The organism is Massilia timonae CCUG 45783, assembly GCF_000315425.1.
GTDB classification, from domain to species: domain Bacteria; phylum Pseudomonadota; class Gammaproteobacteria; order Burkholderiales; family Burkholderiaceae_D; genus Telluria; species Telluria timonae.
This window is the reverse complement of record NZ_JH992925.1, coordinates 455,128-510,090: the sequence shown is the minus strand read 5'-3', so window position 1 is coordinate 510,090 and position 54,963 is coordinate 455,128. Positions and strand designations below refer to the sequence as shown.

General features: G+C 66.1%; 54 protein-coding genes (1 of these 54 only partly in view). 29 read left to right on the top strand and 25 right to left on the bottom strand.

Features of this window, described 5'->3' with window-relative positions; translation table 11 throughout:
* Together HMPREF9710_RS22540 and HMPREF9710_RS22535 are read left to right on the top strand one after the other, a co-directional pair.
* Window positions 1–51, top strand: partial view of an RES domain-containing protein gene (locus HMPREF9710_RS22540; protein ID WP_005670239.1) — the 3' portion only. It extends 636 nt beyond the left edge of the window; the window shows 51 of its 687 coding nt (coding positions 637–687); the start codon falls outside the window, past its left edge; it ends in the stop codon at window positions 49–51.
* A gap of 11 nt (window positions 52–62) precedes the next feature.
* On the top strand, window positions 63–383 hold the full coding sequence (locus HMPREF9710_RS22535; protein ID WP_005670238.1) for a DUF2288 domain-containing protein: 321 nt from the start codon (window positions 63–65) through the stop codon (window positions 381–383).
* A 48-nt stretch (window positions 384–431) separates the two neighbouring features.
* Here HMPREF9710_RS22535 and HMPREF9710_RS22530 read toward each other — a convergent pair whose 3' ends face one another.
* Window positions 432–2,444: a bifunctional 2',3'-cyclic-nucleotide 2'-phosphodiesterase/3'-nucleotidase gene (locus HMPREF9710_RS22530; protein WP_005670237.1), complete on the bottom strand. Its 2,013-nt coding sequence runs from the start codon at window positions 2,442–2,444 to the stop codon at window positions 432–434.
* 123 nt (window positions 2,445–2,567) lie between these two features.
* On the opposite strand from HMPREF9710_RS22530, the gene prfB reads away from it, so the two are divergent.
* The 3 genes from prfB to lysS all read left to right on the top strand — a co-directional run bounded on the left by prfB (window position 2,568) and on the right by lysS (window position 5,918).
* A protein-coding gene (gene prfB / locus HMPREF9710_RS22525; protein ID WP_143054595.1) for a peptide chain release factor 2 occupies window positions 2,568–3,672 on the top strand; the annotation gives its coding sequence in 2 pieces (ribosomal slippage) (window positions 2,568–2,648 and window positions 2,650–3,672; 1,104 coding nt in all).
* Between the two features lie 15 nt (window positions 3,673–3,687).
* On the top strand, window positions 3,688–4,353 hold the full coding sequence (locus HMPREF9710_RS22520) for an HAD family hydrolase (RefSeq protein ID WP_005670235.1): 666 nt from the start codon (window positions 3,688–3,690) through the stop codon (window positions 4,351–4,353).
* A gap of 26 nt (window positions 4,354–4,379) precedes the next feature.
* Window positions 4,380–5,918, top strand: coding sequence for a lysine--tRNA ligase (gene lysS, locus HMPREF9710_RS22515; protein ID WP_005670234.1), 1,539 nt, complete (start codon window positions 4,380–4,382; stop codon window positions 5,916–5,918).
* Between the two features lie 162 nt (window positions 5,919–6,080).
* Here the strand turns inward: lysS and ppnN are convergent, their stop codons facing one another.
* The gene (gene ppnN / locus HMPREF9710_RS22510; protein ID WP_005670233.1) at window positions 6,081–7,487 is read right to left on the bottom strand and encodes a nucleotide 5'-monophosphate nucleosidase PpnN; all 1,407 of its coding nucleotides are present in this window, start codon (window positions 7,485–7,487) and stop codon (window positions 6,081–6,083) included.
* A 323-nt stretch (window positions 7,488–7,810) separates the two neighbouring features.
* On the opposite strand from ppnN, the gene HMPREF9710_RS22505 reads away from it, so the two are divergent.
* On the top strand, window positions 7,811–9,259 hold the full coding sequence (locus HMPREF9710_RS22505) for a peptide MFS transporter (RefSeq protein ID WP_229409910.1): 1,449 nt from the start codon (window positions 7,811–7,813) through the stop codon (window positions 9,257–9,259).
* A gap of 60 nt (window positions 9,260–9,319) precedes the next feature.
* On the opposite strand, the gene HMPREF9710_RS22500 is transcribed toward HMPREF9710_RS22505, so the two are convergent.
* Window positions 9,320–10,219: a LysR substrate-binding domain-containing protein gene (locus tag HMPREF9710_RS22500; RefSeq protein WP_005670231.1), complete on the bottom strand. Its 900-nt coding sequence runs from the start codon at window positions 10,217–10,219 to the stop codon at window positions 9,320–9,322.
* A 105-nt stretch (window positions 10,220–10,324) separates the two neighbouring features.
* Here HMPREF9710_RS22500 and HMPREF9710_RS22495 point away from each other — a divergent pair, with 105 nt between their 5' ends.
* Window positions 10,325–11,236 carry an NAD-dependent epimerase/dehydratase family protein gene (locus tag HMPREF9710_RS22495; protein ID WP_005670230.1) on the top strand — a complete coding sequence of 304 codons (912 nt, stop codon included), beginning with the start codon at window positions 10,325–10,327 and terminating at the stop codon, window positions 11,234–11,236.
* 54 nt (window positions 11,237–11,290) lie between these two features.
* Here the strand turns inward: HMPREF9710_RS22495 and HMPREF9710_RS22490 are convergent, their stop codons facing one another.
* Complete coding sequence (locus tag HMPREF9710_RS22490; RefSeq protein WP_005670229.1) at window positions 11,291–13,561, bottom strand: OPT family oligopeptide transporter; 2,271 nt, start codon at window positions 13,559–13,561, stop codon at window positions 11,291–11,293.
* 192 nt (window positions 13,562–13,753) lie between these two features.
* Between HMPREF9710_RS22490 and HMPREF9710_RS22485 the strand changes: the two genes are divergently transcribed.
* The 11 genes from HMPREF9710_RS22485 (at window position 13,754) to HMPREF9710_RS22435 (ending at window position 24,713) form a co-directional block, all read left to right on the top strand.
* Window positions 13,754–16,189, top strand: a complete 2,436-nt coding sequence (locus tag HMPREF9710_RS22485) for a penicillin-binding protein 1A (RefSeq protein ID WP_051205163.1) — start codon at window positions 13,754–13,756, stop codon at window positions 16,187–16,189.
* Window positions 16,190–16,415: 226 nt separating this feature from the next.
* Window positions 16,416–17,057 (top strand): IS607 family transposase, encoded by a 642-nt coding sequence (locus tag HMPREF9710_RS27380; RefSeq protein WP_005670227.1) that lies wholly within the window; start codon window positions 16,416–16,418, stop codon window positions 17,055–17,057.
* Window positions 17,029–18,363, top strand: coding sequence for an RNA-guided endonuclease InsQ/TnpB family protein (locus tag HMPREF9710_RS22475; protein WP_005670226.1), 1,335 nt, complete (start codon window positions 17,029–17,031; stop codon window positions 18,361–18,363). The genes HMPREF9710_RS27380 and HMPREF9710_RS22475 overlap by 29 nt, the downstream gene beginning before the upstream one ends.
* Before the next feature lie 24 nt (window positions 18,364–18,387).
* Window positions 18,388–18,747 carry a DUF1428 domain-containing protein gene (locus tag HMPREF9710_RS22470; RefSeq protein WP_005670225.1) on the top strand — a complete coding sequence of 120 codons (360 nt, stop codon included), beginning with the start codon at window positions 18,388–18,390 and terminating at the stop codon, window positions 18,745–18,747.
* A gap of 133 nt (window positions 18,748–18,880) precedes the next feature.
* A complete protein-coding gene (locus HMPREF9710_RS22465) occupies window positions 18,881–19,273 on the top strand; it encodes a PAS domain-containing protein (RefSeq protein ID WP_005670224.1) in 393 nt (130 codons plus the stop codon).
* Window positions 19,274–19,279: 6 nt separating this feature from the next.
* Entirely contained in the window at window positions 19,280–20,110 is an 831-nt protein-coding gene (locus HMPREF9710_RS22460; protein ID WP_005670223.1) for a PAS domain S-box protein, read from the top strand.
* Entirely contained in the window at window positions 20,100–21,872 is a 1,773-nt protein-coding gene (locus HMPREF9710_RS22455; RefSeq protein WP_005670222.1) for a putative bifunctional diguanylate cyclase/phosphodiesterase, read from the top strand. The genes HMPREF9710_RS22460 and HMPREF9710_RS22455 overlap by 11 nt, the downstream gene beginning before the upstream one ends.
* Window positions 21,873–21,969: 97 nt before the next feature.
* The gene (locus tag HMPREF9710_RS22450; protein WP_005670221.1) at window positions 21,970–22,233 is read left to right on the top strand and encodes a hypothetical protein; all 264 of its coding nucleotides are present in this window, start codon (window positions 21,970–21,972) and stop codon (window positions 22,231–22,233) included.
* Between the two features lie 126 nt (window positions 22,234–22,359).
* Complete coding sequence (locus HMPREF9710_RS22445) at window positions 22,360–22,626, top strand: hypothetical protein (RefSeq protein WP_005670219.1); 267 nt, start codon at window positions 22,360–22,362, stop codon at window positions 22,624–22,626.
* A gap of 104 nt (window positions 22,627–22,730) precedes the next feature.
* Window positions 22,731–23,714 (top strand): HDOD domain-containing protein, encoded by a 984-nt coding sequence (locus HMPREF9710_RS22440; protein ID WP_005670217.1) that lies wholly within the window; start codon window positions 22,731–22,733, stop codon window positions 23,712–23,714.
* Window positions 23,715–24,713, top strand: a complete 999-nt coding sequence (locus HMPREF9710_RS22435; protein WP_005670215.1) for a 5'-nucleotidase — start codon at window positions 23,715–23,717, stop codon at window positions 24,711–24,713. It abuts the gene before it with no gap.
* On the opposite strand, the gene HMPREF9710_RS22430 is transcribed toward HMPREF9710_RS22435, so the two are convergent.
* Entirely contained in the window at window positions 24,667–25,986 is a 1,320-nt protein-coding gene (locus HMPREF9710_RS22430) for a GDSL-type esterase/lipase family protein (RefSeq protein ID WP_005670211.1), read from the bottom strand. The genes HMPREF9710_RS22435 and HMPREF9710_RS22430 overlap by 47 nt on opposite strands.
* A gap of 75 nt (window positions 25,987–26,061) precedes the next feature.
* Window positions 26,062–26,397, bottom strand: a complete 336-nt coding sequence (locus tag HMPREF9710_RS22425) for a class I SAM-dependent methyltransferase (RefSeq protein ID WP_005670209.1) — start codon at window positions 26,395–26,397, stop codon at window positions 26,062–26,064.
* A gap of 144 nt (window positions 26,398–26,541) precedes the next feature.
* On the opposite strand from HMPREF9710_RS22425, the gene mfd reads away from it, so the two are divergent.
* The 4 genes from mfd to HMPREF9710_RS22405 all read left to right on the top strand — a co-directional run bounded on the left by mfd (window position 26,542) and on the right by HMPREF9710_RS22405 (window position 32,914).
* Complete coding sequence (gene mfd, locus HMPREF9710_RS22420; RefSeq protein WP_005670207.1) at window positions 26,542–29,988, top strand: transcription-repair coupling factor; 3,447 nt, start codon at window positions 26,542–26,544, stop codon at window positions 29,986–29,988.
* A 14-nt stretch (window positions 29,989–30,002) separates the two neighbouring features.
* Window positions 30,003–30,851 carry a phosphoserine phosphatase SerB gene (gene serB, locus HMPREF9710_RS22415; protein ID WP_005670205.1) on the top strand — a complete coding sequence of 283 codons (849 nt, stop codon included), beginning with the start codon at window positions 30,003–30,005 and terminating at the stop codon, window positions 30,849–30,851.
* 184 nt (window positions 30,852–31,035) lie between these two features.
* Window positions 31,036–32,355, top strand: a complete 1,320-nt coding sequence (locus tag HMPREF9710_RS22410) for an SGNH/GDSL hydrolase family protein (protein WP_005670203.1) — start codon at window positions 31,036–31,038, stop codon at window positions 32,353–32,355.
* A gap of 94 nt (window positions 32,356–32,449) precedes the next feature.
* The gene (locus tag HMPREF9710_RS22405; RefSeq protein WP_005670200.1) at window positions 32,450–32,914 is read left to right on the top strand and encodes a hypothetical protein; all 465 of its coding nucleotides are present in this window, start codon (window positions 32,450–32,452) and stop codon (window positions 32,912–32,914) included.
* Window positions 32,915–32,995: 81 nt separating this feature from the next.
* On the opposite strand, the gene HMPREF9710_RS22400 is transcribed toward HMPREF9710_RS22405, so the two are convergent.
* On the bottom strand, window positions 32,996–34,396 hold the full coding sequence (locus tag HMPREF9710_RS22400; RefSeq protein ID WP_005670198.1) for an aminotransferase-like domain-containing protein: 1,401 nt from the start codon (window positions 34,394–34,396) through the stop codon (window positions 32,996–32,998).
* Between the two features lie 134 nt (window positions 34,397–34,530).
* On the opposite strand from HMPREF9710_RS22400, the gene HMPREF9710_RS22395 reads away from it, so the two are divergent.
* Window positions 34,531–34,767 carry a hypothetical protein gene (locus HMPREF9710_RS22395; RefSeq protein ID WP_005670196.1) on the top strand — a complete coding sequence of 79 codons (237 nt, stop codon included), beginning with the start codon at window positions 34,531–34,533 and terminating at the stop codon, window positions 34,765–34,767.
* A gap of 62 nt (window positions 34,768–34,829) precedes the next feature.
* On the opposite strand, the gene HMPREF9710_RS22390 is transcribed toward HMPREF9710_RS22395, so the two are convergent.
* From HMPREF9710_RS22390 to HMPREF9710_RS22375, 4 genes are all read right to left on the bottom strand, one after another.
* A complete protein-coding gene (locus HMPREF9710_RS22390) occupies window positions 34,830–35,216 on the bottom strand; it encodes a cupin domain-containing protein (RefSeq protein ID WP_005670194.1) in 387 nt (128 codons plus the stop codon).
* A gap of 137 nt (window positions 35,217–35,353) precedes the next feature.
* Window positions 35,354–35,743 carry a hypothetical protein gene (locus HMPREF9710_RS22385; protein WP_005670193.1) on the bottom strand — a complete coding sequence of 130 codons (390 nt, stop codon included), beginning with the start codon at window positions 35,741–35,743 and terminating at the stop codon, window positions 35,354–35,356.
* Between the two features lie 53 nt (window positions 35,744–35,796).
* On the bottom strand, window positions 35,797–36,615 hold the full coding sequence (locus tag HMPREF9710_RS22380; protein ID WP_005670191.1) for a Mut7-C RNAse domain-containing protein: 819 nt from the start codon (window positions 36,613–36,615) through the stop codon (window positions 35,797–35,799).
* Window positions 36,616–36,656: 41 nt separating this feature from the next.
* The gene (locus HMPREF9710_RS22375) at window positions 36,657–37,394 is read right to left on the bottom strand and encodes a DUF72 domain-containing protein (protein ID WP_005670189.1); all 738 of its coding nucleotides are present in this window, start codon (window positions 37,392–37,394) and stop codon (window positions 36,657–36,659) included.
* Between the two features lie 130 nt (window positions 37,395–37,524).
* On the opposite strand from HMPREF9710_RS22375, the gene trxC reads away from it, so the two are divergent.
* The gene (gene trxC / locus HMPREF9710_RS22370; protein WP_005670187.1) at window positions 37,525–37,962 is read left to right on the top strand and encodes a thioredoxin TrxC; all 438 of its coding nucleotides are present in this window, start codon (window positions 37,525–37,527) and stop codon (window positions 37,960–37,962) included.
* Window positions 37,963–38,060: 98 nt separating this feature from the next.
* Entirely contained in the window at window positions 38,061–38,423 is a 363-nt protein-coding gene (locus HMPREF9710_RS22365; protein ID WP_005670185.1) for a DUF4870 family protein, read from the top strand.
* Between the two features lie 34 nt (window positions 38,424–38,457).
* Here the strand turns inward: HMPREF9710_RS22365 and HMPREF9710_RS22360 are convergent, their stop codons facing one another.
* The 4 genes from HMPREF9710_RS22360 to phaC all read right to left on the bottom strand — a co-directional run bounded on the left by HMPREF9710_RS22360 (window position 38,458) and on the right by phaC (window position 43,740).
* The gene (locus tag HMPREF9710_RS22360; protein WP_005670184.1) at window positions 38,458–39,621 is read right to left on the bottom strand and encodes a cystathionine beta-lyase; all 1,164 of its coding nucleotides are present in this window, start codon (window positions 39,619–39,621) and stop codon (window positions 38,458–38,460) included.
* Window positions 39,622–39,653: 32 nt separating this feature from the next.
* Window positions 39,654–41,102 carry a 30S ribosomal protein S12 methylthiotransferase RimO gene (gene rimO, locus HMPREF9710_RS22355; RefSeq protein ID WP_005670182.1) on the bottom strand — a complete coding sequence of 483 codons (1,449 nt, stop codon included), beginning with the start codon at window positions 41,100–41,102 and terminating at the stop codon, window positions 39,654–39,656.
* A 97-nt stretch (window positions 41,103–41,199) separates the two neighbouring features.
* Window positions 41,200–41,766: a polyhydroxyalkanoate synthesis repressor PhaR gene (gene phaR / locus HMPREF9710_RS22350; RefSeq protein ID WP_005670179.1), complete on the bottom strand. Its 567-nt coding sequence runs from the start codon at window positions 41,764–41,766 to the stop codon at window positions 41,200–41,202.
* 207 nt (window positions 41,767–41,973) lie between these two features.
* Window positions 41,974–43,740, bottom strand: coding sequence for a class I poly(R)-hydroxyalkanoic acid synthase (phaC, locus tag HMPREF9710_RS22345; protein WP_005670177.1), 1,767 nt, complete (start codon window positions 43,738–43,740; stop codon window positions 41,974–41,976).
* Here phaC and HMPREF9710_RS22340 point away from each other — a divergent pair.
* Entirely contained in the window at window positions 43,739–44,044 is a 306-nt protein-coding gene (locus HMPREF9710_RS22340) for a hypothetical protein (RefSeq protein WP_085986727.1), read from the top strand. The two genes, phaC and HMPREF9710_RS22340, sit on opposite strands and share 2 nt — an antisense overlap.
* Window positions 44,045–44,070: 26 nt before the next feature.
* Here HMPREF9710_RS22340 and pgeF read toward each other — a convergent pair whose 3' ends face one another.
* Together pgeF and HMPREF9710_RS22330 are read right to left on the bottom strand one after the other, a co-directional pair.
* Entirely contained in the window at window positions 44,071–44,862 is a 792-nt protein-coding gene (gene pgeF / locus HMPREF9710_RS22335; protein ID WP_005670175.1) for a peptidoglycan editing factor PgeF, read from the bottom strand.
* On the bottom strand, window positions 44,859–45,953 hold the full coding sequence (locus HMPREF9710_RS22330; RefSeq protein WP_005670173.1) for an RluA family pseudouridine synthase: 1,095 nt from the start codon (window positions 45,951–45,953) through the stop codon (window positions 44,859–44,861). The genes pgeF and HMPREF9710_RS22330 overlap by 4 nt, the downstream gene beginning before the upstream one ends.
* Window positions 45,954–46,017: 64 nt before the next feature.
* Between HMPREF9710_RS22330 and HMPREF9710_RS22325 the strand changes: the two genes are divergently transcribed.
* Window positions 46,018–46,857 (top strand): outer membrane protein assembly factor BamD, encoded by an 840-nt coding sequence (locus HMPREF9710_RS22325; RefSeq protein WP_005670171.1) that lies wholly within the window; start codon window positions 46,018–46,020, stop codon window positions 46,855–46,857.
* A 54-nt stretch (window positions 46,858–46,911) separates the two neighbouring features.
* Here the strand turns inward: HMPREF9710_RS22325 and yaaA are convergent, their stop codons facing one another.
* Entirely contained in the window at window positions 46,912–47,682 is a 771-nt protein-coding gene (yaaA, locus tag HMPREF9710_RS22320) for a peroxide stress protein YaaA (protein ID WP_005670169.1), read from the bottom strand.
* 36 nt (window positions 47,683–47,718) lie between these two features.
* Here yaaA and HMPREF9710_RS22315 point away from each other — a divergent pair, with 36 nt between their 5' ends.
* Both HMPREF9710_RS22315 and HMPREF9710_RS22310 read left to right on the top strand, forming a co-directional pair.
* Window positions 47,719–48,174, top strand: a complete 456-nt coding sequence (locus tag HMPREF9710_RS22315; protein WP_005670167.1) for a putative toxin-antitoxin system toxin component, PIN family — start codon at window positions 47,719–47,721, stop codon at window positions 48,172–48,174.
* A gap of 36 nt (window positions 48,175–48,210) precedes the next feature.
* Window positions 48,211–49,368, top strand: a complete 1,158-nt coding sequence (locus HMPREF9710_RS22310) for a pyridoxal phosphate-dependent aminotransferase (RefSeq protein ID WP_005670165.1) — start codon at window positions 48,211–48,213, stop codon at window positions 49,366–49,368.
* A 3-nt stretch (window positions 49,369–49,371) separates the two neighbouring features.
* Here the strand turns inward: HMPREF9710_RS22310 and HMPREF9710_RS22305 are convergent, their stop codons facing one another.
* From HMPREF9710_RS22305 to HMPREF9710_RS22275, 7 genes are all read right to left on the bottom strand, one after another.
* The gene (locus HMPREF9710_RS22305; protein ID WP_005670163.1) at window positions 49,372–49,848 is read right to left on the bottom strand and encodes a hypothetical protein; all 477 of its coding nucleotides are present in this window, start codon (window positions 49,846–49,848) and stop codon (window positions 49,372–49,374) included.
* Window positions 49,849–49,964: 116 nt separating this feature from the next.
* On the bottom strand, window positions 49,965–51,296 hold the full coding sequence (gene paeA / locus HMPREF9710_RS22300) for a polyamine export protein PaeA (protein ID WP_005670160.1): 1,332 nt from the start codon (window positions 51,294–51,296) through the stop codon (window positions 49,965–49,967).
* 174 nt (window positions 51,297–51,470) lie between these two features.
* Complete coding sequence (locus tag HMPREF9710_RS22295) at window positions 51,471–51,827, bottom strand: translation initiation factor Sui1 (RefSeq protein WP_005670158.1); 357 nt, start codon at window positions 51,825–51,827, stop codon at window positions 51,471–51,473.
* Window positions 51,817–52,008, bottom strand: coding sequence for a type II toxin-antitoxin system antitoxin (locus tag HMPREF9710_RS22290; RefSeq protein ID WP_005670157.1), 192 nt, complete (start codon window positions 52,006–52,008; stop codon window positions 51,817–51,819). Before HMPREF9710_RS22290 ends, HMPREF9710_RS22295 begins: the two co-directional genes overlap by 11 nt.
* A 12-nt stretch (window positions 52,009–52,020) precedes the next feature.
* The gene (locus HMPREF9710_RS22285) at window positions 52,021–52,917 is read right to left on the bottom strand and encodes an SPFH domain-containing protein (RefSeq protein ID WP_005670155.1); all 897 of its coding nucleotides are present in this window, start codon (window positions 52,915–52,917) and stop codon (window positions 52,021–52,023) included.
* A gap of 81 nt (window positions 52,918–52,998) precedes the next feature.
* Entirely contained in the window at window positions 52,999–54,213 is a 1,215-nt protein-coding gene (locus HMPREF9710_RS26745; RefSeq protein WP_169331343.1) for a TonB C-terminal domain-containing protein, read from the bottom strand.
* Between the two features lie 124 nt (window positions 54,214–54,337).
* On the bottom strand, window positions 54,338–54,963 hold a 626-nt coding region (locus tag HMPREF9710_RS22275), incomplete at its 5' end, for a tetratricopeptide repeat protein (RefSeq protein WP_005670151.1).

Genomic DNA, 54,963 nt, shown 5'->3' with positions numbered 1-54,963 from the left:
TATCGGTTAACATGGGCGGGTTCGCCGCATCCTGCGGTCGAGATTCTTTGAACAGATTCACGATGAAAACCAAACCCGAGAAAGACACCGAACTGCACGACAAGATCAACCGCGAGACCGGCCGCATCAAGTGGAGCGAGCTGGAACGCCACTTCGCCAGCGGCTCGGTGATCTGGGTCAGCGAAGCGCTGGACCTGATCGACGTCGCCCTGCGCATCGCCCACGACGACCGCGACAGCGTGACGCGCTGGATGAACGAGGGCAGTGTGGCCAAGGTCAGCGATGCGCAGGCGCAGGCCTGGTCGGAGGCCGACGAGGTCTTGTGGGCGTCGGTGGTGAGCCCGTTCGTGCTGGTGCAGCCCGAGAAAAAGCAGCTGCATTAAAAAAACGCCGGCAGTCGCCGGCGTCTTTGCTTCACGTTGTTGCTTCGCTTACTTCGACAGGTCCACCGCGTACAAGGCCGTGCCCTTGCCGCTGCCATCGTCGGCCTTCAACTGGCTGACGTTGTCGATCCCCGCCTCCCGCGCCAGCGCGACCAGCTCAGGCGCCGAATGGAACACCACCGGCCCGGCGGTCTTCACCTGGGCAAAGCGCCAGCTGCGCGCCGCGCCCTGCGCCTTGCGGCTCAGTTCCCTGGCATTGCGGATGTAGTCGATCAGGATGTCGCGGTTATTGTCGGGCGAAGCCAGCACCACATTGCTGCCATCCAGGCCCGGGAAATCGCCGCCGCCGCTGGCGCGGTAGTTATTGGTCGCCACCAGGAATTCCTGATTGGCCTCGACCGGCTTGCCCTGGTAGGACAGTTTGCGGATGCGCTCACCCGGCGCGCGCGTCACGTCGATCTCGTAGCTCACGTCGGGCGAGGTGATGGTGTCGAAGTTAAAGCTCGGGAAGCGGCTGTTGACCAGCTCCTGCGCCTCTCGCTTCGCAGGATCGATGGTGTTGAAACGCCCCGCCGCCGTTTCCAGCCACGCCTTCAGGCCCGCGCCGTCGACCTTCACCGCATACAGCGAATTCGGGAACAGGTACAGGTCGGCCGCGTTGTTCAGGGCCAGGTCGCCGGCCGGCACGTCGGTGTAGTCGGCCACGGTCGGAAAACCGGCCTTGAATGGCGCCGTCACCGACAGCACCGGCAGCTTCGCGTACTGCGGCAGGTTGGCCTGGACGTACTTGCGGACATACTCGGCCTGGGCGCGGTTGACCACTTCCAGCGCCGATGGATCGCCGACGTCGGCGAAATAGGTCGTCATGCGAAACGCCGACCTGCCGACCGGCGTCTTGACGTAGGCGATGGTCGCCTCGTGCTCGGCGCGCACCAGCGCCGTCACTTCAGGGTCCGGCGCGACGAAGGTCTTCGGCGCGGTCTGGGTCGAACGCGCCTCGACCACGGTCTTGTCCTTCTCGACCGTCCAGTGCTTGCCGTCCGACTTCAGGTGCAGCTGGACCACGCCCAGATGCTTGCCCCACTGGCTCGGCATCACGGCGGGCACACCGTGCACCAGGCCGCGCGCCTTGTCCACGCCTGGCAGGTTGAACTGGGGCACGCTGCTGTCCTTGTTCGGGAACAGCTGGTGCGAGTGGCCCATCAGCACCACGTCGACGCCCGGCACCTTGGCCAGGTGCCAGTTGGTGTGTTCCATCTTCGGCGAATAGGCCGCGTCGTCGAGGCCCGAATGGCCCAGCACCACCACCAGTTCCGCGCCCTTGTTGCGCATCTCGGGGATGTAGCGCTCGGCGCTGGCCTTGACGTCGACCGGCTTGACGCGGCCCTCGAGCCAGCGCTTGTCCCAGGCCATGATCTCGGGCGGCGTGAAGCCGATGATGCCCACCTTGACGGTGCTCTCGACCTGCTTGCCGTCCTTGCCGGTCGCGACGATCTTCTTGTCGATGATCTTGTAGGGCGCGAACAGCGGCTGGTCGGTCTGCAGGCTGTGGATATTGGCCAGCACGATCGGGAAGTTCGGGCCGGCGCAGGGCTTGGCCTGCGGCGCGACGTCCTTGACCTGGAAGCTGCTGCCCGTGACCTGGTTCAGGAATGGCAGGCCATAGTTGAACTCATGGTTACCCACGGTACCGCCCTCGTAGCCGAGCGCGTTCATGATTTTATAGATGCCCAGCACCTGGTCGCAGGCCGGCGGCTTGACCAGCGCCTGGTAGTCGGCGAAAGCCGTGCCCTGGATCGTGTCGCCATTGTCGAGCAACAGCGTGTTGGCGAATTCCTTGCGCGCCTGCCGGATCAGCGTGGCGGTGCGATCGAAGCCGATGGAGGCGTCCGGCGCCAGCTTGTAGTAATCGTAGCCGACCACGTTCGAATGCAGGTCGGACGTCTCGAGCACGGCCAGCACGGCGGTCGCACCGCTCGGAGCCTGGGTGGCGTGGACGGGAAGGATGAGCAGCAGCGGCGCGAAGGCCATGCCAATCTGGTAACGCAAAATGCGGTTCATGGGGAATCCGGGAAACTAGACGGGGCCGATGATACGGCAGCGGCGACTCCCATGGCAATCCATACGGCCACGTCAGGTATAATCCCCGGTTCGATTCAACCAACCAATGAGACTGCCGAGACCATGGAAGCCGAACGCATCAACGCCATTTCCGCCCTGCTGAACGACCTGACCGGTCGTGAGGCCGAACTTCGGAGGTATCTTTGACTTCGATAAGAAGTCGGAGAAACTAGAACAGGTCAACCAGGAGATGGAAGACCCATCGATCTGGAACGACCCGAAGAAAGCCCAGGAAATGGGCAAAGAGAAGAAGGCGCTGGAAGGCGTCGTCCTCGTCCTCGAAAAGGCCAAGGGCGACCTGGCCGACGCTCGCGACCTGTTCGACATGGCGCGCGAAGAAGGCGACGACGACACCATCGAAGCGGTGTCGGGCGACCTCGATGAAGTGCAGAAAGTCATCGAGGCGATGGAATTCCGCCGCATGTTCAGCAATCCGATGGACCATGCGAACTGCTTCATCGACATCCAGGCCGGCGCCGGCGGCACCGAAGCCCAGGACTGGGCCTCCATGCTGCTGCGTCAATACCTGCGCTACTGCGAACGCAAGGGCTTCAAGGCCGAGATCCTCGAACAGTCCGAGGGCGAGGTCGCGGGCATCAAGACCGCCACCATCAAGGTCGACGGCGAGTATGCCTATGGCCACCTGCGCACCGAGACCGGCGTGCACCGCCTGGTGCGCAAGTCGCCGTTCGACTCGGCCAACGGCCGCCATACCTCGTTTACCTCGCTGTTCGTGTATCCGGAAGTGGATGACTCGATCGAGATCGAGATCAACCCGGCCGACGTGCGCATCGACACCTACCGCGCATCGGGCGCCGGCGGTCAGCACATCAACAAGACCGATTCTGCGGTGCGCCTGACGCACGCCCCATCGGGTATCGTGGTCCAGTGCCAGAATGACCGTTCGCAGCACCGCAACAAGGCCGAGGCCTGGGACATGCTGCGTGCGAAGCTGTACGAGCTCGAACTGCGTAACCGCATGAGCGAGCAGCAGAAACTGGAAGACTCCAAGACCGACGTCGGCTGGGGCCACCAGATCCGCTCCTATGTGCTCGACCAGTCGCGCATCAAGGACCTGCGTACCGGCTTCGAGACGGGCAATACCAAGAACGTGCTCGACGGCGATCTGGACGATTTCATCTCCGCATCCCTCAAGCAGAACGTTTAATAAGGTAGAGCCCCGATGACCACTCCCGCCCGCGCGCTGATCTTCGACATGGATGGCACCATCGTCGACAATATGGACTTCCACACCAAGGCGTGGATCACCTTCTTCGCGCGGCGCGGGAAAGTCATCGAGCCCGATGCCTTCTTTCGCGACACGGCCGGCCGCCAGGGCAAGGAAATCCTGCGCCACTACATCCGCGAAGACCTCACCGACGACGAGCTGGCGACGCTGAACCACGAGAAGGAAGATCTGTACCGCGAGCTGTACGGCCCGCACCGCGCGACCCTCCCCGGCTTCGATGCCTTCATCGAGGCCGGCCGCGCCCGCGGCTGGAAACTGGCGGTGGCCACCTCGGCTTCGCCGGGCAGCGCGCGCTTCATCCTCGACGAGATGGACTTGCGCCCCCGCTTCGACGCGGTGGTCGTCGGCACGGTCGACGTCCCGCGCGGCAAGCCGCATCCGGACGTCTTCCTGAAGGCGGCCGACCGCTGCGAGACGATGCCGGCCGGGTGCATCGTGTTCGAGGACGCGCCGCTGGGCGTGGAAGCGGCGCGCCGCGCCGGCATGCGCGCGGTGGTGCTCACCACCACCCTGCCGGCCCAGGCCTTCGCCGAGTTCGACAACGTGATCGCCGTCGTCAACGATTTCACGCAGCTGGACGTTGAGACGCTGCTGGCCTGAACCAACCAAAACTAGAATCAAATTACATGAACACCGAAAACCAAGAACAGGCTCCACTGCTGGCGGCCGACGAAAACAAGATCATGGCCGAGCGCCGCGCCAAGCTGGGTGCGATCCGCGAGAAAGGCGTCGCCTTCCCCAACGATTTCGTCCCGCAGCACAAGGCGGCCGACCTGGTCGAAATCTATGGCGGCAAGACCCGCGAAGAGCTGGAAGCCGAACCGGTCGCCGTCGTGCTGGCCGGCCGCATGATGCTGCGCCGCGAAGCGGGCAAGAAAGCCGCCTTCGCCACCCTGCAGGATAGTTCCGGCCCGGCGGCATCGGGCCGCATCCAGGTGTACATCGCCCTCGACAACGCCGGCGAGGAAGCCATGGAAGCGCTGCGCAGCTACGACCTGGGCGACATCCTGGGCGTCGAAGGCACGCTGTTCAAGACCAAGACCGACGAGCTGACCGTCAAGGTGACCGCGCTGCGCCTGATCACCAAGGCGATCCGCCCGCTGCCGGACAAATTCCACGGCCTGGCCGACCAGGAGACCAAGTACCGCCAGCGCTACGTCGACCTGATCATGAACGAAGAGACGCGCCGCACCTTCAAGGCGCGCACCGCCGCGATGTCGTCGATGCGCCGCTTCATGGAAAAGAACGGCTTCATGGAAGTCGAGACCCCGATGCTGCACCCGATCCCGGGCGGCGCCGCGGCCAAGCCCTTCATCACCCACCACAATGCGCTGGACATGGAAATGTACCTGCGCATCGCGCCGGAACTGTACTTGAAGCGCCTGGTCGTGGGCGGCTTCGACCGCGTGTTCGAGATCAACCGCAACTTCCGCAACGAAGGCGTGTCGGTCCGTCACAACCCGGAATTCACGATGATGGAATTCTACGCGGCCTATACCGACTACAAGTGGATCATGGACTTCACCGAACAGGTGATCCGCCAGGCCGCGATCGATGCCCAGGGCAGCGCGGTGCTGAGCTACGGCGGCCGCGAGCTCGACCTGTCGAAGCCGTTCCAGCGCCTGACCATCGTCGAGGCGATCGACAAGTACGCGCCGGGCTATACGCCGGAACAGCTGAACGACGCCGAGTTCATCAAGACTGAACTGAAGACCAAATTCGGCGTCAAGCCGTTCGCCACCGCCGGCCTGGGCGCGCTGCAGCTGGCGCTGTTCGAAGAGACCGCCGAAGCGCTGCTGTGGGAGCCGACCTTCATCGTCGACTATCCGGCCGAAGTCTCGCCGCTGGCGCGCGCTTCGGACACCCGCGAAGGCGTGACCGAGCGTTTCGAGCTGTTCATGGTGGGCCGCGAGATCGCCAACGGCTTCTCGGAGCTGAACGATCCGGAAGACCAGGCCGCGCGCTTCCTGGCCCAGGTGGCCGCCAAGGATGCGGGCGACGACGAGGCGATGTTCTACGACGCCGACTACATCCGCGCGCTGGAATACGGCATGCCGCCGGCCGGCGGCTGCGGCATCGGCATCGACCGCCTGATGATGCTGATCACCGACTCGCCGAATATCCGCGACGTGCTGCTGTTCCCGCACTTGCGCAAGGAAGACTGATGGATGAAAGCCGCCGAAAGGCGGCTTTTTTGTTTGTGGCGATGTCGTGGGGTGGACGGGTCTCCCGTCCACGCGTTCAAACATCGTTTGAAGGATGCTCGGTCAATCGACGCCGGTTGAACGCGTGGACGGCAAGCCATCCACCCCACGGATATGCCACCGTTACTGCACGATCGTATAGCAAGGCGTATACGCCTTGCCCGGCAATTTCATGCGGCTCTGCTCGACGAATGACGCAAGCAGCGCATCCATCGGCCCCATGATCTCGGCCTCTCCTTGAATCTCGTACTTGCCGTACTGCTCGATCGCGCGAATCCCCTCTTCCTTCACGTTCCCCGCCACCACGCCCGAGAAGGCGCGGCGCAGATTGGCCGCCAGCAGGTGCGTCGGGATGCCGCGGTGCAGGTCGAGGTTGCGCATGTTCTCGTGCGTCGGCTTGAACGGTTTCTGGAACTCGTGGTCGATCTTGAGCCGCCAATTGTAGTAATAGGCGTCGCTATGCGCCTTGCGGAAGGCGCGCACCTCTTGCACGCCGGCCTGCATCGCGCGCGCCACCGCATCCGGGTCGTCGATGATGATCTGGTAGCGCCGCTGCGCCTGTTCGCCCAGGGTCACGCCGATGAATTGATCGATCTGGGTGAAGTAATCGCGCGCGGACGCCGGCCCCGTGAACACCAGCGGGAATGGGATCTCGGCATTGTCCGGATGGAGCAGGATGCCCAGGATGTACAGGATCTCTTCGGCGGTGCCGGCCCCGCCCGGGAACACGACGATGCCGTGGCCGGTGCGCACGAAGGCCTCGAGGCGCTTCTCGATGTCCGGCATGATCACCAGGTCGTTGACGATCGGGTTCGGCGACTCGGCCGCGATGATGCCCGGCTCCGAGATGCCCAGGTAACGCCCACTGCCAAGGCGCTGCTTGGAGTGGCCGATGGTGGCGCCCTTCATCGGGCCTTTCATGGCGCCCGGACCGCAACCGGTGCAGATGTCCATCTCGCGCAGGCCGAGCGCATAGCCGACCTTCTTGGTGTAGTTGTACTCGATGCGGCTGATCGAGTGGCCGCCCCAGCACACCACCAGGTTGGGATTGCGCTGCGGCTGCAGCACGTTGGCGTTGCGCAGGATGTGGAAGACGGCGTCGGTGATGCCCTCGCTGCGGGTCAGGTCGAATTTGGGATTGTCGGTGACGTCGAAATTGACGAACACGATGTCGCGCAGCACCGAGAACAGGTGCTCGTGGATGCCGCGGATCATCTTGCCGTCGACGAAGGCATTGCCCGGCGCGTTGCGGATGTCGAGCTTGATGCCGCGCTCGCGCTGCAGGATGCTGATGTCGAAGGAGGCGTAGCGCTCCAGCAGCTCCTTGCCGTCGTCGATGTCGCTGCCGGTATTGAGCACCGCCAGCGCGCATTTGCGGAAGACATCGTACAGGCCGGCCTTGCCGGTCTCGAGCAACTTGGCCACCTCGGCCTTCGACAGGACTTCCAGCCGTCCCTGGGGCGAAATCAGGGTATCGACCAGTTGCAGGCTTTCGGGTGAAACGAGTGTATCGACTACGTCGTGGGTCATGGTCGGGTTTTCCTCTTCTCTTCTTAGAAACGTTACGGCCTTTACAGCAATATACGCCAAACCGCCGCGGTTCGTGCTCGCTGCACGCCCCAAAATCGTGAGGCGTGCACAGTGCGGCGCACCATCTTCGAACCGTATTAACACATCCGGAAAAAGTTTTCTTGTGATGAAGAATATGCACTAGAATGCGTGCCTATTGGAATGTTCGACCTTCGAATCGCTCCATATAACTATTACTCAGTCATTACATTTTCGGGAGGAACCGCATGAGCGGTGCAGCTACTACACCCGCCAGCCGACCTCTTCCAGAATTCAAGCAGATCATGGGCCACCCAGCACCGCTGTGGATGCTGTTCATGACCGAATTCTGGGAGCGCTTCGCTTTCTACGGCATTCGTTGGGCACTCGTCCTTTACATCGTCGCCCAGTTCTACGGCGGCGACGCGGCCGGCCAGGCCGACGCCAACCTGACCTACGGTTCCTACCTCGCGCTGGTGTATGCCGGCGCCGTCTTCGGCGGCTATGTCGCCGACCGCATCATCGGCTACCAGCGTTCGATCCTGGTCGGCGCCATCTTCATGGCGGCCGGCCTGTTCATGATTTCGATCCCGAACCATGACGTCTTCAAGCTGGGCCTGGCGACCATCATCGTCGGCAACGGCCTGTTCAAACCGAACATCTCGACCATGGTCGGCCAGCTGTATGCGCTGAACGACACCCGCCGCGATTCGGGCTTCACCATCTTCTACATGGGCATCAACGTCGGCGCCTTCTTCGCGCCGATCCTGACCCAGATCCTGGCCGAGAAGGTGTTCGGCACCCAGGCCATGCCGTCGTACAAGATCGTGTTCCTGGCCTCGGGCATCGGCATGCTGATCTCGCTGGTCTGGTTCTACATCGGCCGCAAGTCCCTGAAGGGCATCGGCGCGCCGATCGGCGACCTGGCCAATCCGAAGCGCCTGATCTTCACGGTCGTCGGCGCGCTGGTCGTCATCCCGGTCATGTACCTGCTGCTGCAGGCCGGCGCCAACAACCTGCAGATCCTCCTGACCGTCCTGTTCGTCGGCCTGGCCGCGATGCTGGTCATGGAAGGCATCCGCGAAGGCAAGGTCGCGCGCGACAAGACCTGGGCCATGATGATCATCTTCTTCTTCAACATCCTGTTCTGGTGCTTCTTCGAGCAGGCCGGCAGCTCGTTCACCTTCCTGGCCGATAATATCGTCGACCGCGACTTCGGTGGCTGGATCTTCCCGGTCGCCTGGTTCCAGTCAGTGAACTCGGTCGCCATCATCGTGTTCGCGCCGATCATCGCCGCGATCTGGGTGATGCTGGGCAAGCGCAACGCGAACCCGTCGATTCCGCGCAAGTTCGGTCTCGGCCTGGTGTTCAACGCGCTGGCCTTCGGCCTCCTGATGTACGCGCTGTCGCAGCTGATCAACGACAACGGCAAGATCCCGTTCTGGACCCTGTTCGCGGTCTACGTGATCCAGTCGATCGGTGAGCTGTGCCTGTCGCCGATCGGCCTGTCGATGGTGACCAAGCTGGCCCCGACCCGCCTGGTGGGCCTCGGCATGGGCGGCTGGTTCCTGTCGACCGGCATCGGCAACAACCTGTCGGGCATCTTCGCCTCGCACGTCTCGGGCGAATCCGGCATGTCGGTCGCGTCGGCACTGGGCGGCTACAGCTTCGGCTTCTGGTCGCTGCTGGGCGGCGGCGTGCTGCTGCTGCTGCTGGCGCCGGTGATCCAGAAACTGATGCACGGCGTGAAGTAAGCGCGTCATGCTTCATTGAAAACGGCGGCCCGCGGGCCGCCGTTTTGCATTCCAAGCCGCTTATCGGTAATCGAGATGCGCGCTCATGGCCGCCATCTCGGCCACCATCCACTCGCGGAAACGCCGCACCTTGAGCATGTGTTCCTTGTGCGGATTGGCGAGAAAGCGGTAGCCGTTCGCGAACGGCACGCTGCGGCAGGGGATCAGGCGCAGCGCGCCGGAAGCGATGTCCTGGAACGCGATCCCGTACGGCACCAGGGCCACGCCCTGCCCGGCCACCGCGGCCTGCACCAGCACGCCCCAGTGGCTGTAGGCGCGCGAGAAATCATACTCTCCCTTGAGCGCGCGGTTCTCGTTGAGCAGCTGCAGCCAGGCTTCGGGCGAGTGCACGATCAACAGGCGATGCTCGGTGAGGTCGGCCAAGGTCAGCGCCGCCTGGCCGGGCGCCAGCAGCTCCGGGCTGTAGGCCGGCACCAGCCGCTCGCGGAACAGCACCGTCGGATCGCCGTCGGTCACGGGTCCATAACGGATCGCGACGTCGGTGCTGTCGGCCTGCAGGTCGACCGGGGCGTCGTTCGAATCGAGCCGGATGTCGAGTTCCGGATACAGCTTGGTGAAACGGTGCATGCGCGGCACCAGCCACTTGATCGCGAACGAGTGGGTGGTGGCGATGCGCAGCACCGCCTCCTCGTCGCCGCTCTGCAAGGCGGTGACCTTGGCGCGCAGCTCGCCCAGCATGCGGGCGGTGGCGATCGCCAGTTCCTGCCCCTTTTCGGTCAGCGCGATGTGGCGTGGATGCCGCACGAACAGAGCAAACCCAATGGTTTCTTCCAGCTGCTTGACCTGGAGGCTGACCGCGGCCGGGGTCTTGTGCAACTCGTGCGCGGCCAGCTTGAAACTGCCCCAGCGCGCGGCGCATTCGAAGTCGATCAGGCCGGAAAGACTGCGTAAGGCCTTCATTTGGCTTCCATGACTAAGTTTTTCTTATTCATTGACCTGTCTTTTTCTCGTTTGATGAATTGTACTGCCGCTAGGAAAATAGTGGTGATCACACAAGGAAGCGCCATGCCCAAGAATATTCTCGTGATCGGTGGAACCCGGTTTTTCGGCAAGCTGCTGGTGCAGCGCCTGGTCCGGGCCGGCCACCACGTCACCATCGCCACCCGCGGCTACGCGCCGGATCCCTTTGGCGCGCGCATCACGCGCGTCCGGGTCGACCGCCGCAACGAACACGCCATGCGCGCCGCCTTTGGCGGCGTGAAGTTCGACATCGTCTATGACCAGATGTGCTATTCGCCGCTCGACGCGGCGATCTCGAGCCGCGTCTTCGGCGGCAACGTCGGGCGCTACGTCATGACCTCGACCATCGACGTCTACCGCGCGCTGGAACCGCAGTCGCAGGCCTTCGACGAGGAATCGCTGCACGTCGACGCCCAGCCGATCGATACCGCCTATCCATGGCACGATCCGGCGCACGCGACGGGCAGCTATGTCGCCGGCAAGGTGCAGGCCGAGGCCTATCTGTACCGCGCCGGCAGCATGCCGGTGGTGAGCGCGCGCCTCGGTCACGTGCTGGGGGGGCCGGACGATTTCACCGGCCGCCTGGCCCATTATGTCGACCTGGTGCGCCAGGGCGCCGTGCTGCAGTACACCAGCGCCAGGGCGCGCACCTCCTTCCTGGAGGCGCGCGAGGCGGCCGACTTCCTGGTCTGGGCCGGCGCCCAGGACTTCACGGGGCCGGTAAACGCGGCGTCCGACGGCGCATTCTCGGCCTACGAGCTGCATGGCCGCGTGGCGGCGGCGCTGGGCGTCGCGGCGCGCACACGCAAGGTCGCCGCGGGCAGTCCGTCGCCGTTCGACCTGCTCACGCCGCTGACGCTCGACACCGGCCGCGCAACAGAACTCGGCTACCGCTTCAGCCATGCCGACGACTGGATCGACAGCGCGATCCGCCAACACGACCTGGCCTACGTCTGATCGACTGACCTCCAAAAACAACGCCGGCGCGAAGCCGGCGTTGTCGTTTCGGGTTCAGGCTTTCTTCACCTTCTCGCGCGCCACCCACCACAGCAGCAGCACGATGGCGCCATACGGAATCATGCTGAGCCAGTTCGCGCTCTCTCCGGCGAAGAACGGGTTCGAGGCCTGGGCCCAGGCGCCGATCGCGGCGTCGAAGTCGGTGAACACGCCGGCCGTGATGGCGATGATGATGCCCGCCAGCGCGCCGCCGGCGATATAGCCCGAGGCCAGCAGCACGCCCGCGCTGCGGTCGCCCGCCTCCTGGCGCTCTTCTTCGTTCAGGTGCGCATTCTGCGGCAGCTTGTTGTTGCGGCGATCGGCCAGCCAGCGCACGGTGCCGCCGATCGCGATCGGCAGGGTCGCCACCAGCGGCAGGTAGACGCCGACCGAGAACGCCAGCGAGGCGATGCCCGCCATCTCCAGCACGATCGCGATCATCACGCCGAACAGCACCAGCGTCCACGGCAGTTCCTGGTCCAGGATGCCCTTGATGATGTAGGACATCAAGACCGCCTTCGGCGCATCGTATTTCTTCACCTCGGTGCCGTCCGGACGCGTGCTGTGGTGGCCGTTGATGCCCGGGTCGACCAGGTACACCACCTTGCCCGCCGCGTCGACGAAGTACTTGCCGGCCGGGCCGCCCACGGTGTCCGTCTTGTGCCAGACCTTATAGGTGTTAGGGTCGTCCTTGGCCTGCGGGCCCTGCAGTTGCGCGGTGTCGGTCAGTTTGGAGGCGTCGACCGTGAGGCCGGGCGCCACCTGCGCCGCCGGCACGTAGACGGTGCCGGCTTCGTTCAGCTTGAGCAGGATCGGTCCCAGGATCAGGGCCGAGGCGAAGGCGCCGCACAGGATCGCATATTGCTGCATGCGCGGCGTGGAGCCGACCAGGTAGCCGGTCTTGAGGTCTTGCGAGGTGGTGCCGGCATTGCTGGCGGCGATGCAGACGATGGCGCCGACCGACAGCGCGGTCACGTAGTACTGGCCGCCGGTCCAGCCCATCACCAGGAAGATCAGGCAGGTGAACAGCAGGGTCGCCACGGCCATGCCCGAGATCGGGTTCGACGACGAGCCGATCTCGCCGGTCAGGCGCGACGAGACGGTGGCAAACAGGAAGCCGAACACCAGGATCAGCACCGCGCCCAGCACGTTCATGTGCAGCGGCGCGGCCAGCGAGATGATGGCGATGATGGCCAGGCAGCCGATCATCACCCACTTCATCGGAATGTCGCGGTCGGTGCGCAGCGACTCGTCGCCTTTCGAACCCTGCCTCACGCCCGCCAGGCCGCCGCGCAGGCCGTTCCAGATCGTCGGCAGCGAGCGCGCCAGCGAGATCAGGCCGCCGGCCGCCACCGCGCCGGCGCCGATATACAGGATGTACGAGGCGCGGATGTCGTCGCCCGTCATGTCGCGGATCGGGATCGTGGCCGGCGACAGCGGCACGGTCGCCAGCTCGCCGAAGAACTTGATCATCGGGACCAGCAGGAGCGAGGCCAGCACGCCGCCGGCCGCCATCGTGTAGGCGATGCGCGGGCCGATGATGTAGCCGACGCCCACCAGTTCGGGCGAGACTTCGGCGCCGATGCTGCCGGTCTTGAGCGGCGCGCCGAACTCGAAGTTGATGGTGTCGCGCCAGCCCTTGAACGACACGCTCAGGGTCTTGTACAGGATGCCGATGCCGAAGCCGCCGAAGATCAGCATCGCGCGCCGTTTCGCCGTCTTCATGGCCTCGCTGCCTTCCGCGCTCGCCGAATCGCGCACTTCGCCGGCAGCCTCGCGCGAGACGTCGGTGGCGGCGGCCTTGAGCACCTCGGCGCAGGCCGTGCCTTCCGGGTATTTCAGTTCGCGGTGCTGGTCGACGATCAGCGTGCGGCGCAGCGGGATCATCATCAGGATGCCGAGCAGGCCGCCCAGCACGCCGACCAGCATCACGCGCGAGATCTCGAGGTCGAAACCGAGGATCATGATGGCCGGCATGGTCACGCCCAGGCCGAAGGCCAGCGATTCGCCGGCCGAACCGGCGGTCTGGGCCACGCTGTTCTCGAGGATCGTCGATTCGCGCGCGCCAAGCTTCTTCGCCATGCCGAACAGGGTGATCGCGATCACCGCCACCGGGATCGAGGCGCTGACCGTCAGGCCCACCTTCAGCACCAGGTAGAGCGAGGACGCGCCGAAGATCATGCCCAGGATGACGCCCATGATCAGGGCGCGCGGCGTCATTTCGGGCAGCTGGGCGGTGGCGGGGATGTAGGGCTTGAAGCCCACCGGTTTCGAGTCGAATGGCATGGAATTCCTTCGTTACGGATGCGGCCCGCCGTGCCGGCGGCGGACCAAAGCGAGAATATCGCACATGCACGAACGGAAAGAAAGCGCCGATTGAAAGCGATTATAATCGCCCGCTCATGGCCGTAAATATGGCGCAATAGCGAGAGTAAGGCAGTGAGCGACACCAACAAGAAGTCCGGACACCCAATCCGCATGAAACACCTTCGTGCGTTCATCCTGATCGTGCTGGCAACCGTGCTGCTGGCCGGCGCCGGCGCCGCGGTCTACGTGATGACGGCGATCCTGCCCAAGGTGCCGCCGATCGACGCCGTGACCGACTACCGTCCCAAGATCCCGCTGCGCATCTACACGGCCGACAATGTGCTGATCGGCCAGTTCGGCGTCGAGCACCGCGACTTCGTGCCGATCGCGAAGATCCCTCCCATGATGAAGTCCGCCGTGCTGGCGATCGAGGACACGCGTTTCTATGAACACGGCGGCATCGACTTCATCCGCGCGCTGGGCGCGGCGCGCGCCAACCTGCGCGGCGGCTTCCGGCAAGGCGCGTCGACCATCACGATGCAGGTGGCGCGCAACTTCTTCCTCACCAACGAGAAGACCATCGCACGCAAGCTCACCGAGATCGCGCTGGCCTACAAGATCGAGGACTCGCTCACCAAGGACCAGATCCTCGAGCTGTACATGAACCAGATCTACCTGGGCCAGCGCTCCTACGGCTTCTCGAGCGCGGCGCGCAGCTATTTCGGCAAGACGCTCGACCAGCTCACGCTGGCCGAGACCGCGATGCTGGCCGGCCTGCCCCAGAACCCGGCGCGCACCAATCCGGTGTCCAATCCCAAGCGCGCGCAGGCGCGCCAGCACGCCATCCTCAAGCGCCTGCTGGAACTGGGCGAGATCGATGAAGCCCGGTACCGCCAGGCCCTGGCCGAACCGCTGCGCGTCAAGCACGACGCCGGCCAATCCTTCGACACCCGCGCCGAATACGTGGCCGAACTGGCGCGCCAGGCGGTCTACCAGCAGTTCGGCGAAGAGTCGTACACGCGCGGCATCACCGTCACCACCACCATCCTGGCGGCCGAGCAGAACGCCGCCTACGACTCGGTGCGGCGCAACGTGCTGGCCTACGACCAGCGCCATGGCTACCGCGGCCCGGAAGCGCGCATCGTGTTGCCGCTCGAAGCCGAGGAACGCGAGGAAGCGATCGTCGACGCGCTGCAGAAGCGCCCCGGCAGCGACGGCCTGCTGCCGGCCGTCGTGCTCGAGGCGAGCGCGCAGGAAGTGCTGGTCGATACGCTGGAGGGCGAAGAAGTCGCCATCCGCGGCGCCGGGCTCAGATTCGCGGCCAATGCCTTGTCCGCCAAGGCGCGCGAGAACGTCAGGATCACCCCGGGCGCCATCGTCCGCATCAGCAAAGGCAAGGATGGCGACTGGGCCATCACCCAGGTGCCGCAGGTGGCCGCGGCCTTCGTCGCGATCGACGCCGACACCGGGGCCTACCATGCGCTGGTGGGCGGCTTCGACTACAACCTGCAGAAGTTCAACCACGTGACCCAGGCGTGGCGCCAGCCGGGATCGAGCATCAAGCCCTTCGTGTATTCGGCGGCGCTGGAAAAAGGCTATTCGCCGACCACCCGCATCCTGGACGAGCCGATCGAGCTGCCCGGCGCCACGCTCGACACGCCCTGGACGCCGCAGAACGACGACGGCGTGTTCGACGGCGAGGTCACGCTGCGCCAGGCGCTGGTGAAATCGAAGAACGTGCCGACGGTGCGCGTGCTGCGCGCCGTGTCGGTCGACTTCGCCCATCAGTACCTGGAGCACTTCGGCTTCGACCTGGCGCGCCACCCAAAGAACTACACGATGGCGCTCGGCACCGGCGCCGTCACGCCGCTGCAGCTGGCTGGCGGCTATGCGGTGTTCGCCAACGGCGGCTACCGGGTCAAGCCCTACCTGATCTCGCGCATCCAGGATGGCAATGGCGCCGTCATCCTCGCGACCGCGCCGCCGCAAGCGAAGAACGAAGCCAACCGCGCAATCACCGCGCGCAACGCCTTCGTGGTCGACAGCATGCTGCGCGACGTGGCCCGCTTCGGCACCGCCGCCGGCGCCACCAGACAGCTGGGCCGGCAAGACCTGGCCGGCAAGACCGGCACCACCAACGACGCCGTCGACGGCTGGTTCGCCGGCTATGCGGGCAATGTGGTGGCGGTGTCGTGGATGGGCTATGACGAACCGCGTTCGCTGGGCGGGCGCGAGTTCGGCTCGACGCTCGCCATGCCGATCTGGATCGACTACATGCGGGCGGCGCTGGCCAAGGCGCCGCCCGTGGAACGCACCCCGCCCGAGGACGTGGTGCACGACGGCGAGGACTGGATCTACCCGGAATTCATCGACGCCGGCGAGACGCGCACGATCGACATCGAGCAGGCGCCCGTCGAGCAGCCGCTGGACATCCCGCCCGGCAGCCAGGAAGTGCCGCCCGACGCCTCGCCGTTCGACGAACGGCCGGCCATCGAGGCTCTGCCGCAGGTGGCGCCGCAGGTAGGTCCGCCGCTGGCGCCGGCCCCTGCGCCAGCGGCCGGGCCAGCGCCGTCAAATCCACCACCCGCGCAAAACCCCATGTGGTAATCCATGTGGTAATCCATGTGGTAATCCATGTGGTAATCTCACCAGTTCCCGGCCAGCAGTCCGACGGCCGGCACGGGTGCGGTTCGCACAATTTCTCAGCAACACCTTCTCAGCAACACTCTCTCAGCAACACCTCACGCATCACTTCATGCATCACCTCACAGGAGCGGAACTCTAGTCACAATGATGGTGTCTGAATCTACGTAAGCGTACATGCGAGAACACCATGGAAATGATGCTGAAGACCGGCGCGGCAGCGCGCCGGCTTGGCGTGACACCCAAGACGTTGCAACGCTGGGATCGCTGTGGCACGTTCTCTCCATTAGCGCGCAGCCCAACCGGCCTGCGCCTCTATAGCGAAACGCAGATTGCTGAGCGGATCGGCTTGCAGTCACGCCCGGTGCCATACCGGATCATCGCTTACTGTAGGGTGTCTAGCGCTGCGCAAAAGCCTGATTTACGCAATCAGCGCCGGGTTCTGGAAGAATTTTGCACAGCCCGTGGACTGGCAAATGTCGAGTTCATCAAAGAGATCGGCGGCGGGCTCAATTTCAAGCGCCCGCGCTTGCTGGAGCTGACCGACGCGATCGGGCGAGGCGAGGTCCGCACCCTGGTGCTGGCGCATCGGGATCGCCTGACGCGCTTCGGGTACGAATGGTTCGAACACATAGCGCACGTGCATGGCTGCGAGCTTCTCGTACTGAATCAGGAGCGCCTGTCCCCCGAGCAGGAAATGGTGCAAGACATGATGACCATCGTGCATTGCTTTTCAAGTCGTTTAGATGGGCTGCGCAACTATCGCCGCCAGTTGGATGTTGCATTGAACAAGGATGTGCGCAATGTTGCTGTCACATCGCATCCGGCTTGAAGCTACATCCGAGCAGCGCGACTATTTCGCACGTGCGGCAGGGACGGCGCGCAAGGTCTGGAACTGGGCGCTGGCAGAGTGGCAGCGGCAAACCGCGCTGGGCCAGCGGCCGGATGCCATGAAACTCAAGAAGCAATTCAATGGGATCAAGTATGCCCACCCGGACTGGCTCGACGCCGAAGGCAAACCGTGGTTGCGAACAATCCACCGCGATGCGCATGCACAGCCTTTCGCGCATCTTCAGCGAGCTTGGCGTCGCTACGTCGAGCAACGGCAAGCCGGCAAGAAAGCCTATCCACCGACGTTTAAACGGAAAGGTCGCTGCCGGGACGCGTTTTATATTGCCAACGACAAGATTCGTTTTGAGGGCAAGTGCGCCGTGCTGCCAAAGATCGGCGAGGTTTTGCTGACCGAGGTTCTACGGCTCCCCGGCAAGATCATGGGCGCCTGCGTGTCGCGCGAAGCCGACCATTGGTATCTGGCCGTGCAGGTCAAGCTACCGGAGCAACTGGCCCGTCTGCAGCGTCAGGGCGATGGCGTGGTTGGGGTCGATCTTGGCGTGAGCGCCGCGGCCGTTCTGTCCAGCGGCGAGAAGATCGCGGCCCCACGGCCGCTACGTGCAAGCCAGCGGCGCCTGCGCATCCGCTCGCGGCGCCATGCACGCAAGCTGAAAGCAGCGAAGGCCGGTGCCGGGATCACGGGCGCGATCCCGAAAGGGGTACGTTTGCCGGTGTCGCGCAACCGACAAAAGGATGCGCATGCGCTGGCGCGCCTAAATGCGCACATCACGCACGTACGCACCGATTTCATCCATAAGCTCACTACTCGACTGTGCCGCGAAAACCAAGCGATAGCGATCGAGGACCTGAACGTGAGCGGCATGCTGGCCAACCATCGGCTGGCGCGTGCGATCGCCGACGTTGGATTTTACGAGATCCGGCGTCAGCTCCAGTACAAGGCGCAACGTTACGACACGTTATTGGTGCTGGCGGATCGCTGGTATCCATCCAGCAAACTGTGTTCGACATGCGGCGCGCATTACACCGGGTTGAAACTCGGTGAGCGCAATTGGATTTGCGCCTGCGGTGTCCGTCACGACCGTGATGTGAACGCCGCGATCAATCTGCAACGGCTCGCCACCGACGCCCTCGTGGTGAGAACGGCGCTACCCGAGGCGAGTCATGCGGCAACGCATGGCACTGCCGCTGGAGCGGTTCCAGCGGCAGGCGGGAAAGTCACGCCTGTCAGGTACGAGCACGGTCAACAGGACGGCTCGGGGCAGGAAGAGAACGGTGCGCACGTTTAGGCACCTTTTCGATAGCAGATCATCATGGCGTATGTCGACGGTTTTGTTCTTCCCCTTCCCAAATCGAAACTCGACCAGTACCGGGCCCAGGCCGAGCTGTCGGGCAGCGTATGGCGCGACCACGGCGCGCTCGAATACCGCGAATGGATCGCGGACGACGTCATGCCGGGCGAACACACCTCGTTCCCGCAGAGCGTCAAGCTGGAGGACGGCGAGACCGTCATCCTGGCCTGGGCGGTGTATGAATCGCGCAGCCACCGCGACGCCGTGCTGGAAAAAGTGATGCAAGACCCGCGCATGGCCGACATGATGAAGCCGGGCGGCGTGCCCTTCGACGGCAAGCGCATGTTCTTCGGCGGATTCGACAACCTGGTCGATCTGTAAGTACCGGGTGTGTCGGAACGGCACACCAACCGAAAATGTGACGCGACGAAGGCGCGCACGATTGACACCGCGCCTTTTCACATGCCAACATCTGTTTCTCATATTCAATAGCCGCGTCGCGGCTTCCGACACCATGACCGTTACGCCCCTCGCGTTCGACGCGCCCGACCTGGCTGCGCGCCTCGACCAATGCACGCCGGAACAACTCGACGCGCTCGACTTCGGCGTCATCGGCTTCGGCGCCGACACCAACGTCACGCTGTACAACGCCTTCGAATCCCAGGCGGCCGGCCTGTCGCCCCAGCGGGTGCTGGGCCAGCCCCTGTTCACGAACGTCGCGCCCTGCATGAACAATTTCATGGTGGCGCAGCGTTTCGAAGACGCCCAGGAAGACAACAGCGTGCTGGACGCCACGATCGACTACGTCCTGACCCTGCGCATGCGTCCGGTCAAGGTCGCGCTGCGCCTGCTGTCGAACCCGGGCGGGAGCCGGCGCTACGTGCTGGTCCAGCGCCAGCCACGGTAAGCCTGGATGAGCCGCGATGCACCCGATTTCGGCGCCGAGCACGAGGCGCTGATCCAGTTCCTGTACCTGGCGCCGGTGGGCCTGGTGCAGACGAACGTCCAGGGCGACGTCACCATGATGAACCCGGTCGCGGCCCAGCTCCTGATGCCGCTGTCGCACGACGGCGGCCTGGACAACCTGTTCACGGCACTGGCCCGGGTGGCGCCCGAGCTGCGCGAGCGCACTGCCCAGCATGGCGAACCCTACGGCAAGATTTGCGACGGCCTGCACGTCTACCTGGAAGCCGGCGCCGGCGCCAGGCGCGCGCCGCAGATCCTGGCGCTCACCCTGCTCAAGCTCGATCCCGAACGCGTGATGGCGGTGATCAACGACATCACCGAACAGGTGCGGCGCGAGCGCCGGCTGCGCCAGAACGACGCCTGGCTGAGCGCCATCCTGGCCGGGGTCCAGGATTACGCTCTGGCGAGTCTGGACCTGCAGGGCCGGCTGTGCGACTGGAACGCGAGTGTCGGACGCGTCACCGGTTTCGGCCCCGAGGCCGTCGGCCGGCCGTTCACGATCTTCTACCCGCCTGACACGATCGCGCTCGAATACCGCCAGGACCGCCTGCGCGAAGCCGACGCCAGCGGCTGGTCGTTCGACGAGGGCCGCCGCCTGCGCGCCGACGGCGCCGTGTTCTGGGGCAGCACGCTGGTGGCGCCGCTGCCCGAGCGCGAGCCGCTGCCCGGCGAGCTCGATGGCGCCGCCTGCTGCCCCGCCTATTGCCTGATTCTGCGCGATCTCGGCAAACCACAAGACACGGCTGCACGCCGCCAGGAGAACGCCCATGCAGCATGAGCCAGGCGACGCGTATGAAACGCTGGTGCAGTTCCTGTACCGGGCCCCGATCGGCCTGGCGCAGACCACGCTCGACGGCACGGTCGAGATGCTCAATCCGATGGCCTCGAACCTCCTGATGCCGCTCGCCACCGACGCCGGCCTGGACAACTTGTTCGACCTGCTGGCGCCGGTCGCGCCGCAGCTGCCGGCGATGGTCGAGGCCTTCATCGAACCTTCCGGCATGATCTGCGAAGGCCTGCGCCTGCCGGTCGGCGTGCACCACGCCGCCAGCGGCTCGCTGCAGGTGCTATCGCTGAACCTGACGAAGCTCGACCCCGAGCGCCTGATGGCCACCGTGGCCGACGCCACCTTCGAAGTCCAGCGCGAGCAAGAGATGCTGTCGCGCCGCCTGCGCAGCGCCGCCCGCACCGACAGCCTGACCCGCATGCCCAACCGCGCGGCGGTGCGCGACGAGCTGCAACGCCTGCTGGCACGGCCGCAGGACGGACTCGGCTTCGCGGTGCTCACCCTGAACTGCGATCGCTTCCGCCAGCTCAACGACAGCCTGGGCCAGGCCGGCGGCGACCAGCTGTTGATGCACATCGCCGACCGCCTGCGCGGCGCCCTGCGCCCGCCCACCACGATGATCGAGCCTGCCGCCCGCAGCGGCCAGCTCGCGGCGCGCATCGGCGGCGACGAATTCGTCGTGGTGCTGGACGGCCTGCGCGCGCGGCACGACGCCGAGCGGGTCGCGCTGCGCCTGCTGGAAGCACTCGCCCATCCCTATGTGATCGGCGGCCACGAGATCGTGTGCAGCGCCAGCCTGGGGCTGGCCTGGGGGCCGGATGCGGCGGCGCTCGATATGCGCGATGAGCATGATCCCGACAGCCTGCTGCGCGACGCCGGCATCGCGATGGTCGAGGCCAAGCGCGCCGGCGGCAACCGCCATGCCGTGTTCGAAGCCTGCATGCGCGAGCGCGCGGCGCGGCGCGCCGACATCGAGGCCGACCTGCGCCAGGCCCTGGCCGAGGAACAGCTGTTCGTGGTCTACCAGCCGGTGGTGCGCCTGCTGCCGGACGGCGGCGTCGATCGCGCCGCCGGCGTCGAGGCGCTGGTGCGCTGGCGCCATCCGCAGCGCGGCATCGTGCCGCCGATCGAATTCATCCAGGTGGCGGAAGAGTGCGGCTTGATCGGCGCGCTGGGCGACTTCGTGCTGGCGCGCGCCTGCCGCGACTTCATGGACTGGCAGGCCCGCCTTGGCGCCGCGGCGCCGGGCCTGATGGCGGTCAACCTGTCACGCGCCCAGCTCGGCCAGGCCGGCTGGGTCGACAGCGTCGCCGCCGTGCTGGCCGCGACCGGCATGCCGGCCGCCAGCCTGCAGCTCGAAGTCACCGAAAGCCTCGCGGCCCAGGACCAGGACACGCAACTGCGCCTGCACGAGCTCAAGGCGCTCGGCGTCAAGCTCGCGCTGGACGACTTCGGCACCGGCTACTCGTCGCTGTCGAGCCTGCACCTGCTGCCGGTGGACACGGTCAAGATCGACCGCTCCTTCGTGTGCCAGGCCGACACCAGCTCGCACCACCGGGTGCTGATCGAGGCCACCGTGAAGGTCGCCCAGAGCCTGGGCATGAAGACTGTGGCCGAAGGCATCGAAACCCGCTCGCAGCTCGACGTGGTGCGCGAACAGCGCTGCGACAAGGTGCAGGGATATTATTTCAGCCGGCCATTGCCGGCGGCGGAACTGCTCGACTGGCTCGCCATGGAAACAGCCACGGCCTGATAGGGTGGATTCCTACAGGGGTATCCGATGTGTTCCTATTCTCGCGTAGCGGCGTCGTCGCGAGAATACAAACATTCAAGTACCCAAGGAGAACACCATGAAACGCACCGTTCAAAGCGCAGTTCTCGCCGGCATGATGGCATTTGGCCTGGCCGCCTGCAACACGACCGACACCACGACCGATTCGATGCGCGGCAGCACCGGCACCGGCGCGACCACCGGCAGCGGGGTGCAAACCCCGAGCACCAACGGCGGCGCAAACAGCTGGAATACGGGCGCGAACGGCGCCAGCGGCGTCAATGCCGCCGCGGGCACCACCAGCAACAACCAGCAAACCACGGATATGCCCGTCAGCCGCTGAGTCGCGGCGCCTGAATCGGCTTACTATGCGTGAGCCTGATCCTACAGGTATTGACGTTGTCTTCCTATTTCATGTGTACGGCTGACCTCGCATGATGAGCAACCTCACCAATCAAGGAGAAGCACGATGAAGACGATCCAGACCGTACTGCTGGGCGGCGTGATGGCCTTTGCCCTGGCCGCCTGCAACACCACCGACTCGACCGGCACCACCAGCGGTTCCTCGTCCATGGGCACGACCCAGGCTGGTTCGACCGGCAACCCGACCGTCGATGCACAGATGGGCATCAGCCCGAACGACGTGCAGAATACCGGTCCGGCCAACGCCACCGGCAGTGCCTCGACCCCGACCAATACCGGTCACACGACCACCGGCTCGAACAACGGCCAGTAAGCGCTGTCACGGCAAACGGCCCGGCGCCGCGCAAGCGGCGGCCGGGCCGTTTGCTGTTCGCTGTAGAATGGAACCATGCCCTCTTCGCTGAACTTCGCACGCCCATGAAACGCTGGCTCGCCCGCCTGTTCGGCACGCGCGAAGCGGGCGTACCGATCGCCGTTCCTGCCGACATCGCAGGAAATCGTCCCGGCGCCGCCGCCGACGATCCGACACTGGCGCAATTCGACCTCGATCTCGCTTTCTTCCACTGGCTCGCCGGCCCGCACGTGACAGGGCGTCCCGCCCCCGACGGCCCGGTGCTCGACGAGCTGGCGCGCCTGGCGCGCGATCCGCACGGCGCGGCGGCGCTGGTGCCGCGGGTGCCCGCCGTGATTCCGCAACTGCTGCGCAGCCTGCGCGAGGGCGCGACGGGCGCCGGCGCGCTGGCGCGCCAGGTGGCCCAGGACCCGGTGCTGGTCGCCGAGGTGATCCGCGAGGTGAACAGCCCTTATTACCAGCCCGCGTCCCCCATCCGCAGCCTCGAAGGCGCGGTGCTGCTGCTGGGGCAGAACGGCTTGCGCATGCTGCTGGCGCGGGTCGCCTTTCGACCGATCATCAGCCAGCAGGCCGGACCGCTGCTGCGGCTGCTGGCGCCGCCACTGTGGCGCCAGTCCGAACTGTGCGCGCAGGCGGCCGGCCTGCTGGCGCCGCGTCACGGGGCCGATCCCTTCGAGGCCTATCTGGCGGGCCTGATGCACAACGTCGGGCTGATGGTGGCCTTTCGCGTGGTCGAGCAGCTGGTGCCGCCGGGCGCCCTGCCCGACGCCGATGACTTCGGCGCGCGCCTGCTGGCGGCGGCGCGCCTGATCTCGGCCCGTATCGCCGGCGAGTGGGAACTGCCGCCGGCGATCGGCCACGCGATCGCGCACCCGGGCGACGCCGGCGCCCTGCCGACCCTGCTGCAAGACGCCGACCGGCTGGCCAAGCTGCAGATGCTGGCCATGGGCGGCCAGCCCCTGTTCGTGCGCGCCGTGCTCGCGCTGGCGCCCGAGGCGCGCCACGTCTACGACCGACTCCTCGAACAATCCGACCGACAGGACGCCTGAATGCCCTTTCCCATCGAAGAAAAACTCGTGATCGGCGTCGCCTCCAGCGCGCTGTTCGACCTGTCCGAATCGCACCAGGTCTATCTCGAACACGGGCCCGACGAGTACCGCGCCTACCAGGAACGCCAGCGCGACGTCGTGCTGGCGCGCGGCGTGGCCTTTCCCTTCATCCGGCGCTTCCTCAGCATCAACAAGTGCTTCCCGCAGCAGGCGCCGGTCGAAGTCGTCCTGTTCTCGCGCAACTCGCCCGAGACGGGGCTGCGCGTGATGCGCTCGATCGCCCACTACGGGCTCGATATCTCGCGCGCGGTGTTCATGACCGGCAAATCGCCCTACCCCTACCTGCCGGCCTTCAACGCCGCGCTGTTCCTGAGCGCGAACGAGGAAGACGTCAAGAGCGCGATCGAGGTCGACTATCCGGCCGGCCTGGTGCTGCCCTCGCGCATCGCCGACGAGGAAGACGACATCGAACTGCGGGTGGCCTTCGACTTCGACGGCGTGCTGGCCGACGACGAATCCGAGACGGTTTACAAGCGCGACGGCCTGGGCGAGTTCCACGCCCACGAAACGCTGCACGTGGCGCGCCCTCACCAGCCCGGCCCGCTGGCCGGCATGTTCCGCAAGCTGGCCATGCTGCAGCAGCTCGAAAAAGACGCCGAGCGCGACGATCCGGACTACCGCCGCATCGTGCGCATCGCCATCATCACGGCGCGCAGCGCGCCGGCGCACGAGCGCGTCGTCACCACCCTGGGCAGCTGGGGCGTGTCGGCCGACGAGACCTTCTTCCTGGGTGGGATGGACAAGAGCCGCGTGCTGTCGGTGTTCAAGCCGCATATCTTCTTCGACGACCAGCTCGCCCACCTCGACTCCGGACCCGGCGCCACGATCCCGATGGTGCACGTGCCGTTCGGGATCGCGAACCGGCGCGCGGCCGATACGGTGTCCGCAGCGCCTACAGCCGGGGCAACGCCAGCAGGCGCTCCAGCTCCGGCTGCATAGCCCTGGCCCAGATGGCATAGCCGGCCTCGTTCGGGTGCAGCCAGTCCGGCATCGCGTTCGCCGGCAGGCTGCCGTCCGGCGCCAGGAACGCCTTGTTCACGTCGAGGTAGAACACCTGGCGTCCGTCGGCCAGCGCCGGTAGGCGCGCATTGACCTGTTCATTCAGGCGGCGCAGCGGGCCGTCCGCCTTTGCATCGCGCGGGAAGATCGCCAGCAGCAGGATGCGGGTGCGCGGCAGGCGCTTCTTGAGTTCTTCCAGATTGCGCGCGATGCCGGCCGCCGTGATGGCGGGGAAGTCGCGCCGATGCCCCGTGTTGTTGGTGCCGATCAGGAGCACCGCCACCTTCGGATCGATGCCATCCACTTCGCCGTGCTGCAGGCGCCACAACACGTTCTCGGTGCGATCGCCCCCGAAGCCGAGGGCCAGCGCATGGTGGCGCGCATAGTTCTGCTGCCACACCTGCGCGCCCTCTTTTTCCCAGCCCTGGGTGATCGAATCGCCGATGAAGACCAGCTGCGGGCTGCGGCCTTCGAAGACCATGCGCCTGGCCTCGTCCAGCTTCTGGCGGTGGCGCGGCAGCCACCAGTCGGTCGACCACGATTCGTTGAGGGTGTCGGGCGTGACGGCCACCGTGCGCCAGTCGGGGCATGGGGTATTGGGCGTGCCGGCCCGGGAGAACGCCACATTGGCGACGCCGACCTGGCCGCTGCCGGTGCCCTCCAGCAGGAAGGGGCGCGTCACCGACCGGAAATCGTCGCCGTCGCGCGCGAAGCACGACATCGACAGCACGATGCGCTGCCAGCCCTTGCCCTGGGCCGCGCGTCCCGGCAACACGTAGGACACGTGGCGCTCGCAGTCGTCGCCGCAACCGACCCGGAACAGGATCCCGCCCTGGTCCAGCGCATCGACCTTGAGGTCGAAGGCCAGGGTGCCGGCCGCCAGGTAGGGCCGCAGGTCGAACGGCGGACCGGCAAAGCGCACGCCGCTTTTCCAGATCCTGTTCCAGCGCAGGGTCAAGGCCTTGCCGCCGCCCGGCCCTTCGCCGCGCGCCAGTTCGATCGCGCTGCCGGGGAATGTGTCGCGGATGCCCGCAGCGGCGTCGACGCGTTCGCCCAGCAGGACATGCTCGGTATCGGGAGCGACCGCCGATATGGTCACGCCCTGACGCGGCGCGCCGTCGAACAAGACCAGGTCGACGGGCGGCGCCGCATGCGCCAGCGCGGGCAGCATGGATGCGATCGATAGGGATACGGCGGCCAGGCCTGCGCGCATGAAGGTCTCCTGTATTTATTTTGTGGAAACAGGATCATGCGCGACTTTCAGCCCGACCACAACCACTGCGCTTCTTCAGGCGCGGCAGATCCAGCCGCGGAGCACGCCCCCGAGGCCAGCACCGCCAGGCTGGCGCACCCGGTCGCCGTGCGCCGCGACCAGTTGCCGCGCCAGCTCGATCATCGCGGCCGACGGATCGACGCCGTCGAAGGTCCACGCCGGCTGGCCGTCCGCGAACGCCTTCAGTTCCAGGCCGCCGCCGGCGTCCAGCACCAGCACCCGCGCATCAAACGGCGCGCGCTCGGCCAGCAGGACCCGCGCCATGCGCTGCATGTCGGCGAAGCCGGGGACGAATTTCGGCGGGCCTTCGTGGTAGCGCGCCACCATCGCCGGATCGTGAAAATGGGACATTGGATTCCTTATCGGGCTTTTTCGTAACTTAGAATATTACGTTAACGGGGTCGATGCAAGCGTCGGGGCGCACGTGAAGGCGATCCATTGCGCCTTCGTCTATAATTGACGCCTACTTTTGACGCGAACGTAACAGCACGCTGCATGCCCTTCGATCTCAAGAAGCACCTCCCCAAGCCAGGTCACCGTTTCGTCCTGCCGCTGGCGCACGGCTCGTCCGACGCCTATGCCCTCGCCACCGCCGCGCTGGCCCTGAAGGCCAACGGCCAGATGCTCACCGTCGTCGTCGCCAATGCGAGCGACGGCCAGCGCCTGCTCGACGAAATCCCCTGGTTTGCCGACGGCAAGCTGTCCTGCCACCTGCTGCCCGACTGGGAAACGCTGCCTTACGACGCGTTCTCGCCGCACCAGGACCTGGTGTCGGAACGGCTGGCCACCCTGCACGAGATCCGCAACGGCCAGTGCGACGTGCTGGTGGCGCCGGCCACCACGGCGCTGGTGCGCCTGGCGCCGCCCTCGTTCCTGGCCGCTTACACCTTCTTCTTCCGCCAGGGCGAACGCCTGGACGAGGCGAAGCTCAAGGCCCAGCTGACGCTGGCGGGCTATACCCACGTGTCGCAAGTGATGTCGCCCGGCGAGTACTCGGTGCGCGGCGGCCTGATCGACCTGTTCCCGATGGGTTCCGTGCTGCCGTACCGGCTCGACCTGTTCGGCGACGAGATCGAATCGATCCGCACCTTCGACGCCGACACCCAGCGCTCGCTGTATCCGGTGAAAGAGGTGCGCCTGCTGCCGGGCCGCGAGTTCCCGATGGACGACGCGGCCCGCACCGCCTTCCGCGGCCGCTGGCGCGAGCGGTTCGAGGGCGACCCGACCCGCTCGCCGATCTACCGCGACATCGGCAACGGCATCGCCTCGGCCGGCATCGAATACTACCTGCCGCTGTTCTTCGAAGAGACGGCCAACCTGTTCGACTACCTGCCGGGCGATGCTCCAGTGGCCCTGGTGGGCGACATCGACGCGGCGATCCAGCGCTTCTGGCTCGACACCGAGTCGCGCTACCGCTTCCTCAAGAGCGACCGCGAACGGCCGATCCTGGAGCCGCATGAGCTGTTCCTGGGCGCCGAGCAGTTCTTCACCTGCATCAAGCCGCATGGCCGCTGGAATATCGCGCGCGACCCGGCCGCCCCAGCCTCGGAGCTGTCGGCGCCGATCCCCGACATCGCCGTCAACCGCCGCCTGGACGATCCGCTGACCAATCTGCGCGCCTACCTGCAGCGCAGCGACACCCGCGTGATGATCTGCGCCGATTCGGCCGGCCGCCGCGAAACCTTGCAGCAGTACTTCGGCGAATACCGGCTGGAGCTGGCGCCGGTCGAGGGCTTCGAAGGCTTCCGCCAGAGCGACGCCAGACTCGCGCTGGGCGTGGCGCCGCTGCAGGCCGGCTTCGAGCTGCTCGACGCCGAATCGGGCCACCTGGTCTTCATCACCGAGACCGAGCTGTATGCGGGTTCGGGTCGGCGCGCCGGCAAGAAGAAGCAGGAAGCGACCAGCCAGGTCGAGTCGATGGTGCGCGACCTGTCGGAGCTCAAGATCGGCGATCCGGTGGTCCACATCAACCATGGCATCGGCCGCTACATGGGTCTGACCAGCATGGACCTGGGCGAAGGCGAGACCGAGTTCCTGCACCTGGAATACGCCAAGGACACGAAGCTCTACGTGCCGGTCTCGCAGCTGCACGTGATCTCGCGCTATTCCGGCACCTCGCCCGAGGACGCGCCGCTGCATACGCTCGGCTCGGGCCAATGGGAAAAGGCCAAGCGCAAGGCCGCCGAGCAGGTGCGCGACACCGCCGCCGAACTCCTGAACCTGTACGCGCGGCGCGCCGCGCGCCAGGGCCACTCGTTCGAGTACTCGAGCATCGACTACGAGAACTTCGCCCAGAGCTTCGGCTTCGACGAGACCCCGGACCAGGCGGAGGCGATCAACAACGTCATCAAGGACATGACCTCGGGCCGGCCGATGGACCGCCTGGTGTGCGGCGACGTCGGCTTCGGCAAGACCGAGGTCGCGCTGCGCGCCGCCTTCATCGCCGTCATGGGCGGCAAGCAGGTCGCGATCCTGGCCCCGACCACCCTGCTGGCCGAGCAGCACGCCCAGACCTTCGCCGACCGCTTCGCCGACTGGCCGGTCAAGATCGCCGAGCTGTCGCGTTTCCGCACCGGCAAGGAGATCAACAACGCGATCAAGGGCATGGCCGACGGCACGCTCGACATCGTGATCGGCACCCATAAACTGCTGTCGCCTGACGTGAAATTCACGCGCCTCGGGCTGGTGATCATCGACGAGGAACACCGCTTCGGCGTGCGCCAGAAAGAGGCGCTCAAGGCCCTGCGCGCCGAGGTCGACGTGCTGACGCTGACCGCCACGCCCATCCCGCGCACCCTGGGCATGGCGCTGGAAGGCTTGCGCGATTTCTCGATCATCGCCACCGCGCCGCAGAAGCGCCTGGCGATCAAGACGTTCGTGCGCAGCGAAGACGGCTCGATCATCCGCGAAGCCTGCCTGCGCGAACTGAAGCGCGGCGGCCAGATCTACTTCCTGCACAACGAAGTCGACACCATCGAGAACCGCCGCGCGATGCTGCAAGAGCTGCTCCCGGAGGCGCGCATCGGCGTGGCCCACGGCCAGATGCACGAGCGCGACCTCGAGAAGGTCATGCGCGACTTCGTGGCGCAGCGCTTCAACATCCTGCTGTGCACGACCATCATCGAGACCGGCATCGACGTGCCGACCGCGAACACGATCATCATGCACCGCGCCGACAAGTTCGGCCTGGCCCAGCTGCACCAGCTGCGCGGCCGCGTCGGCCGTTCGCACCACCAGGCCTATGCCTACCTCCTGGTGAACGACCTGTCGAACCTGACCAAGCAGTCGCAGCGCCGCCTGGACGCGATCCAGCAGATGGAAGAACTGGGCAGCGGCTTCTACCTCGCCATGCACGACCTGGAAATCCGCGGCGCCGGCGAGGTGCTGGGCGAGAACCAGTCCGGCGAGATGCTCGAAGTGGGCTTCCAGCTGTATTCCGACATGCTCAACGAGGCAGTGCGCGCGCTCAAGGCCGGCAAGGAGCCGGACCTGGCGGCGCCGCTGTCGTCGACCACCGAGATCAACCTGCACGTGCCGGCCCTGCTGCCCGCCGACTACTGCGGCGACGTGCACGAGCGGCTGTCGATCTACAAGCGCCTGGCCAATTGCGAGAGCCAGGACCGCATCGACGGCATGCAAGAGGAGTTGATCGACCGCTTCGGCAAGATGCCGGATGCGGTGAAGGCGCTGGTCGAGACGCACCGCCTGCGCATCGCGGCCAAGAGCGTGGGCATCGTCAAGATCGACGCCCATGGCGAGGCGGCCAGCCTGCAGTTCATGGAACAGCCGCCGATCGACCCGATCAAGATCATCACGCTGATCCAGAAGAACCGCCAGGTCAAGCTGGCCGGCCAGGACAAGCTGCGCATCACGGCCAGCATGCCCGACCTGGCGGCGCGCGTGAACCAGATCAAACAGACCATCAAACAACTGCTCGCCTGACGAGAACGACATTCATGACCACGAACCTGGTGCTGCAAGGACCGCAGGCTGACCAACAGACTCTCGAACGCCTGGCGCGGCTGGCCAAGCCGCAACGATTGACCGCGCTCGGCGCGCGCTGCCTGCGCGCCGAAGGCGTCGAATACAGCGCCGCGCTCAAGCAGGAGATCGACGCCGCCGCCTTCGAGGCCGGCGTCGACGCCACCTTCATCGCGGCCGGCCGCACATTGGCCGACTTCAGGCTGGTGGCGATGGACATGGATTCCACCCTGATCACCATCGAGTGCATCGACGAGATCGCCGACATGCAGGGCCTCAAGCCGCAGGTGGCCGCGATCACCGAGGCCGCGATGCGCGGCGAGCTCGATTTTTCGGAGAGCCTGACGCGGCGCGTCGCCTTGCTCGAGGGCCTGGACGCGGGCGCGCTGCAGCGCGTCTACGACGAACGCCTGCGCATCTCGATGGGCGGCGAAGCGATGCTGCAGGCGGTGCAGGCGGCCGGCCTCAAGACCCTGCTGGTGTCGGGCGGCTTCACCTTCTTCACCGACCGTCTCAAGCCGCGCCTGGGCCTGGACCACACCCACGCCAACGTGCTCGAAGTCATCGACGGCAGGCTGAGCGGCCGCGTGCTAGGCGGCATCGTCGACGCCGAGGAAAAGAAGCGCACGGTGCTGCGCGTGTGCGCGGAACTCGGCATCGATCCAGCGCAGGCGATCGTCATGGGCGACGGCGCCAACGACCTCAGGATGATGGGCGTCGCCGGCCTGTCGGTGGCCTTCCGCGCCAAGCCGGTGGTGCGCGAGCAGGCCAATGTCGCCCTCAATTTCTCGGGCCTGGACGGCTTGCTGAACATTCTCGCCTGACCTTTCTGCATTGCTGTTCCTGGGCATCTGCTGATTTTTAGCTGGCAACCCTGCCCATCAGAAATCCGCACGACGCAGCGCAAACAATATAAGCGACCGTACCCGCGTCGCATGCGCTCTGCGCTATCGTGGACTGGCGCGCGTACCGCGACCGCCAGTTCTCGACCTTACTCAGGAGCCCGCCATGTCCCTTCCGGATTCCAGTGCTTCCGACTCCCCTGTCACTCCTTCCCCGTCGCAGCTCGAGGCCGGCCATGGCGTCGACCAGAGCCGACGACGCATCCTGCTCGGCGCGCCGGCCCTGGCGGGCGCGCTGGCCGCGCCGATGGCCGACGTGCAGGCCCAGGCGGGCCTGCCCGAGCGCTGGAGCGCGTGCTGGGGCTGCGCGCCGGCCGGCCCGCCGCCGTCCGCCTCGCTGCTGACCTTCACCAACCAGACCTTGCGCCTGATCGTGCGCACCAGCCTCGGCGGCAACCGCATCCGCATCCGGCTGTCGAACGAGATGGGCGATACCGCGTTGCGGCTGACCGGGGCCCACGTCGGCCTGCGCGCCGGCGGCGCCGTCGTCACCGCCGGCACCAGCCGCCAGCTCACCTTCGGCGGGCGCACCGCGGTCACGATTCCAGCCGGCGCGCCGGTGGTGTCCGATCCGGTCTCGCTGCCGGTGGCGCCGCTCACCGACCTCGCGATCAGCCTGTATTTCCCCGGCACGGTGCAGGCGAGCACGATCCATAACGCCGCCTACCAGGCCAGCTATGCCTCGACCACGGGCGACTTCGGCGCCCAGGCCTCGCTCCCGGTCCAGCGCGCCTTCGCCTCCTGGCCCTTCCTCACCGAAGTCGACGTCGACCGCGCCGCGCCGGTGCTGGTGGCGGTGGGCGACTCCGTCACCGACGGCGTGGGCAGCACCTCGAACGGCAACCGGCGCTGGCCCGACTTCCTGGCGCGCCGCATCCAGCTGGAGCTCGGCAGCAATCGCATCGGCGTCGTCAACCGCGGCATCTCGGCCAACCGCATGCTGGCCGATACGCCCACCGCCCTGTTGGCCGGCAAGGACTTGCTGGAGCGTTTCGACCGCGACGTGCTGTCCACCGCCGGCGTAGGCGGGCTGGCGGTGCTGATCGGCATCAACGACATCGTCTACAGCCCGTCGTCGGCGCCGATCCCGGTCGACGACCTGATTGCCGGCTACTTGCAGCTGGTGGCGCGCGCCCACCTGCATGGCATCCCGGTGCTCGGCGCGACCTTGCCGCCCTTCCTCGGCTTCGTCTACTACACCCCGGCGCGCGAGGCGGTGCGGCAGGCGGCCAATGCCTGGATGCGCAGCGCGCTGCCGTTCGACCTGCTGGCCGACGTCGACCTGGCGCTGCGCGATCCGAACGATCCGCAGCGGCTGCGCGCCGCGTACGACAGCGGCGACCGCCTGCACCCGAACGACGTCGGGTACGAGGCGCTGGCCGCGGCGGTGCCGCTGGCGGCGCTGTCGTCGCTGATGGGCGCCTAGCGCCCTGCCGCGACGGGGCGCCATGTAACAGGGTGTAATTGCATAAGCACACTGCCAGGGTAGCCCGTATGATGGCAACATCAGGAGGACCGCCATGAAAAATATCGCCATCATTCTCGGGTCACTCGGCCTGCTGGCCGGCTGCGCCGCGCCCGGCCCGACGTATACCTACGCGCAACCGTCCGATCCCAGCCAATGGCGGGTCGTGTCCGTCACCCCGGTGCCGGTCGGCACCGGCGCCCAGGTCGCGGCCTCCGGCCAGGGCGGGGTCGTCACCTCGACGCCGATCGCCACTGCGGCGCCAGGCTCGGGCTGGACGACGACGTCGGTGACGCCGGTCTATCGCACCCAGCAACCGGTGGTCGTGCAGCAACAACCGGTGTGGGTGCAGCAGCCGCCGGTCTATGTGCCGCAGCCGGTGGTCGTCGAGCAGCCGCGCTACTGGTATCCGCCGATCTCGATCGGCCTGGGCTTCGACTTCGGCCGCAGCAGCTGGCATGGTCACCGCCATCGTGGCTGGGGTGCGAGTATCGGGACGCGCTGGCCTTACGGCTGGTAAGCAACAAAGAAGAAACAAAGCCGGCGCATGCCGGCTTTGTCGCCTTTATGCCCGGCTCAATGATCGTTGTTGCCTGGGCAGTCAAACCACGGCAGCGCTGAACGACTCCGGCCGCCGCGCAAGCAGATGAGACAGCCGTTGAAGACCCGCCTGCAAACGTCCACGGTCCTTGATGCTGCCCAGGGAAATGCGGATCGCGTTCACGGCTGCGCCGCCGGTGGCGAATGTTTCCGCCGGCGTGACCGCGATGCCCTCGCTGTCGGCCGCCCGCGCCAGCTGCGAGGAGCTCCAGTACGCCGGCAACTCGAGCCAGACGTGCAGGCCGTCACCGAGGCCGCGATCGCGCCCCGCCAGGATATCCCGCGCCATCCGCTGGCGCAGGCGCGCCTCGTTACGCACGCCGTGCATCAATCCCTCGGCCGAACCGTCGAGGATCCACTGGGTCGCCAGCGCGGCGCTCAAGGGGCCGACCATCAGCGCGAATGATCTCAGCGCGGCCAGGAAACGTTCACGTTCGTGCGGATCGCGAATCAGCACGAAAGCGACACGCAAGCCGGGCGTCAGGCATTTCGACAGGGTCGAGACGTAGACCACCTGTTGCGGGGCGAATGTGGCGACAGGCGGTGGCGCAGCGTCGGCCAGGAGCCAGTAGGGATCGTCCTCGAGGATGCGCACATTGCAGCGCTGCGCGATCGCGGCGAGTTCCTTGCGCCGGCGTTCCGGCATGGTGATGGCGGTCGGATTCTGCAGCGTGGGATTGAGGTAGACCAGCCCGGGCCGATGCCGACGGCACGCCTCCTCGAGCATCCCGGGCACCATCCCGTGCCGGTCCGCTTCGACTGCGACGATTCGGCGGCCGAACTGGGTCGCGGCGGCGCGCAAGCCGGGATACGTCGTCGGCTCCGCCAGGATGACGGCGCCGGGCTCCGTCAGTGCCAGGATGGCGGCGGCGATGGCCGCTTGCGCGCCCGGACAGACGACGAGCTGGCCGGGATCCAGCTGTCCAAACATCGGTGCGAGCCATGTCGCGCCGGCCTTGCGGTCGGCGTCGCTGCCCCCGCCAAGGTGATACGTCATCAGCAATTCACTGTCCGCACTCATCAACACCTGGGACAAACCTTGCTTCATCAAATCGTCGAAGTCCACGCCAGCCGGCGGCGGCGGCGTGTTCATGCTCAGGTCGAGGATCGGGTTCAGTTCGACTTTCGGCGCCGCGACATACGTGCCCCGGGCGCCCCGACCTTCCAGCAAGTTGCGGCGCCTGGCTTCATCGTAGGCGCGCGTGATCGTCGTCAAATCGACGTGCAACTGCGCTGCCAGCTGGCGCTGCGGCGGTAGACGATCGCCCGGCTTCAGCGATCCATCCACCAGCGCCGCCTGCAAGGCATCGGCAATCTGTAAGAACCGGGGTCCGCCGTGCACGGCCAGGCGCGGCAACCAGCCTGGCGCCTGATCATCTTGTATGGCTTTCAACTGGGACATTTTGTCTCGATGTATGGAGATTGCTTTCAAGTAGTATGCCTCAACATGCTGGCACCTACGCCATACAAATCAACGACCCGAGGCCGCGTTCCTCGATTCAGTGTCAAGTAAATAGCCGGGAAGTACTCAACATCATGGAATGGATCCCTGTCGTCTTCGTCATCTTCAAGGGACTCGTGCTGGGCACGGGCATGTTCTTCGCCATCAAGTGGCATTACGACCAGGGGAAGAAAGGGAAGATCGAGGAGAGGCGCGCGGTGCTGCGCGCGGCGGCCAAGGTAGCCGCCATCTTCGTGCTGTCGCTGCTGGGGCTGGCACTTCTCACCTACGTCATTGTCACCAGGCTCAGTCTGGACCTGGGCCTGTCATGACGACGAGGGCGAGCGCCGGGAGCGGCTCGCTGCCCTCCCGGTGTTCTGTCGCCTACTGAGCATCAATGCCCGTGCTGGCGCTCGTACTCGTCGGCTTCGGCCTTGGTGGCGTGGATGATGCCATCCGGATGCTCCGGCGGGGTGTACAGGGTGTACAGACGCATCGGCTCGGTCTTCGAGGTATTGATGACGTTGTGCTCGGTGCCGGCCGGAATCACCACGGCGACGCCGTCTTCCAGCTTGTGCTCTTCGCCGTCCAGCAGCGCCACACCCTCGCCCGCTTCGACGCGGATGAACTGGTCGTGGCCATCGTGGTGCTCGAGGCCGATCTCCTCGCCCGGCTGCAGCGTCATGATGACCAGCTGGCTGCGCTTGGTGGTGTACAGCACTTCGCGGAAGTTGTTTCCTGCAAGCGTTTTTTCTTCAATATTGATGCTATAGCCCGACATGGGATTCTCCAGGATGCTGCGCGCAGGAACAAAACCGCGCGCGGTGGTTCACGGGCGGCCGATGCCGCTCTGTCATCGATTGTATAAGAGCCGGACGGTTCGCGTACAGGCCAGGCCCGCAGCGCACCCATTGCGCGTCAGCCTGCGCCAAACAGGTCATGGGCATCGAGGACCGCCCAGGCGATCTCGGGCCGCTCGGCCAGGCGCCGCCGCACCGCCGCCGGCACCGACTGGCGCAGCTTCTTGCACAGGCCCGGACGCTCCTCGAGCACGATCAGGATGCCGCGCACGGTGCGCACCTCGTTGGGGCCGGGCGCGATGCGCAGCTCGCTGCCGACGTTCTTGCGGATCAGGTTTTGCACGTGCCGCAGGTCGGCATAGCTGTCGACGCGTTCGATGCGCTCGATCAGCTTTTGCTCTTGCTGGCGCGTGATCAGGAGGGGACGCTGGTCGGCCGCCGGGTCGGCCAGCACCCGTTCGCGCTCGCACACGCAGGCGCCCGGCGGGCATTCGACCCGCAGGGGCATGCCGGCGGTCAACGCCGGAGAATGGGATGAGGCTGCGGCAGAGGTAGTCACGCTCACGGATGGAAGTCGGATTCCTCCGGCGATTCTACATCGGCAAAGTCGTCCAGGGGGCCTTCGCTGCGCTGGCCGAGCGCCGCCAGCAGCGCCGCCATGCGCTGGTAGTGCGAACCCTTCCAGTAGACCCGCAGGCAGTTGTCGCAGGTGGTGAAGCTGTCGTGCAGCGCGCGCACCGACGCCGGCAGGCGATCGAGCACGCTCGCCTTGTCGACCGCGCGCAGCGGCAGGTTGCAGTGCAGGCAGAGCGAGAACGGGCGCGCGCCGCCGGCCAGGTCGAGCCGCCCGAACAGCTCGCGCAGCTGCTGCGGCGGATCGAGGGCGTGGATATAGCAGCCGTGCACGATCGAGCGCCGCTTGAGCAGCTCGCGATCGCGCGTCAGGACGATGCGGTCGTCGTTTTCGGCCAGGTCCGCGACGTCGTCGTCGTGGTAATGGTTGTCATACAGCGTGTCGTAGCCGGCCATGCGCAGCAGGCGCGCCAGGCCGCCCAGGTGCGCGTCGGCGACGAAGCGCATGCGCTCGCGCGCGCGCTCGCGCAGCCGCTCCGGCCCCACGCCGCCATGCGGGCCGACTTCCAGCAGCGCGAAGCGCGAATACACGGCAACGTGGTCGCCATCTTCCAGCATCCGGTCGAATCCGCTTTCGGCCCCATTGACCAGCACCATCTCGACCTCTGTATGCGGCACGCCGAGCGCCTCGATCATGTGCTTGGTGGTCGACCGGCGCGCGCAATCGGCGGCGAAGGTACGGCCGCGCCGCTCGCGCGGCAGGAACTCGCTTAGTTCCTGATAGAAACGAAAAGTCGCGGTCACCATGATGCCGGCAGTATCGCAAAATCCTGGATTACCTGCACAACCTATCCGTGCATCAATTCCAACGCATTCGGGACGGACGCGCCTTCCGCCGTATTGTCGAAGATGCACCATACTTTGCGCCCCTGGGAAACCAGCGCATCGAATTCGGCGCGCCAGCGTGCGATCTCTTGTTGCGGATAGCGCGAGTAATAGATGCGCGGCGTGCCGTGCAGGCGCACGTAGACCTCGCTGTCGCTGGTGGGCTCGTGCGGTCCCGGCTGGCCGGCGGCCGGATCGGCGATCACGCGGATCACGCCGCACTCGCGCAGCAAGTCCGTGGCCGGCTGCGAGAACCAGCTCGCATGGCGCGCCTCGAAGGCGATGCTGCAGGCAAAGCGCGCGCGCAGGCCATCGAAGAAGGCGTGCGCCGGCGCGTCGGTGAAGCCGAAGCGCGGCGGCAGCTGCACCAGCAGGCAGCCGAGCTTGTCGCCCAGCATGCAGGCTTCGCGCTGGAAGCGGTCGAGCTGCTCGTCGACCTCGAGCAGGCGCGCCTCATGCGTCATGGCGCGCGGCACCTTGACGGCGAAGCGAAAGTCGTCCGGGACGCTCGCGGCCCAGCGGGCATAGGTTTCCGGCTTGTGCGGCTTGTAGAACGAGGAATTGATTTCCACCGTGGGGAAAACGGCGGCATAGCGTTCCAGGTGGCTTCCCTCGACGGGAAAAGCGTCGGCGCAAGCCTTGGGCAGGCTCCAGCCGGCGCAGCCGACGAGCAGGCGCGCGGGCGATTCGGATTGAGGCATGGGACTATCGTGGTCGTGTCGTTTCCACAATTCTATGCAAGTCGGGCCGGGCGCGGCGCATGGCTGGGGCGGCGACGCCATTGCGCGGCGCCGCTTACAATACCGTCATCGCACACCGAAGGAGAACCCCATGAGCGACCCGCTCCACGTCGTCTGCCCACACTGCGATGCGGTCAACCGCATGCCGCAGGCGCGCCTGCAGGACGCCCCTACTTGCGGCAAATGTTCGCAAGCCATCTTCAGCGGCCGTCCGCTGGACGTCGACAGCGCCCGCTTCGAGCGCCACGTGGGGCGCAACGACATCCCGGTGCTGGTCGACTTCTGGGCCGAATGGTGCGGTCCGTGCAAGATGATGGCGCCGGCGTATGCCCAGGCCGCCCAGCGACTGGAGCCGCAGGTGCGCCTGCTGAAGGTCGATACCGAGCGCTCGCAGGACCTGTCCGCACGCTTCGCGATCCGCAGCATCCCGACGCTCGCGCTGTTCAAGGGCGGACGCGAGATCGCGCGCCAGTCGGGCGCCATGGATGCGGGGCGGCTCGCGGCCTGGGTCCAGCAACATGTAGGTTGAATCCTTCGTGATTCGGGCCGGCATGACCCGGGCCTGCGCGATCGACGCTGCTACAATGGCAACGAACGGGGCCGATCCCGTCCTTATGAGGAGCCATTATGTCGCAAGAACTGGTTTTGGAACGAGGCGTCGAGGACAACAAGCAGTGGGCGCGCATCCTGTACGTCATCCACGCGCTGACGTTCTTCTTTTCGCTCGGGATGCTGTCGATCGTCCCGGTGATCATCAACTACATCAAGCGCCCGGAAACCGCGGGAACGATGGTCCACAGCCATCACACCTGGATGATCCGCTCGTTCTGGTGGTACGTGGCCTGGATGGCGGTCGGCGGCGTGCTGTTCATGACCGTGATCGGCATTCCGATCGCCTACCTGCTCTGGTTCGTGGTCTGGGTGTGGAAGGCCTACCGCCTGGTGCGCGGCTTCCTCGACCTGAACAGTAACCGGGCGATGCCGGTTTAAAAACGAATGGGGCCGACGAGGCCCCATTTTCAGTTTACAGCTGGCCGAATGCCCGTTCCAGGTCGGCGATCAGGTCGCCTGGCTCTTCCAGCCCGACATTGAAGCGCACCAGCACGCCGGGATCGATCCACTTGTCGCGCAGACTCTTGATCCGGTACGGCATCACCAGGCTGTTCGGTCCGCCCCAGCTGTAGCCGATGCCGAACAGGCGCAAGGCGTCGACCATGCGGTCGACCTGGGCTTCATCGTAGCGCGGATCGAACACGACCGAGAACAGTCCACCGGCTCCCTTGAAATCGCGTTTCCACAATGCGTGGCCGGGGCAATCCTCGAACGCCGGATGCAACACCTTGCTCACTTCAGGCCGCGCCTTGAACCAGGCCGCCAACTCGCGCGCGCTGGCGTCGTGGCGCTCGAAGCGCAGCTTCATCGTCGGCAGGCCGCGCTGCACCAGGTAGGCGTCGTCCGGGCTCACGCCCATCCCGAGCCGCATATGCGCCTGGGCGATGCGGTCGTTCAGCGCCTTGTCGCGCGTGATCACGGCGCCCATCAAGAGGTCCGCGCCGCCCGACTGGTACTTGGTCAGCGCATGCATGACGATGTCGACGCCGTGGTCGAAGCCGCGCAGGGCCAGCCCGGCCGCCCAGGTGTTGTCCAGCGCGACGACCACGCCGCGCGCATGGGCCGCCTGGCACAGGGCCGGCAGGTCCGGCACTTCCATCGACACCGATCCCGGCGCCTCGGTCCACAGCAACTTCGTGTTCGGCCGGATCAGCTCCGCGATGCCGGCCCCGATCATGGGGTCGTAGTAGCGCGCCGACACGCCGAAGTCCTGGGTCAGCCAGCGTCCCAGCTCGCGGTTCGGGTTGTAGACGTTATCCGGCAGCAGGACGTCGTCGCCGCTCTTGAGCAAGGCGAAGTCGACCATCGCGATCGCCGCCAGGCCCGAGGGCGTCAGCAAGCAATGCGCGCCGCCTTCGATCTCGGCCAGCTTGGCCTCGAGCGTAAACGTGGTCGGCGTGCCGTGCAGGCCATAGGTATACGCCTGCTTGTCGCGCCACTCGGTCGAGCGCATCGCCGCGGTGTTCGGAAACAGCACCGTCGACGCGCGGTGGATGCCGGGCGGGAAGGCATCGAAGCCGCTCGGCGCGACGTAGTCGCTATGGATCAGGGTGGTCTGGATCGACTTCTCGTTCATAGGACTCGCGCGCCGGGGTTGTGATGAATGCTTCAGAGCGGGTTGGCCCACAGGTCGTGGGCATCGGCGCGGGTCACGACCACGTCGGCGAACTGGCCGACCGCCAGCTTCTGCTTGCCCGGCACCAGCGGACGCTTGATGTGGACCACGCCGTCGATTTCCGGCGCATCTGCGGCCGAGCGACCGATCGCTTCGCGCGGGACGACTTCGTCGACCAGCACGCGCAAGGTCTTGCCGACCTTCGCCTGCAGGCGCTTGGCCGAGATTTCCTCTTGCAGCAGCATCACGCGCGCGCGGCGCTCCTCGCGCACTTCTTCGGGCACCGGATTGGCCAGCTCGTTGGCGGTCGCGCCTTCGACCGGCGAATAGGCGAAGCAGCCCAGGCGGTCGATCTGCGCTTCCTTCAGGAAGTCCAGCAGGTATTCGAACTCGGCCTCGGTCTCGCCCGGGAAGCCGGCAATAAAGGTCGAGCGGATCGTCAGGTCCGGGTTCATCTTGCGCCAGTTGAGGATGCGCTCGAGGTTCTTCTCGCCGCTGGCCGGGCGCTTCATGCGCTTCAACACATCGGGATGCGCATGCTGCATCGGGATGTCGAGGTAAGGCAGCACATGGCCGTCGCCCATGAACGGGATCGCCTGGTCGACGTGCGGGTAAGGATAGACGTAGTGCAGGCGCACCCACGCATCGTACTGGCGCGCCAGCTGGCCCAGCGCTTCGACCAGCTGCGTCATGTGGGTCTTGATCGGACGGCCGTTCCAGAAGCCGGTGCGGAACTTGACGTCGACGCCGTAGGCGGACGTGTCCTGCGAGATCACCAGCAGTTCCTTGACGCCGGCCTTGAACAGGTTCTCGGCCTCGAGCAGCACCTCGTCGATGCGGCGCGACACCAGGTCGCCGCGCATCGACGGGATGATGCAGAAGCTGCAGCGGTGGTTGCAGCCTTCGGAAATCTTCAGGTAGGCGTAGTGCTTGGGCGTGAGCTTGACGCCGTGGTCCGGCACCAGGTCGATGAACGGGTCGTGCGGTTTCGGCAGGTGCAGGTGCACCGATTCCATCACCTCGGTCACGGCGTGCGGGCCGGTCACGGCCAGCACCTTCGGGTGCACCTTGGTGATGATGTCGTCGCCCGCGGCATCCTTCTTGGCGCCCAGGCAGCCGGTGACGATCACCTTGCCATTCTCGGCCAGCGCCTCGCCGATCGCGTCGAGCGACTCCTGCACCGCGGCGTCGATGAAGCCGCAGGTGTTGACGATCACCAGGTCGGCGCCGTCGTACGACTTGGCGGTCTGGTAGCCTTCGGCGCGCAGCTGGGTCAGGATCTGCTCGGAATCGACCAGCGCCTTCGGGCAGCCGAGCGAGACGAAGCCGACCTTCGGCGCAGTCACACCCGCGGCTGGCGTCGGGATGACGATGGCTGGGGCTTTCGCGGCGGCCGCGATGCTGCTGGAGTTGGCAGAAGGATTACGACGGAGTTCAGGCATGGGCGGACGACAAATGATTTGGGCAATCCGCGATTGTACCTGAACCCGGGGACCCGGTGGGAGCGCCGGGCCGGCGTGTTGCAGCGCTGAGCGACGCTTACTTCTTGTCGGTCGGATTGGTCGGCATGCCCGGGAACGGGAAAGCGCCGAACATTGCCTTGCTCTGGTTCTGCATCTGCTCCTGCATCTGCAGGAACAGGTTCTTGCTCTGGTCGATGTAGTTGTTCATCATGCCCTGCATCATCGGGCCCTGGACGTTCATGAACTGGGTCCACATCTCGGGGCTGAACGGCTTGCCTTCGAGGGCGCCGGCGGCGTTGCTGGTGAACTTGTTCTGGATGTCGGTGAAGGCTTGCACGTTCTTTTCCAGGTAAGAACCCATCATGCCCTGCATCGCGTGGCCGTAATAGCGGATGATCTGGGCCAGGACCGAGCTCGAGAACATCGGGACGCCGTTGGCTTCCTCTTCGAGGATGATCTGCAGCAGGATGCTGCGGGTCAGGTCTTCATTGCTCTTGGCATCGACCACGGTGAACTCGTCGGCGTCGAGCACGAGCTGTTTGACGTCGGAAAGCGTAATGTATGAACTGGTCTGCGTGTCGTACAGGCGACGGTTCGGGTATTTCTTGATCAGGCGTTCCGTACTTTTCTTCACACTGCTCATCTCTCGTTCCATAGGTTGCGCCGCGGCTTCGTGAGCCTCGTACTTAGAATTGTGTGCGCCGGCATGGCCGGTTCGTCTCCTGCCCCCCCCCGCTGCCAGGTCGGCAGTAAACGGACAGCAGACACCATACCATGCAATTGACGCAGGTGCAGCAATTACCAGTTTATTCACTGTATTAGCTTTTCTGTCAACAAACCACTCCCGCCGTCAATCGGCACGCGCCTTGACGTAGCGGCCGGGCGCCGGTTCCAGCGCCGTGTATTGCGCATTGCCGGGCGTCTCTGGCGCCGGCACCTCGGCGCCGCCGTGTTGCGCCAGGAATTTTGCCCACTCCGGCCACCAGCTCCCCTTGTGCTCGACCGCGCCGTCGAACCAGGCGGCATCGTCCCTGGGTCGCGACTTTCCGCCGGCTTTTCCGCCCGCTTTGCCAACCTCGTCGTTGACCCAGTAGCTGCGCTTGTTCTTCGCCGCCGGATTGATGACGCCGGCGATATGGCCCGACGCGCCCAGCACGAAACGGTTCGCCTTCGGCTTCTTCGGATTGAGCAGCCCCATCGAGGCATACGCCGCCTGCCATGGCACGATATGGTCTTCCTTCGAGCCGTACATGAACACCGGCGCATCGATCTTGCCGAGGTCGACCGGCACGCCGCACACCGTCAATGCGCCCGGATTCTTGAGCTTGTTTTCCAGGTAGGTGTTGCGCAGGTACCAGCAGAACATCGGCCCCGGCAGGTTGGTGCTGTCGGCATTCCAGTACAGCAGGTCGAAGGCCGGCGGTTCCTTGCCCTTCAAATAGTTTTGCTGCACATAGTTCCATACCAGGTCGTTTGGACGCAGGGCCGAGAACGTTGTCGCCAGGTCGCGTCCCGGCATCAGGCCGCCGCCGCCCAGGGTCTGTTCGCGCAGCGCCACCTGGGCCTCGTCGACGAACACTTCGAGCACGCCGGTATCGGAAAAATCGAGCAAGGTCGTGAGCAGCGTCAGGCTGGCGGCCGGCTGGCGGCCGCGCGCGGCCAGCACCGCCAGCGCGGTGGCGGCGATCGTGCCGCCGACGCAGAAGCCGAACACATGGGCCTTTTCTTGCCCGGTGATGTCGCCCACCACGTCCAGCGCGCGGATCGCGCCGGTTTCGACGTAATCGTCCCAGCGCAGGTTCGCCTGGCTGCGGTCCGGATTACGCCAGGACACCATGAACACGGTATTGCCCTGCTCCACCGCGTAGCGCACCAGCGAATTCTCGGGCTGCAGGTCGAGGATGTAGAACTTGTTGATGCACGGCGGGATCATCAGCAGCGGCACGCTGCGCACGGTCGGCGTGCCAGGGGTGTACTGGATCAGCTGGAACAGCTCGTTCTCGAACACCACCTGGCCTGGCGTGTTGCCGACGTTGCGGCCGACCTCGAAGGCGGATTCGTCCGATTGCGAGATGCGGCCCTTCTGCAGGTCGGCCAGCATATTCGCCATGCCCTTGGTCAGGCTCTCGCCCTTGGTGTCGATCATCTTCTTCTGCGCTTCCGGATTCGTCGCGAAGAAATTGGCGGGCGACATGGCGTCGACCATTTGCTGGACCGCGAACCGGATCTTCTGGCGCTCGCGTGGGCCGGCCTCGACCGCGTCGGCCAGCGCCAGCATGAACTCGGAATTGAGCAGATAGGAGGCGGCCGAGAATGCCGACAGCGGATGCGCCGTCCATTCGGAAGCCGAGAAGCGCCTGTCATGCAGTTCGGGCGTCTTGCCCGACACAAAATCTTGCCACAGCTGGGCGCCCTTTTTGAGATAGTCGTCGCGGATCGATTCGAGCTTGAGCGGGTCGATGCCGGCGCCGACGTCTTTCAGGAAACCGGTTAGCGGATTGGCCGAGGCCGGCGGCGGCGTCATGGGCGCCATCTTCATCCAGCCCTCCCAGGCCTTGGGATCGGTGAATTGGGACAGCCAGGTTGCGGCGACAGCTTGCGGGTCAGGCATGTTCATGTGGGCATCCGTTGTTAGAATCTCGTCTCTTCAACCAAAAAAACAGAACATCATGTGGATCGTCGCCATCGCCTGGATATATGTTGTCGTGCTCATGGCGGCGACCGAACCGACGGTGGTCGGCGGGATCATGACCTTCGTTTTTTATTGCGCAGTGCCATTATCCATTCTTTTTTATCTCACTGGCGCAAAGCGGCGTCGGCAGCGTAGCCGAACGGCGGCGCAGGGCCCGCGCAAACCGGGGGAGAACGGTGGAACCGGGGATGCCGCCGCCCCATCGGATGCGGATGGTGACGGCGACTGAGCAGTATCGGCCAGGATGCCGATCTGTCACTTGATCCAGATCAAACTGGCCTGACGGCCGGTGACGCCGTCGCGGCGGTAGGAATAGAAGCGCTCGGGCGCGCTGGCGGTGCACAAGCCGCCGCCATGGACGCGTTCGACGCCGTCGCGCGCCAGCATCAGGCGCGCCAGGGTGAACATATCGGCCAGGTATTTACCCGGACGGTCAGGATAGTCACGGAAGCAGGCGCGCGTGGCCTCCCCCGGGATCGCCGCCACGAAGGCGTCCACCACGTCCTGCCCCACCTCGAAGGCGTCGGGACCGATGGCCGGACCCATCCAGGCGGTGATTTCGCCGGCGCCGGCCGCGCGCATGGCGCTCACGGTCGCGCCCAGCACGCCGCCGGCCAGGCCGCGCCAGCCGGCGTGGGCCGCGCCCACCACCTTGCCATCGAGGTCGGCGAACAGCACCGGCAGGCAGTCGGCGGTCAGGATCGCGCACACGATGCCCGGCGCCGTCGCCGTGCTGGCGTCGCCGGTACACACCGGCCGCTCCGGCCCCACCTTCACGGCATCGACCACGTCGGCGCCATGCACCTGGGCGATCCAGGCCGGACGACCAGGCAGCCAGGCTTGCAGGCGCTCGCGGTTGGCGCGCACGGCGTCCGGGTCGTCGTTCACGTGCAGGCCCAGGTTCAGGCCACCGCCGCCCTTGCCGTCGTCATACGGCGCGGCGCTGATGCCGCCATCGCGACTGGTGGCCAGCGCCCCGATCGAGGCCGGCAGGTCGGGCCAGTCCGGCCATACCAGGTCGGCGGCGCCAAGCGCTCGATGCGTCATACGCGGTAGGTGACGACGCCGTCGTCGTCATCCTCGTCGTCGATCTCGTTCTTGACGTCGCCGTCCTGCGGCTCCTCGATGCCCGCCTGGGCGATCAGCGCGGCGAAGTCGTCGGCCAGCGGCACCGTCCATTCGCATTGCTCGCCGGTGCCCGGATGCACCAGGCCGAGGCGGCGCGCCTGCAGCGCCTGGCGGTGGAAGACCGGCGTCAGGTGGCGCTTGCCATAGACGGCGTCGCCCACCAGCGCGAAGCCCAGCGACTGCATATGGACGCGGATCTGGTGGGTGCGGCCGGTCTCGAGGCGGCAGCGCACCAGCGACACCGGACGACGATCGAGCTCGCCGGTGACGACGCGCTCGTAATGGGTGATCGCCGGCTTGGCGAACGGGCTGTTCGAGACCGCCATCTTGACGCGGTCCTTGGCGTCGCGCCCCATCGGGCTGTCGATGGTGCCCGAGGCGCGCGGCGTGCCCCAGACCAGCGCGAAGTATTCGCGCTTGACGGTGCGCGCCTGCAGCTGGCGCACCAGGTCGGTCTGGGCGGCCAGGGTCTTGCCGACCACCATCAAGCCGCTGGTATCCTTGTCCAGGCGGTGCACGATGCCGGCGCGCGGCACGCCCACCAGTTGCGGGCAGTGATGCAGCAGGCCGTTGAGCAAGGTGCCGCTCCAGTTGCCCGAGCCGGGATGCACGACCAGGCCGGCCGGCTTGTTGATGACGATGATGTCGTCGTCCTCGTGGACGATGTTCAGGTCCATCGGCTCCGGCGCGAACGCCGTGTCCTCGGGCGCGGCCTGCGGTTCGACGACGATCGTCTCGTCGCCATAGGCCGTGTCCTTGCCGCGCGCCGGCTTGCCGTCAACCGTGATGTGGCCGCTTTCGAACCATTGCTGCAGGCGGCTGCGCGAGAACTGGGGCACGAGGCCGGCCACCACCTTGTCGAGGCGCTGGCCGCAGTGTTCCTCTTGCAGCGCCAGCGTGATCGGCGACAGGTCGATGCCGGGCGCGGGGGCGAACCCGGCCTCCAGTTCATCGTCAAAGTCAGGGTCAATAGGTAAATCCGCCGAATCCGGCGCAGGAGTTAATATCACGTCAGTCCCATCGGCTATAATCAGCCGTTCGTTGAATCTAGGTAAAACTTCTCTGCAAAAAGCTATGCAAAAAAAATTGTCTGTGTTGGTCGCAACTTGCGCCCTCGTCGGCCTCTCGGCATGCAGTGTTCTGCCGAAGCCTGCCGACGAATCCAAAAACTGGTCGGCGGAGAAATTATACGCTGAGGCGCGCGATGAGATGGCCGGCGGGCACTACGAAGCCGCAATTCCGCTGTTCCAGCGGCTCGAAACCAACTTCCCGTTTGGCGTCTATGCAACGCAGGCGCAGATGGAGATCGCCTACGCCCACTACAAAGCGGGCGACCAGGCCGAGGCGCTGGCCGCGGTCGAGCGTTTCATCAAGCTGCACCCGAACCACGCCCAGGTCGACTATATGTATTACCTGCGCGGCCTGGTCAACTTCAACGACCAGCTCGGCTTCTTCAGCTTCGTCTACGAACAAGACCCGACCGAACGCGATCCGCGCGCGACGCGCGAAGCCTTCGCCGCCTTCAAGGCCCTGGTCGACAAGTTCCCGAACAGCAAATATGCGCAAGACTCGATCGAGCGCATGAGCTACCTGATCAACGCGATGGCGCAGTACGAAGTGCACGTCGCCAATTACTACTATCGCCGCGGCGCCTACCTGGCGGCGCTCAACCGCGCCCAGGATGCGGTGACCAACTACAGCGACGCGCCGGCGCGCGAAGAAGCGCTGTTCATCATGATGCGCAGCTACGACAAGCTCGGCATGCCGCTGCTGCGCGACGATACCCAGCGCGTGTTCCTGCTCAACTATCCGAACAGCTACTTCATCAATCCGAACGCGCGCGGCGAGGCGCCATGGTGGAAGTTCTGGGCCAAGAGCGGGCCGAAGCCATCGCCGAAGGACGCGGTCGAATAAGATCACAGCGCCGGCGCCGTCCAGCGCCGGCGGTCCTTTCGGCCCGGGCCTCGCTCAGGCGTCGATCCGGCGGCGGAACACCCACGCGCGCTCCTTCGAAGCGCCCGGCTCATAGGCATAGCCGTCGACGTCGAATTCCTTGAGCTGCTCCGGATCGGTGATGCCGCGATCGGCCGCATAGCGCGCCATCATGCCGCGGGCGCGCTTGGCGAAGAACGAAATGATCTTGTACTGGCCGTTCTTCCAGTCCTGGAACACCGGCTCGATCACCGGCGCATCGAGCAGCTTCGGCTTGACCGACTTGAAGTACTCGGTCGAGGCCAGGTTGACCAGCGCCGTGGACCGGGTCTCGGCCAGCTGGCGGTTCAGCGCCCGGGTGATGGTCTCGCCCCAGAACGCATACAGATCCTTGCCACGCGCGTTGGCCAGCTTGGTGCCCATCTCGAGGCGGTAAGGATGCATCTGGTCCAGCGGCCGCAGCAGGCCGTACAGGCCCGACAGGATGCGCACATGGCGCTGCACGTACTTGAGCCCTTGCGCGTCCAGGCTCGGGGCGTCGAAGCCGGTGTACACGTCGCCGTTGAACGACATGATGGCCGGGCGCGCCTCGGCATGGTCGGGCTGCCAGTGGGCGTAGCGGCCGACGTTCAGCACCGAGAGGGCATCCGACAGGTCCATCAGCTCGCTGATCCGGGCCGGCGAATAATCGCGCAGCACCTCGATCAGTTCCGCGGCCTGCGGGATGAAGTCGGGAGTGGTATGTTGCTTGGTGGTCAGGGGCGATTCGAGATCGAGCGACTTGGCGGGGGACAGGACAATCAGCATGAACGAACAAAAATTTTCCGCAAATAAACAAGCTACATGATAACCGCTCCAGCAGAATCCATCGTCATCGACACCAACGTCTTGCTCGACCTGTTCGTGTTCCACGATCCGCGCTGGGCCGAGCTGCTGGCGGCCATCGAGACGAAGCAGGTCGACGCGATCACGCGCGCCGAATGCCGCGATGAATACCTCGCCGTGCTGCGCTACCCGCATCTGCCGCTGGACGAGGCCGGCCGCGAACGGGCCGCGGCCCGCTTCGACGCCCTGCTGCGCCTGGTCGCGCCGGAAGCGAAGCCGATCCGCCTGCCGGTGTGCACCGACCGCGACGACCAGAAATTCATGGAACTGGCGCGCGACGCCGGCGCTGCGGTCCTGATCAGCAAGGACAAGGCCTTGCTCAAGCTGGGCCGCAAGACGGCGCAGGCCGGCCTGTTTCGCATCATGCTGCCCGAGGCCTGGCTCAAGGCCAGAGCCGAAGGCAAGCTAGAATAAGCTATCCAACATCATCATCACCACCCGCCTACGCCCATGAGCCTCCCTCCCCTGGTCTCCCGCCTGCCCCAAGTGGGCACCACCGTGTTCACCCAGATGTCGCAACTGGCGCTCGAGCATGACGCCGTCAACCTCGGCCAGGGCTTCCCCGACTTCGCCTGCGACCCGAAGCTGGTCGAACTGGTGGCCGAGGCGATGCGCGCCGGCCATAACCAGTACGCGCCCATGACCGGCATGCCGGTGCTGCGCCAGGCGATCGCCGCCAAGATCGAGGCGACCTACGGCCACCGCTACGACGCCAACACCGAGATCACCGTCACGGTCGGCGCCAGCCAGGCCATCCACACGGCGATCCTCGCGGTCGTGCATCCGGGCGACGAGGTGATCGTCATCGAGCCGGCCTACGACTGCTATGCGCCGGCAATCGCACTGGCCGGCGGCGTGGTGGCGCCGGTGGCGATGCGCTTCGACGAGGCCGGATTCAGCGTGCCGTGGGATGAGGTAGCCGCCGCGGTCACGCCGCGCACGCGCATGATCGTGGTGAACACGCCGCACAACCCGACCGGGACCATCCTGCGCCAGGCCGACCTCGATGCGTTGGCGGCGATCGTCGACGGCACTTCCATCCTGGTGCTGTCCGACGAGGTCTATGAGCACATGGTGTACGACGGCGAGCCGCATGCGTCGGTGTCGCGTGACCCGAGGCTGGCCGAACGCGCCTTCGTGGTGTCGAGCTTCGGCAAGGCCTTCCACGTCACCGGCTGGAAGATCGGCCACGTGGCGGCGCCGGCGGCATTGATGACCGAGTTCCGCAAGGTCCACCAGTACAACGTATTCTGCGTCACGGCGCCGATGCAGCATGCGATCGCGGCCTACCTGCAAGACCCGGCGCCATGGCGCGACCTGCCCGCCTTCTACCAGGCCAAGCGCGACCTGTTCCGCGCCGGGCTGGCCGGCTCGCGCTTCACCCTGCTGCCGTCGGATGGGACGTATTTCCAGTGCGTGCGCTATGACGCCGTGTCCGACCTGTCCGAGGCGGATTTCGCGCGCTGGCTGACCACCGAGATCAAGGTGGCGGCGATTCCGGTGTCGGCCTTCTACGGCCAGGCGAAGGAATCGCGGGTGGTGCGTTTCTGCTTCGCGAAGAAGGACGCGACGCTGCAACTGGCGCTGGAGCGCCTCGGCCGCCTGTAGGACTCAGTAGCCGCGCTGCGGCTTGGTGGCCATCGCCACGATCGCGGCGCCGGCGGCCACGACCAGCGCGTCCTCGATCAAGCCGCTCTTGGTCTGGCCGATGCGCGCCATCGCCTGCTTGCGCCCGGCCAGGGTCAGGTAGGCCAGCGGCACGGCGGTGGCCACCGCGGCCGCGGCGCCCGCCTTTTCCCTGCCTTTCGGCGCCAAGGCCGCGCCGGCGATCCCCGCGCTCATCACGCGCGCCAGCAGGCCGAGAAAGACAGTGCGGTCGGGCGCGCTCTTCATCTTGTCGCCGAGCAGCTCGCCGACGCCCATCGCCAGCGCGCCATACTTGAAGGTCGGGCGGTCCAGCAGGAACAGGTCGCCCGAGGTGCCGCGGCCGGCCAGGCGCGCGGTGGCGATGGTGGCCATGGGCGTCATCGAGCGCGCGCTGGCGACGGCGCCGATCAGGATCGAAGAAAGCAGGTTGCGGATAGACATGTAAGGGCTCCTGTGGTTGGTGGCGGCCCGCATCCACGTGCGAGCCGGACCAGCTCAGGCTACCAAAGCGCGCGATATATTGACGCACGGCTCAGCCGTGACGCCGGCGCCCCTGCCTAGTCGGTCAGCGAACCCACCGACAGGGGCGACGTGTCGGCGCGTTCCAGGCGCTTCACCAGCAACTGGTCGATCCGGTAGTGGTCGACGTCGACCACCTCGAAGCGCATGCCCTCATGCTCGACGCTGTCGGTCGGCTTGGGCACCTTGCGCAGCATGTACATCATGAAGCCGGCCGCCGTTTCGTAGCGTTCTTCCTCGGGCAGCGACTGCAGGTCGAGCACCCGCTTCATGTCGGCCACCGGCGTGCTGCCGTCGATCAGCCACGAGCCGTCGTCGCGCTGCAAGGTCTGCTGGTCGGCTTCGAGCGGGCTGCCCCAGCGGCCCATGACGGTGACCATGATGTCGCTCAGCGTGATCACGCCGACCACGAAGGCGTATTCGTTGATGACGATGGCGAAGGTTTCCTTGCTCGACCTGAAGCGGTCGAGCATCTCGGACAGGGTCAGCGTGTCCGGGATGATCAGGGCCGTGCGGATGGTCAGTTCGCTCAGCTGGAACCTGGTCTGCTTGCTCAGCAGGCGCACCAGGATGTCGCGCGTGTCGACATAGCCGACCACGCGGTCGATCACGCCGTCGCACACCGGGAACTTCGACAGCGAGTGATTGGCGATCTTCTGGCGGATGCTTTCCTCGGGCTCGGTCAGGTCGAAGAACACGACGTTCTCGCGCGTCGTCATGGTCGAGGTGACCGTGCGCGATTCGAGCTCGAACACGTTCTCGATGAAGTGCTGCTCCTGCTTCTGCAACACACCGGCCTGGGCGCCGGCTTCGACGACGGCCGAGATCTCGTCGAAGGTGATGCGGTCTTCGCGCGTCATGTCGACCCCGAACAGGCGGAACAGCATATTGGCGATCTTGTTCAGCGCCCAGGAAAATGGCCGGAACAGGCGGATCACGAACAGCACCGGGCGGATCACGGCCATCGCCGTGGCCTCGGGGGCGATCATCGCCAGGCGCTTGGGCATCAGGTCCGAGAACAGCACGAACAGGGTCGTGACGAACACGAAAGAGAGCGCGAAGGCCACGTTGTCGCGGCCCGGGCCGCTGTAGAACAGCGACAGCCAGTCGAGGAAGAACGGCCGCAGGGCGCCCTCGCCCAGGATGCCGCCGAGGATGGCGATGGCGTTCAGGCCAAGTTGCGACGCGGCGAAAAAGTCGGCCGACTGGGCCTGCAGCGACATCACCTTCTGGGCCCGCTCGTCGCCGGCCTCGGCCAGCAGTTTCAGCTTGATCTTGCGTGCGCCGGCGAGCGCGATCTCGGTCAACGACAGGAAGCCGGCCGCCAGCACCAGCAGCGCCAGGACAGCCAAATGTTCGAACAGATTCATGGGACACCCGGGGTTTATTATTTGGGTCGCTTTGACCGGGGGAATACGCGCCGCCTCGTCCGCCATGCGCGGATCAAGGCGTGCCGGTCGCGTCCGCAACCAGCAATCATGTCACTTTAGCACATGGCTGCCCTCTTGACCGCTCTTGCCCGGCGGGCGGGCCGCCGCCGCAGCTCAGCCCCCGGCCCGTTTCGGCGCGTGACCCAGCCTGGTCAACGTATCCATCACCAGCTCGCAATGGTCGCCCTGGACTTCGATCACGCCATCCTTGACGGTGCCGCCCGAACCGCAGGCCGTGCGCAGCTGCTTGCCCAGCAGCGCCAGCGCAACCGGATCGAGCGCCACGCCCTTGACCAGCGTGACCGTCTTGCCGCCCCGCCCTTTCGACTGGCGCGAGACGCGCACCACGCCGTCCCCGACCACACGCGCCGCGGCCGAGCAGGCGCAGGCGGCGACCGGCTGCCGGCAGTCGGGGCACATGCGCCCGCTCTCGGTGGAATAGACCAGGCCACCGCTCGAACTACGTTTCATCTTCACCACTTCTGGTCTTTGCTTCCCCGACTTTCACGCCGCGGCGGGCCAGGCTCTCGCGCAGCAGGAACTCGATCTGCGCGTTCACGCTGCGCAGGTCGCGCGCCGCGAGACGCTGCAGTTCCTCCCACAGGGCTGGATCGATCCGCAGGGGGAACGCTTTTTTGCCGGGACTTGCCATGCCGTTTCGCTGCTAGTTGTACAGGGTGCCGGTATTCACGATCGGCTGGGTTTCCTTGTCCGAGCACAGCACGACGAGCAGATTGCTGACCATCGCCGCCTTGCGCTCGTCGTCGAGCTCGACGATGCCGCGCTCGGACAGGCCTTTCAGGGCCGTCTCCACCATGCTCACGGCGCCATGCACGATTTTAGCGCGGGCGCTGATGATGGCTTCGGCCTGCTGGCGGCGCAGCATGACCTGCGCGATCTCGGCGGCATAGGCCAGGTGCGTCAGCTTGGCGTCGAGCACCTCGACGCCGGCCGCCTCGAAGCGCGCCTGCAGCTCGCCCTTGAGCGTATCGGCCACCACGTCCATGCCGGCGCGCAAGGTGGTCTCGCCCGGGGCCAGGTCTTCGCCTTCGTCGTAGGCATACTGCGACGCCAGGTGGCGCAGCGCTGCTTCGGCCTGGATCGACACATAGCGCTCGAAGTCGTCCACCTCGAACACGGCCTGGGCGGTGTCGCGCACGCGCCAGACCACCGCCGCGCTGATCTCGACCGGGTTGCCGCGCTTGTCGTTGACCTTGAGCGTCGGCGCATTGAAGTTGCGGGCGCGCAGCGACAGGCGGCGCTTGACGTAGAACGGGAAGGCCCAGCGCAACCCTTCGCTGCGGTCGGTGCCGATGTACTTGCCGAACAGGGTCAGGATCGCGCTCTCGTTCGGCTGCAGCATGTAGAGGCCGCTCAGGAGCAACAGGCCCCCGATGCCGACCACCACGCTGGCGAGCAGGAACCACAAGCCGTCCGACGACTCGGCCATCCTCTTGAAGAGATAGGCGGACAACAGCAGCAGGACGATCCCGGCGCAGGCCGCCAGATAGCCATTTGCCGACGAAAACGCCGATTCACGGCGCGTATGTGCTGCGTGCATGCTTGTCTCCTCGTGTAAATAACATCAAAGTGATATCACTTTAGGATCACGACGAGTTCTTGTCAAGCAACTTTATGACATTTATTGCAAGCGTACGGCGACGTCGAACAGCCAGGTGCGCCGGATCTCGACCACGTCGTACTGCCGCGCCAGCGCCGGCGGGAACGGACCGTATGGCGCCTGGCTCGCGATGATCCTGCGGATGCCGTCGTCGATCGCCGGCACCCCGCTCGACGTCTCGAACGTGACCTTCTCCACCGAACCGTCGGCGCGTACCGCCACCGTCACGACCGGCTGCGTATGCGGCTGCTTCACCGCTTCGCGCACCATGTCCAGCGTCCGGTTCAATTCGATCTTGCGGCCCATGGCTTGCGCATACAGGACCAGGTCCTGGTTGGGGTCGGCGCGTCCGAACAGCCAGCCACGGCGCAGGCCGCTGACCGTGGGTGGCGGCACACCCGGCGCACTGCCCGCACGGTCGCGCCCGGCGGCTTCGCGTGAGAGCTGTTCGGCGATCGCGCGCAGCCGTTCGGCGCGTGGCGCCAGTTGCGCGGGAGGGCCCCGATCGCCCGGCCCCTGTTGCGCCGCCGCCTGGCTGGCCTGGGCCTGGGCCTCGCTTGCACGTTCCTGTTCGCGCTGCGCTTGGTCAAGCCTCGCTTGTTCCTGCCTCGCTTGTTCCTGCCTAGCTTGTTCCTGCCGCGCCTGCTCTTGCTGGATTGCTTCCTGGCGCGCGGCCTCGCGCTGCGCCGCCGCCTCCTGTTCCGCCTTCTGCGCCTGCTGCAAGGCTTCGAGACGCTCGGCTTCGAGACGCGCCTCTTCCCGCCGACGCGCTGCGATCCGTTCGGCCTCCACGCGCGCGCTCGCCTCGCGTTCGGCCTGCTCACGCGCGAGCGCGATCAGCTCGACCTCGCGCGCCTGCTCCGCGGCGTCGCGATCGGGTTCGGGTTCGGGTTCGGGTTCGGGTTCGGGTTCGGGATCGGCTGCCACCCTTGCAATGGCGTCGCTGCGGGATGGCGCTGGGGCGGGGGGCTCGGCTGCCGGCGGCGGGACCGGCGCGCTTGCTGGCAGCGCAGCCGCCGCCGGCTTGCGTGGAACAGGGGCGGATGGTGTCGGAGGCGCCGGGATCGGCGCTGGCGCGGCAGCGGGCGCCGCGGGCGCCAGCACGATCTGCAGATCGCGCGCCGCCAGCCGCCGCTCTTCCCACGGGAAGCGCAGGCCGGACAGCCCGAAGACTTCCCCTTCCATGGGAATGCCCAATAACAGCACATGAAGCAGCACGGACAGCGCTAACGCCATGCGCATGCGCCATGGCGCCGCTGGAGGGACGAACTGCGTCGATGTGGCCACGTGAGTTTGCAAATAAATGCCAGGGATGAAACGAACCCGGCGATGCTATCACAACAACATGAATGGCCGGCCGCTAGCGCTCGAGCTGTCCCAGGCGGCGCTCGACGAAGGCCGTCAGTTCGGGCGACAGCGTCCCGCTGCCCAGCGCCTGCCAGAACGCCGCCACCGCTTCCGGATCGCGCTTCTCGGCCTGCAGCGAGATGCCCAGGCCCATCCACCACACGCCATTGCCCGGCGCGGTGCGCAGCGCGGCCTGGTAATGCCCGGCCGCTTCGCGATGACGGCCTTCGCGCTGCAGCACGCCGGCCAGGAAGGCGTGGTACTCGCCATTGCCTGCCGCATGCGGCAGGGTGCGCGTCAAGGTGTCGAGCGCAGGGCCGCCCCGCTCCAGCTGCAGGCGCGCCAGCAACATCGCCAGCGAAGGCTGGCGCGCATCGAGGGCCAGCGCCGCCTGCAGCTGGCGCATCGCCTCGTCCGGCCGCCTGGCCTCGATCAGGAGGCCCACCAGCGTTTGCCGCGACGCCTCATGGCGCGGATCGAGCTTCAGGGCGGCCTGCAGGGTCGCGATCGCCTCGGTGACGCGGCCGTCTTCCAGCGCCAGCAACGCGCGCCGGTAGGTGTTCTCGGTGCGCTGCGCCGCCGTCTCGCTGCGGCCGCCCACGACGGCGGGCGCCGCCGGCTTGCGTGGCGCGGGCGCGG

Excerpts from the sequence above, each read along its gene's own strand:
- HMPREF9710_RS22460 (WP_005670223.1), top strand. The coding sequence starts at position 19,280 with ATGAGCCGCGATGCACCCGATTTCGGCGCCGAGCACGAGGCGCTGATC.
- pgeF (WP_005670175.1), bottom strand. The coding sequence starts at position 44,862 with ATGACGCATCGAGCGCTTGGCGCCGCCGACCTGGTATGGCCGGACTGG.
- HMPREF9710_RS22425 (WP_005670209.1), bottom strand. The coding sequence starts at position 26,397 with ATGTCCCATTTTCACGATCCGGCGATGGTGGCGCGCTACCACGAAGGC.
- HMPREF9710_RS22485 (WP_051205163.1), top strand. The coding sequence starts at position 13,754 with ATGAAACACCTTCGTGCGTTCATCCTGATCGTGCTGGCAACCGTGCTG.
- paeA (WP_005670160.1), bottom strand. The coding sequence starts at position 51,296 with ATGAATCTGTTCGAACATTTGGCTGTCCTGGCGCTGCTGGTGCTGGCG.
- HMPREF9710_RS22310 (WP_005670165.1), top strand. The coding sequence starts at position 48,211 with ATGAGCCTCCCTCCCCTGGTCTCCCGCCTGCCCCAAGTGGGCACCACC.
- HMPREF9710_RS22505 (WP_229409910.1), top strand. The coding sequence starts at position 7,811 with ATGGGCCACCCAGCACCGCTGTGGATGCTGTTCATGACCGAATTCTGG.
- HMPREF9710_RS22375 (WP_005670189.1), bottom strand. The coding sequence starts at position 37,394 with ATGCCTCAATCCGAATCGCCCGCGCGCCTGCTCGTCGGCTGCGCCGGC.
- HMPREF9710_RS22405 (WP_005670200.1), top strand. The coding sequence starts at position 32,450 with ATGAAAAATATCGCCATCATTCTCGGGTCACTCGGCCTGCTGGCCGGC.
- lysS (WP_005670234.1), top strand. The coding sequence starts at position 4,380 with ATGAACACCGAAAACCAAGAACAGGCTCCACTGCTGGCGGCCGACGAA.
- HMPREF9710_RS22435 (WP_005670215.1), top strand. The coding sequence starts at position 23,715 with ATGCCCTTTCCCATCGAAGAAAAACTCGTGATCGGCGTCGCCTCCAGC.
- HMPREF9710_RS22495 (WP_005670230.1), top strand. The coding sequence starts at position 10,325 with ATGCCCAAGAATATTCTCGTGATCGGTGGAACCCGGTTTTTCGGCAAG.
- HMPREF9710_RS22520 (WP_005670235.1), top strand. The coding sequence starts at position 3,688 with ATGACCACTCCCGCCCGCGCGCTGATCTTCGACATGGATGGCACCATC.
- HMPREF9710_RS27380 (WP_005670227.1), top strand. The coding sequence starts at position 16,416 with ATGGAAATGATGCTGAAGACCGGCGCGGCAGCGCGCCGGCTTGGCGTG.
- HMPREF9710_RS22325 (WP_005670171.1), top strand. The coding sequence starts at position 46,018 with ATGCAAAAAAAATTGTCTGTGTTGGTCGCAACTTGCGCCCTCGTCGGC.
- HMPREF9710_RS22430 (WP_005670211.1), bottom strand. The coding sequence starts at position 25,986 with ATGCGCGCAGGCCTGGCCGCCGTATCCCTATCGATCGCATCCATGCTG.
- HMPREF9710_RS22490 (WP_005670229.1), bottom strand. The coding sequence starts at position 13,561 with ATGCCATTCGACTCGAAACCGGTGGGCTTCAAGCCCTACATCCCCGCC.
- HMPREF9710_RS22445 (WP_005670219.1), top strand. The coding sequence starts at position 22,360 with ATGAAGACGATCCAGACCGTACTGCTGGGCGGCGTGATGGCCTTTGCC.
- HMPREF9710_RS22295 (WP_005670158.1), bottom strand. The coding sequence starts at position 51,827 with ATGAAACGTAGTTCGAGCGGTGGCCTGGTCTATTCCACCGAGAGCGGG.
- HMPREF9710_RS22470 (WP_005670225.1), top strand. The coding sequence starts at position 18,388 with ATGGCGTATGTCGACGGTTTTGTTCTTCCCCTTCCCAAATCGAAACTC.
- HMPREF9710_RS22475 (WP_005670226.1), top strand. The coding sequence starts at position 17,029 with ATGTTGCTGTCACATCGCATCCGGCTTGAAGCTACATCCGAGCAGCGC.
- HMPREF9710_RS26745 (WP_169331343.1), bottom strand. The coding sequence starts at position 54,213 with ATGGCGTTAGCGCTGTCCGTGCTGCTTCATGTGCTGTTATTGGGCATT.
- yaaA (WP_005670169.1), bottom strand. The coding sequence starts at position 47,682 with ATGCTGATTGTCCTGTCCCCCGCCAAGTCGCTCGATCTCGAATCGCCC.
- phaR (WP_005670179.1), bottom strand. The coding sequence starts at position 41,766 with ATGAGCAGTGTGAAGAAAAGTACGGAACGCCTGATCAAGAAATACCCG.
- HMPREF9710_RS22365 (WP_005670185.1), top strand. The coding sequence starts at position 38,061 with ATGTCGCAAGAACTGGTTTTGGAACGAGGCGTCGAGGACAACAAGCAG.
- HMPREF9710_RS22440 (WP_005670217.1), top strand. The coding sequence starts at position 22,731 with ATGAAACGCTGGCTCGCCCGCCTGTTCGGCACGCGCGAAGCGGGCGTA.
- phaC (WP_005670177.1), bottom strand. The coding sequence starts at position 43,740 with ATGAACATGCCTGACCCGCAAGCTGTCGCCGCAACCTGGCTGTCCCAA.
- HMPREF9710_RS22535 (WP_005670238.1), top strand. The coding sequence starts at position 63 with ATGAAAACCAAACCCGAGAAAGACACCGAACTGCACGACAAGATCAAC.
- trxC (WP_005670187.1), top strand. The coding sequence starts at position 37,525 with ATGAGCGACCCGCTCCACGTCGTCTGCCCACACTGCGATGCGGTCAAC.
- HMPREF9710_RS22455 (WP_005670222.1), top strand. The coding sequence starts at position 20,100 with ATGCAGCATGAGCCAGGCGACGCGTATGAAACGCTGGTGCAGTTCCTG.
- serB (WP_005670205.1), top strand. The coding sequence starts at position 30,003 with ATGACCACGAACCTGGTGCTGCAAGGACCGCAGGCTGACCAACAGACT.
- HMPREF9710_RS22410 (WP_005670203.1), top strand. The coding sequence starts at position 31,036 with ATGTCCCTTCCGGATTCCAGTGCTTCCGACTCCCCTGTCACTCCTTCC.
- HMPREF9710_RS22390 (WP_005670194.1), bottom strand. The coding sequence starts at position 35,216 with ATGTCGGGCTATAGCATCAATATTGAAGAAAAAACGCTTGCAGGAAAC.
- HMPREF9710_RS22400 (WP_005670198.1), bottom strand. The coding sequence starts at position 34,396 with ATGTCCCAGTTGAAAGCCATACAAGATGATCAGGCGCCAGGCTGGTTG.
- HMPREF9710_RS22395 (WP_005670196.1), top strand. The coding sequence starts at position 34,531 with ATGGAATGGATCCCTGTCGTCTTCGTCATCTTCAAGGGACTCGTGCTG.
- HMPREF9710_RS22305 (WP_005670163.1), bottom strand. The coding sequence starts at position 49,848 with ATGTCTATCCGCAACCTGCTTTCTTCGATCCTGATCGGCGCCGTCGCC.
- HMPREF9710_RS22315 (WP_005670167.1), top strand. The coding sequence starts at position 47,719 with ATGATAACCGCTCCAGCAGAATCCATCGTCATCGACACCAACGTCTTG.
- HMPREF9710_RS22500 (WP_005670231.1), bottom strand. The coding sequence starts at position 10,219 with ATGAAGGCCTTACGCAGTCTTTCCGGCCTGATCGACTTCGAATGCGCC.
- HMPREF9710_RS22360 (WP_005670184.1), bottom strand. The coding sequence starts at position 39,621 with ATGAACGAGAAGTCGATCCAGACCACCCTGATCCATAGCGACTACGTC.
- mfd (WP_005670207.1), top strand. The coding sequence starts at position 26,542 with ATGCCCTTCGATCTCAAGAAGCACCTCCCCAAGCCAGGTCACCGTTTC.
- HMPREF9710_RS22285 (WP_005670155.1), bottom strand. The coding sequence starts at position 52,917 with ATGCACGCAGCACATACGCGCCGTGAATCGGCGTTTTCGTCGGCAAAT.
- HMPREF9710_RS22530 (WP_005670237.1), bottom strand. The coding sequence starts at position 2,444 with ATGAACCGCATTTTGCGTTACCAGATTGGCATGGCCTTCGCGCCGCTG.
- HMPREF9710_RS22340 (WP_085986727.1), top strand. The coding sequence starts at position 43,739 with ATGTGGGCATCCGTTGTTAGAATCTCGTCTCTTCAACCAAAAAAACAG.
- ppnN (WP_005670233.1), bottom strand. The coding sequence starts at position 7,487 with ATGACCCACGACGTAGTCGATACACTCGTTTCACCCGAAAGCCTGCAA.
- HMPREF9710_RS22450 (WP_005670221.1), top strand. The coding sequence starts at position 21,970 with ATGAAACGCACCGTTCAAAGCGCAGTTCTCGCCGGCATGATGGCATTT.
- HMPREF9710_RS22290 (WP_005670157.1), bottom strand. The coding sequence starts at position 52,008 with ATGGCAAGTCCCGGCAAAAAAGCGTTCCCCCTGCGGATCGATCCAGCC.
- HMPREF9710_RS22385 (WP_005670193.1), bottom strand. The coding sequence starts at position 35,743 with ATGCCCCTGCGGGTCGAATGCCCGCCGGGCGCCTGCGTGTGCGAGCGC.
- HMPREF9710_RS22380 (WP_005670191.1), bottom strand. The coding sequence starts at position 36,615 with ATGGTGACCGCGACTTTTCGTTTCTATCAGGAACTAAGCGAGTTCCTG.
- rimO (WP_005670182.1), bottom strand. The coding sequence starts at position 41,102 with ATGCCTGAACTCCGTCGTAATCCTTCTGCCAACTCCAGCAGCATCGCG.
- HMPREF9710_RS22465 (WP_005670224.1), top strand. The coding sequence starts at position 18,881 with ATGACCGTTACGCCCCTCGCGTTCGACGCGCCCGACCTGGCTGCGCGC.